The sequence below is a fragment of the Georgenia sp. Z2081 genome, assembly GCF_055326445.1.
The window spans coordinates 69,833-125,484 of sequence record NZ_JBUZNK010000002.1 but is presented as its reverse complement, the minus strand read 5'-3'; the positions used below and the strand labels follow the sequence as shown (position 1 = coordinate 125,484).

Here is a 55,652-nt window from a genome sequence, read left to right as displayed (position 1 = left end):
GACCGACGAGCCCGACTACGCCGACCCGGTCGGCCCCTCGGCGTCGAGCACTCCTGACGGGGATCGCGGGTCGACCACCCCGAACGGGGAGCAGGTCCCACCGTCGGACGGCGCGGCCCCCGACGCGCCCACGGACGGCCCGGGGCCTGCTCCCTCCCCCGGTGACGGGTCCAGTTCTCCGACCGACGCGCCCGCTCCGCAGGAGGACGGCGCGCAGGAGGCGGAGGAGGTACCCGTCGCCGATGCCATGCCCGCCTCGGAGCCGGCCCGGATCGAGATCCCGAGCCTCGGCGTCTCCTCGGAGGTCATGGACCTCGGTCGCCAGGAGAACGGGGTCATCGAGGTTCCGCCGTACAACCTCGGGTCGCCGGCCGGCTGGTACGTCCACTCGCCGACCCCCGGGGAGGCCGGTCCGTCCGTCGTCCTCGGGCACCGCAACGGCAGCGAGGGCGGGCCCGGGATCTTCGCCGACCTGCCCCGGACCGAGGTCGGAGACACCGTGGAGGTCACGCGGGAGGACGGCTCGGTGGCGACCTTCACCATCTACCGGACCGAGCAGTTCTACCAGCAGGAGTTCCCCACGCTGGACGTCTACGGGAACACGGCGGGGCCCGAGATCCGCCTCATCACGTGCGACGGGCTCAACCCGGAGACCGGGCAGCTGGAGGACAACTTCATCGTCTACGCCGCCCTGGACGCCTGACGGGACCGGCCCCGCACCGGGGACCGGCCCCGCACCGGGGGCCGGCCCCTTCCCGGAGGCCGGTCCGCGGGTCAGCCCTTGGCGTCGGCGATCACGCGCACGACCGCGGCCACGGCCTCGGCGGCGTCGGCGCCGGTAGCCGCCACGGTGAGCTCGGTGCCCGGCTTGACGTTCTTCGCCATGAGGGCGAGCACGCTGCGGGCGTCGGCACCGTCGATCGTCACTGCCGCCTCGTACTTGGCCGCCGTCGTGGCGACGGCCGCGGCCGGCCGGGCGTGCAGGCCCATCGGGTCCTCGATGACGACGGTCTCCCGGACAGCGTCGGCGGCCGCGGCGTCGCCTGCTCCGGGGGAGGTACCGCCCTCCGCCGCGGTCGCGTCCGGCTCGCCCTCCGCCGCCGCACCCTCGGCGCCGTCGACGAGGCTGCGCCCGGCCGCCGCGACCGCGCCGGCGACCGCCGTCAGGTCCCCGCCACCCTGCGCCTCGACCGCCGCGGCGACGACCCCCTCCACGAGCGGACCGGTCGCGTGGCGTGCCGGCTCGTCGTCGTGCAGCTCGAGGACCGAGTCGATCGTCATCGCCGCCGACCCGAGGTCCGCGACGAGCACCACGCCGGACACCTCGTCCTCGGCGAGCAGGTCGGTCAGGGCCGTCTCCAGGGCGTCGAAGCTCGTCCCGATCCGGCCGTCGTCGGTGCCGCCGACGCCGACGATCCGCACGTCGGGCGCCATCTGCGCCGCGAGCTCGACCAGCCCGTCCGCGAGCGCCCGCGAGTGGGACACCGCGACGAGCCCGACCCTGGACATCAGTTCCCCTGGGCCGCGGCGGCGTCGGCGGCCGCGCGCAGGAGGAGCGCGGTCGAGCGGGCGCCCGGGTCCATGTGGCCGGCGGAGCGCTCACCGAGGTAGGAGGCGCGCCCCTTGGTGGCCACGAGCGGGACGGTGGCCTCGGCGCCCTCCTGGGCGGCGGTGGCGGCGGCCTCGAGCGCGGCGGTGGCGTCCCCGCCGTCGGACTGCACCCTCTTCGCCGCCTCGAGGGCGGGGGCGAGGGCGTCGACCATCGTCTTCTCCCCCGGCGTCGCGCGGCCGCGGGCCTTGACACCCTCGAGGGCGGCCTCGAGGAACGCGGCCACGCCGGCGGCGTCGACCTCCTCGCCGATCTGCTTGGCGCCCCGCAGAAACGCGGTGCCGTAGAGCGGGCCCGCCGCTCCCCCGACGACGGACATCAGCGTGCTGGCCACGCCCTTGAGGACGTCCGGGACCGTCGCGGGTGCGGAGGTCTCGAAGCGCGGCGCGATCGCGGAGAAGCCCCGGTCGAGGTTCTCGCCGTGGTCGGCGTCGCCGATCGCTCGGTCGAGGTCGATGAGCTCGATGCGGTGCTCGGCGACGGTCGCCGTCATCCTGCTCACCCAGTCCAGCGCCCAGTCCCTGCCCAGCGTGCTCATGTCTCTCCTCAGGTCGTTCTCGGTGTGCGTGCGTCGGTCGGTGGGCGTCCGTCAGCCCTGGGTCCAGGCGACGGTCCGGGCGGGGGCGTCGTACAGGGCGAGCAGCTCGTCGTCGACCTTGAGCACGGTGACCGAGGCACCCGCCATGTCGAGGCTGGTCACATAGCTGCCGACCTTCGAACGGACGACCTCGACGCCCTTCTCCTCCAGCCGTGCGCGGGCCCGACCGTAGATGAGGTACAGCTCGGAGTCCGGCGTCGCGCCCATGCCGTTGACGAGGAGGACGACCTTCTCGCCGCCGGCGAGCCCCAGGTCCTCGATCACCGGGTCGGTGAGCTGGTCGGTGAGCTCGTCGGAGGTCGTCATCGGGATGCGGCGGCGGCCGGGCTCGCCGTGGATGCCGATGCCGATCTCGACCTCGTCGTCGCCCAGGTCGAACGAGTGCTCGCCCGTGCTCGGCGAGACGGGCGAGTCGAGCGCGAGGCCCATCGACCGCACGTTGTCGGCGGCGCGCTGCGCGAGTGCGGTGACGCCCGCGAGGTCGTCCCCGCGCGCGGCGGCGGCCCCGGCGATCTTCTCCACGAGGATCGTGCCGGCCACGCCGCGCCGGCCTGCGGTGAAGGTGGAGTCCTCCACCGCGACATCGTCGTTGACCAGGACGGTCGTGATCTCGACGTCGTCCGCGAGCTCGGCGGCGGTCTCGAAGTTGAGCACGTCGCCCGTGTAGTTCTTGACGATGTGCAGGACGCCGGCGCCGGAGTCGACCGCACGGCTCGCCGCCTCGATCGGGTCCGGCGAGGGCGAGGTGAAGACGGGACCGGGGACGGCGGCGTCGAGCATGCCCTCCCCCACGAACCCGGCATGCATCGGCTCGTGGCCGGAGCCGCCGCCGGAGATCACGCCGACGCGCCCGGCCACCGGGGCGTCGTTGCGCACGACGTACAGGGGGTCGGCGTTGACCCCGAGGATGTCGGAGTGGGCGAGGCCGAACGCGCGGACGGACTCGTCGACGAAGCGGGCCGGGTCGTTGAGGAACTTCTTCATGACATCTCCCTCGATGGCTGGTGGGCACCATCCTGCCGCCTCGCGCGGGCGGCGTCACTCCCTCCCGCCGGCGGTGGACGGATTCTCAGCCTCGGGTGTGCCCGGTGACCTCGCGGGCGCGGCCGGCGAGCACGACGGACCCGACGACGAGGACCGCGGTCCGCGTGACGAGCTCCGTCTGGTCGGCCTCGGCGAGGGTGGCGGCGCGGTCGATGGCCTCGTCGAGGCGGGGCACGAGGTGGACGCGCTCCTCGCCGAACACCTCGCGGGCGACCTCGGCGAGCTCCTCGGCGGGCATCGCGCGGTCGGTGCCCGCGTCGGTGATGACGACCTCCTCCAGGAGGGGCTCGAGCTCGCCGAGCATCGCCTCGGCCTCCTTGTCGTACATCACGCCCACGACGCCGACGACGTGCTCGAGGTCGAACGCCTCGGCCAGGCCCTCGCGCAGGGCCTCGATGCCGGCGGGGTTGTGCGCGGCGTCGACGATGACCAGCGGCGAGGCGCGGACCACCTCGAGGCGGCCCGGCGAGGTGACGCCCGCGAAGGCCTGCTCGACGACGTCGCCGGCGAGCGCCGCCCCGCCGAAGAACTGCTCGACGGCGGCCAGCGCCAGGAGCGCGTTGCGGGCCTGGTGGGCGCCGTGCAGCGGGAGGTGGATCCCCTCGTAGACGCCGGCGGGAGTGCGCAGGGTGAGGACCTGGCCGCCGACGGCGGTCTCCCGGTCGACGACCTCGAGCTCGACGTCCTCGCGGACGAGCCGGGCGCCGGCGGTGGCCGCGGCGGACAGGACGATGCCCTCGACCTCCTCGTGCTGGCGGGCGACGACGACGGTCGCACCCTCCTCGATGATGCCGACCTTCTCGTTGGCGATGTCGGTGAGGGTGGAGCCGAGCCAGCGCATGTGGTCGCGCTCGATGGTGGTGAGGACGGCGACCTGGCCGCGCGCGACGTTGGTGGCGTCCCAGGTACCGCCCAGGCCGACCTCGACGACCGCCACGTCGACGGGGGTGTCCGCGAAGGCCGCGTAGCCCAGGACGGTGAGGAGCTCGAAGAAGCTGAGGCGGGCGCCGCCGTCGGCGACGTTCCGCTCGTCGATGAGATCGAGGTACGGGGCGACGTCGTGGTACGCGGTGAGGAAGTCCGGCGTCGAGATGGGGGCGCCGTCCAGCGCGATGCGCTCGCGCACCGAGTGCAGGTGGGGGGACGTGAACCGGCCGGTGCGCAGGCCTCGCTCGCGAAGCAGCGCCTCGATCATGCGAGCGGTCGAGGACTTGCCGTTGGTGCCGGTGATGTGGATGACCGGGTAGGAGTCCTGCGGGTTCCCGAGGAGGTCGAGAGCCTCACGGACACGATCCAGGCTCGGCTGCGGGGCGTGCTCGGGGGCGCGGGCGACGATCTGCGCGGCGAGCTCGGCGAGCGCCGCCTCCTCCTCGGGGGTGCCCTCGCCGGTGGGGTTCTCCGACGACGCCGGGCCGCCGGTCGGGTCGTCGGCGCCCGCGTCGTCGGTGCCCGCGTAGGGGGCGTGCGGGTCGTCGTCGGGGCGATGGGCGTCGTCGGGGTCGATGCGCTCGTCGTCGCTGACGAACAGCTCGTCGTAGTCGTCGTCGAAGTCGGCGTCCCGACCGGCCTCGCCGGCGACCTCCCGGACGACGTCGTCGTCGGGTCCGCCGAACAGGCCGGAGCGCAGGACGACCTGGAGGTCGGCCTCGCGCTCGTCGTCCTCCGCCCGGGCCTCGGCCAGGCGTTCGGCCAGCTCGGGGTCGGCCTCGTCCTCCGCCGCGGCGACGGCCTCGTCGATCGTCGGGAAGGACTCGCTGATCGCGGGCTCGTCGTCGCGCATGTCGTCGCGCGCGTCGTCGTCAGGCCGCTCGTTACCGCCGGGAGTCGTCACCGTCCGATCCTCCCACGCGCCGGGGGCTCGACACCCGGCGGGCGGGCGCGGGCGGTCGGGTCCGGGCGGTCGCTGTCAGTCCAGCGGCAGCTTGTAGCCCTCGTGGGTGGCCCGGTAGCCGAGCCGCTCGTAGAACCGGTGCGCATCCGCGCGCGACCTGTCGCTCGTCAGCTGGACGAAGCGGGCGCCCCGGCTGCGGCCGTAGGCGTGGGCCCAGTCGAACATCGCCCCGCCGAGGCCGGAGCCGCGGGTCGTGGCCGCCACCCGCACGGCCTCGATCTGGAGGCGGAGCGCGCCGCCGCGCGAGAGGCTCGGCAGGAGCGTGAGCTGCATGACGCCGACGACCCGCCCCTGAGAGTCACGCGCGCACGCGAGGTAGTGGCTCGGGTCGCGATCAATCGCCTCGAACGCGCGCTCGTAGGCGGCGAGGTCGTGGTCCTCGCGCTGGGCGCCGAGCACGTCGTCCCGGAGCAGGTCGACGATCGCCGGGACGTCCTCCGCCCTCGCCCGGTCGACCCGGTAGGTCACCCCGCCGGCCTCGAGCACGCCGTCGGGCGTCACCGCTGCTGGGCTCTGGGGTCCTCCGGAGGTGCACACGCACCGATGCTGCCACGCGCGCCCCACCCCTTGTCCGGATTCCCGTCGCGTGCTGCAGGAGTTCTTCCGCGGCGCGATGAGCTCGCTCCGGCCCCGACTGACCCTGCATCGGGTGATCGACGGTGGGCGGGCGATCGCCATGGAGATGACCGAGCGGTGGACGCATGACGACCAGGAAAGGACGGCCGCGCTCGTGGCCGTCCTCGACATTGCCGACGGTCGCATCTCGGGGGCGAAGATCTACCGCGAGGGGTCGGCCGAGCCCTGATCGCCCCCGCCGCCGTTCGTGTCACATCTGGATGGACCCGCGACGACGTCCGCGCTCTCGTTGTCGAGGACTCGTGCGTACTCAGACCCTGACGGGGTCCTCTCCATCACCTCGTGGTCGATCATCTCGCGTCGCAGTCGCGCCGTATCGTCTGCGAACGCTGTCAGACGCTCGCTCAGCTCCCGCTCCGGGAGCACCTCGCCCTCGCCGATCGTCCTTCTCGCGAGGAGGTGGAGCAGTGCGCGACGCTCGTCGAGATCGGTGGGGTAGCGATCGATGCGACCTTCGCCGTCGAGGAATCTCTCGGGGCCTTGCGGTCGGTCGGGAGCACCGGCTGCTAGCGCATCGGCGAACACGTCACCGCAGGCCACGAGAGTGCCGGCCTCCTCACGAACGAGACCGGATCGCAGGAGGGCATCGATCGTGCGCCGCCGCCGTGTCGGACCGAGGTCGGAACCGATCACCTCCGCCGACTCGCCGACCACGATCTGTGAGAACACGAGTCGGCAGTGCGGATTCGCAAGTGCCGCGATGAGTGGCCGCCAGTCCGCGTGCTGAGGCGATGCGCGCATGCCACCAGGCTAGGTGGACCTTTCACGGCGAGCCCGCACATTCCGCTCGGGCCTTCGCGGTCCGCGGGCGGGCTCAGCGACCGATGACGAGCAGCGCCTGGTCGCCGTCGCGGATCTCCGCCCACGGCACGTCCTCGATGTCGAGCGTGACGCGCAGCCGCTCGTCGTCGGCCCCGACGGCGTCGTAGGCGTACCGGGTGTTGGTGAGCTCGACGGTCTCGGTGCGGGCGGTGGTCAGCCACGGGTGACGCCGGCGCAGCGCGATGAGGTCCTGGTGGACGCGGAGCATCGTCTGCTGCTGCGGGTCGAGCCCGTCCGGCTCCGGCGGGTCCGGCGGGAAGATCGGGCGGACCGCGTCGTCGCCACCGAGCCGCTCCTCCTTGACGCCCTCCCAGCCGTACTCGTCGCCGCCGTAGACCGACGGGATGCCGCCGACCGTCAGCAGGACGACCGCGGCGAGCGCCGCCTTGTCGGCCCCGACCTGGCTGGCGATGCGCGTGGTGTCGTGGTTACCGACGAACGTCTGGGGCACGAAGGCCTCGAGGAACTCGTCGTGCCGCTGCAGCGTCCAGTCGAGCTCGAAGAAGTTGCCCTCCTTCAGCGAGCTCCAGGTCGCCTTCCACAGCTCGTACTGGGTGACGGAGTCGATCGTGCCGTCGACGACGAAGCCCGCGTAGTCGCCGTGGATGACCTCCCCGAGGAACCAGGTGTCCGGGAACTCCTCGCGCACGCGCGGCAGCACGCGTGCCCACAGCTCCGTGGGCACCGAGTAGGCGGCGTCGAGTCGCCAGCCGTCGACCCCGCGGGCGAGCCAGTGGGTCATCACCTCGACGAGCAGGTCCTCCACCGCCGAGCTGCCGTGGTTGAGCGCGACGAGCGAGCCGTGCCCCTCGAAGTTCTCGGCCACCGGCTCGTCCCCGGAGAAGTCGATGCGGAACATCTCCGCCTCGGCCGAGCCCTCGTCCGCCTCGAGCGCCGTCGTGTACAGCGGGTGGGTAGCGCCGACGTGGTTGAAGACGCCGTCGAGGAGGACCCGGATCCCGCGCGAGCGGCACTCGGCCACCAGGTGGTCGAGGTCGTCGTCGTCGCCGAGGCGGGGGTCGATGCGGAAGAAGTCGGTCGTGTCGTAGCCGTGCGTCTCGGACTCGAAGATCGGGCCGAGCAGCAGGCCGTTGGCCCCGAGCTCGACGACGTGGTCGAGCCACTCGGTGAGGTGCCGCAGGCGGTGGACCGGCTCGGCCTCGACGGCGGCGCGCTCCTCCTCGGTCGGCCGCACCGGGGCGCCGGTGAACCCGAGCGGGTAGACGTGCCACCAGATCGCTTGCTCGCTCCAGTCGCTCATGGGGCCACTCTTCCGTCAATCCGGCGAACATGCGACCAGGTAGCACAGTTGCGCGGTCGGTCGGCCCGACGACGGCGCACCAGGCGGCATGATGGTTCCGGTGCGACGACAGGAGGGTCCATGGCCGACGTGGCCGAGCAGGTCGAGGCCGAGCTGGTCGCCGTCATCACGGCGGTGCACGACGGCGAACCCCTGGCCCTGACCACCGAGGACGGGCGGCGTCTGCCGTCGGGACCGCTGCAGACCGAGCACCGGTCGATGCAGGCCGGGATGCGCTCATGGGTGACCCGGCAGACCGGTCACGACCTCGGGTACGTCGAGCAGCTCTACACGTTCGCCGACCGGCGGCGCGCGCCCCACCCGGCTCTGGAGATCTCCTACCTCGGGCTCACCACCGTCGGCTCGCCCACGGACTCGTGGGTGAGCTGGCTGGAGTACTTCCCCTGGGAGGACCGCCGCTCGGGCGCCGACCTGGTCGAGGCCCGACTCGCGCCGGACCTGAGCCGGTGGGCGGACGAGCCGCCGGACCGGGACCTGACCGAGCGACGGCGCCTGCGGTGCGCCGTCACCTTCGGCCTGGAGGGCCAGCCGTGGCTGCCGGGCATGGCGCTGCAGCGCTACGAGCTGCTCTACGAGGCGGGGCTCGTCCCCGAGGCCGGTGCGAGCGCCGATCCCGCGGTCACCGGGCGGCCGATGGACCGCGACCACCGGCGCATCCTCGCCACCGGGATCGGGCGGCTGCGCGCCAAGATCCAGTACCGGCCGGTGATCTTCGAGCTCGTCCCGGAGTCGTTCACGCTCGGCCGCCTCCAGGCCACCGTCGAGGCCGTGGCCGGGCACCACCTGCACAAGCAGAACTTCCGTCGCCTGGTCGAGCACCAGGAGCTGGTCGAGGAGACCGGGAAGGTGGACCAGTCGACCGGCGGCCGGCCGGCCAAGCTGTTCCGGTTCCGCCGCGAGGTCCTCGACGAGCGCGAGGCCGCGGGGACGAAGCTGCCGATCGTCCGCTCGCGCTGACGGCTGCGACCGGCACGGTCCGGCCTCGTGCCGGCCTGCCGCGGACCCCGGCGCTTCGTCTCCCCAGGAGGTTCGCGCCTACGCGTCGGGCCGACGAACGGTGCTCTCCGCATTGAGAGTGTCGCCGTCCCAGGTGAGGTCCGAGTCCTCGTCCACCTCGTACGCCTCGAACCGCGAGTCGGCGAGGACCGCCTCGACGAGTGTGCGGGAGCCGGCGACGATCGTCGAGTCCCAGTCGATCTCGCTCGCCACCACCCACGACCGGTCCGCAGGCCACAGCAGCTGGGGCAGCACTCCTCCGATCCCCCAGCCCGGATCACGCTCGCCGGCACTCACCCGCCTCAGGTCGGCGAGCTCGGTCAGACTCGTGCTGAACAGCAGGAAGTCCCGGCCCGGCCATTCGAGGAACGGCCCCGACACCGCCGCGCGACGGACGTCAGCGCAGACGGAATCCCTCCGCTCCGCCTCAGCTCGAGCACGCTCGGTCGCCCTCTCGACCGGGTCGGCGTCGGCCTCGACGAACACGTCGACGGCGCCGGTGCCGCGGAGCTGGCCCCACCCGTTCCAGACGCCGGCGGTCACGTCGTCGGCAGCGGCGGTGGAGAGCCGGAGATGCTCCGTCAGGGCGGCGAGCAGGTCGGGCTCGAGCATCCCCTCGACACTCGGCGAGACCTGCCAGCCGTCGGCGAAGGACAGCGCCGTCTCGTCGTCCGTGATGCGGCACCACTGCACGAGCGGGTGCATCACCCGGCCGTTGCGGGCGGCGACCTCCGCCCACGTCCACCGGGCAGCGTCGATCGCCGCGCGCTCGCCCCGCTCGTCGGCGTCCGGCGGAACCACACGGTGCGCGTCGACGGGGTGCAGGATCCGCGCGTACGTCTCGAAGCCCGTTCCCGCGGAGCCCCCGAGGCTGCCCCAGGCGCCGACGCGCTCGAGCAGCCACGCCCCACGCCCGACATCGCCCGTCAGTTCCACGCCGCGAGCGTAGCCATCTGCCGAGCCGCCCCGGCTGGTGGCCGGCCGCGCGGCGGTCGGCCCGTCCGACCCCGCCGAGCCACAGAGAACACCGCGGCACGACACGACGCCGACGCCCTTGCACCGCCCCACCTCCCTGGTTATGCTCACCGCGAGCATCATTAATGCTCACTCTGAGCATCACGAGCGGTCGCCGGCGACCAGGCAGGGAAGGCACTATGACGACGGTCAGCATCAGCACCGACGCCCTCTACGAGCGGGTCCGCGGGTCCGTGCCGCGCGTGGAGTGGGCGACGATGGAGGACGACGTCGCGGCGATCTGGCGGCTCAAGGCCGAGCGCAACGCGGTGATCCTCGCGCACAACTACCAGACCCCGGAGATCTTCCACGGGGTGTCCGACATCGTCGGGGACTCCCTCGCCCTGGCGCGCGAGGCCCAGGACGTCGACGCCGACGTGATCGTCCTGGCAGGCGTCCATTTCATGGCCGAGACGGCGAAGCTGCTCAACCCGTCCCGGACCGTGCTCGTGCCCGACCTGCGCGCCGGCTGCTCGCTGGCCGAGTCCATCACCGCCGCCGACGTGCGCGGCCTGCGCGCCCAGCACCCGGGCGTCCCGGTCGTCACCTACGTCAACACCTCGGCCGCCGTGAAGGCCGAGTCCGACATCTGCTGCACGTCCGGCAACGCAGTGAAGGTCATCGAGTCCCTCGGCGTGGACCGGGTGATCATGATCCCCGACGAGTACCTCGCCCAGAACATCGGCCGGCAGACCGGCGTCGAGGTCATCACGTGGGCCGGCCGCTGCGAGGTGCACGAGCGGTTCACGCCCGGCGACATCGCCCAGGTCCGCCGCGACCACCCCGGCGTCGTCGTGGTCAGCCACCCGGAGTGCCCGCCCGGCGTCGTCGACGTCTCCGACATGTCCGGCTCCACCGCCCAGATGATCGGCTACGTCCAGGACCGCCGGCCCCGCCAGGTCGCGCTCATCACCGAGTGCTCGATGAGCGACAACATCGCCGCCGCCTCCCCCGGCGTGGAGTTCGTCCGCCCGTGCAACCTGTGCCCGCACATGAAGCGCAACAACCTCGGCAACATCCGGGTCGCGCTGGAGGAGATGCGACACGAGGTGACGATCGACCCCGACGTCGCAGAGCGCGCCCGCGCCGCGGTCGAGCGCATGCTCGCGGTCCGGTGAACGGGCACTCCGCGATGGACCGGCCCGGCGGGATCGACCTCCCCGGTCCGCGGGACCGGCCCGCCACGACCTGCCCGACGACGAGCACCTCCCCCGTGATCGTCGGCGCGGGGCTCGCCGGCCTGCTCACGGCGCTCCGACTGGCCCCCGCCCCGTGCCTCGTCCTCAGCGCCGGACCGCTCGGCGCGGGCAGCTCGACCGGTCTCGCCCAGGGCGGGATCGCCGCGGCCGTGGCACCCGGTGACTCGGCGGCACTGCACGCCCTCGACACGCTGGCCGCCGGCGCGGGCCTCGGCGAGCGGAAGGCGATCGAGCGAGTGACGGGCGGGGCCGCCGAGGCCCTCGCCTACCTCGTGGACCTCGGCGCCGAGCTCGACCAGGACGACGACGGCGCATTGCTCCTCGGCCTGGAGGGCGCGCACAGCCGGCATCGCATCGCGCACGCGGGCGGCGACGCCACCGGGCGCGAGCTGCTGCGGGCCGCGACGGCCGCCGTGCGGCGCACGCCGTCGGTCATGGTGCTCGAGCACGCGCGGGCGGTCCGGGTCGTCGTCGACGACGGGGCGGTCCGCGGCGTCGAGGTCGCCCTGCAGGGCGAGCAGCCGGCGGTCCTGCCGACCGACCGGGTCGTGCTGGCCACCGGCGGGATCGGCGGCCTGTTCGTGCACTCGACCAACCCCTCGTCCTCGCGCGGCCAGGGCCTCGCACTCGCGGCGCGTGCCGGTGCGGTGCTGCGAGACCTGGAGATGGTGCAGTTCCACCCCACCGCCCTCGACGTCGGCCTGCGGCCCATGCCGCTGGTCAGCGAGGCGCTCCGTGGCGCCGGCGCGCGCCTGGTGGACGCCTCCGGCCGCGACCTGCCGGGTGACCCGCTCGCGTCGCGCGACGTCGTCGCCAGTCGGGTGTGGACGCACCTCGCCGACGGCGGACGCACCTTCCTCGACGCCCGCGACCTCCAGGACGTCGCCGACCACTTCCCCACCGTCACCGCCGCGTGCCGGGCGGCGGGGATCGACCCCGCCCGCGATCTGCTCCCCGTACGGCCGGCCGCGCACTACCAGATGGGCGGCGTCGCGGTCGACGGCCACGGCCGCAGCACGGTGCCGGGTCTGTGGGCCGTCGGGGAGGTCGCGAGCACCGGTCTGCACGGCGCCAACCGGCTCGCGTCGAACTCGCTCCTCGAGGCGGCGGTGTGCTCCCGCTGGGTGGCCGAGGACGTCGCGGGGGGCGCCCCTCCCACGCTCGCCCACACCACGCCCCACCTCGGGCATCGCGGGCCGGCGCAGCAACATCCCGAGGCGCTCGATCTCGCCAGGGTGCGCGACCTCGTGTCGTCCGCCGTCGGCGTCGTGCGCTATGGCCCCACCCTGACTGCCGCCCAGGACCGGCTCCGCGCGGCCCATCTCACCGATCCCGATGACGACGACACGCTCGTCGCCCTCCTGCTCGTCACCGGTGCGCTTCGGCGCGAGGAGAGCCGCGGCGCGCACCACCGCACCGACCACCCCTCCCCCGCACCGGCGGCCCACCAGGACCTCACCCTGGCCGACGCCTACCACCACGCCCTGGAACGGAGCTCCGCATGAGGCACCTGCCGACCGTCCTGATCGAACCGCTCGTCCGCGACGCCCTGCGCGAGGACCTCGGCCGCGCCGGCGACGTCACCACCGACTGGGTCGTCCCCGCCGACCGGGTCGCCACCGCGGAGCTCGTCGCGCGGGACCCGGGCGTCGTCGCAGGCACGGACCTCGTCGTCCTCGCCTTCGGCCTGCTCGACGCGCGGGTGACGGTCGACGTCGAGAGGCCCGACGGGACCGCCGTCGCTCCCGGCGACCGCGTCGCCACGGTCAGCGGTCCCGCCCGCGCGCTACTGACGGCGGAACGGGTGGCACTGAACTTCCTGGGTCACCTGTCCGGGGTGGCCACCGCGACCGCCCAGATCGCACGAGCGATCGACGGGACCGGCACGCGGGTGTGCTGTACCCGCAAGACCACGCCGGGTCTGCGGACGGTGGAGAAGCACGCCGTGGTCGCGGGCGGGGGCGTCAACCACCGCTTCGGCCTGGACGACGCGGTACTCATCAAGGACAACCACGTCGCGCTGGCCGGCGGCGTCGGCGCAGCCGTGGCCCGGGTGCGCGAGGCGGCCGGCCACCTCGTGCCGATCGAGGTGGAGGTCGACACGCTCGATCAGCTGCGCGAGCTGCTGACCACCCCGGTCGACGCCGTCCTGCTGGACAACATGACGCCCGCCCAGCTGGCGGAGGCGGTCGCGCTGGTCGACGGCCGAATGGTCACTGAGGCGTCGGGGCGGTTGACCGCCGAGACAGCGCCCGCCGTGGCCGCCAGCGGCGTGGACCTGGTGTCGGCCGGTTGGCTGACGCACTCCGCGCCGGTCCTCGACATCGGCCTGGACCTCAAGGTGTGACCCGCGCCGGGAGGCGGCGGAACCGTGAGCCCCCGCAGCTCAGCCAGCCTCCGGCGCCCGCACCACCCCCCGGCGCCGACTGCCGGCGTCACCCGACCTTGCGCACCTGCGGCACGATCGCGTCGCCCTCCCCGGCGGACACCGTCAGCCCGATGGACAGCGTCTCGTCCATGACGAGCTGCCGATGCGCTTCGACCACCGCGACCCGCCCCGCAGGCACGGCGAGCTCCAGCGCGATCCGGTCGGACACATGCAGGCCGGCGTTCTTGCGCTCGTCCTGCACGGCGCGCACGACGTCGCGGGCGTACCCCTCGGCCTCGAGCTCGTCGTCGATGGAGGTGTCCAGCGCGACGAAGCCGCCGGCCGGGAGCACGCCCGCCGTCACGTCCTCGGAGGCCCCCTCGGCCCGGTCGACGGTCGTGGTGCGCTCGACCTGCTCGGCGCCCAGCGTCACCGGTGCGCCGGCTCCCTCGAGGCCCTCGGGGACGAGGACGCCCGGGAACGTCGCTCCGCCGTCGTCGATCTCCTGCCACTCCCCTGCCTTCGCGGCGGCGAACAGCTGGGACGTCAGCCGGCGCAGCTCCTTCGGCAGCTCGCGCGGCAGCACGGCGAGGTCGGTGCGGACCTCGAGGGCGGCGTCCTCGGGGCGGACGAGCTCGACTGCCCGCACATTGACCTCGCGGGCGATCAGCGACGCGTACGGCTCGAGGGCCGCCGGGTCGTCGACGGCCACGGTGAGGGTGCGCAGCGGCTGGCGCACCCGCAGGGACGCCGCCTTGCGCAGCGCGTGCGCGGCGGAGACGGCCTCGCGGACCTGGTCCATCGCCGCGACGATCTCAGGCGCCACGACCGACTCACCCAGGGAGGGCCAGTCCGTGAGGTGCACGGAGCGCCCGCCGGTGAGCCCCCGCCAGACCTCCTCGGTGACCATCGGCGCGAGCGGAGCCATCACGCGGGTGAGCACCTCCAGGGCCGTACGCAGCGTGTCGAACGCCCCGCGCTCCTCGGCCCAGAACCGGTCGCGTGAGGTCCGCACGTACCAGTTGGTCAGCAGGTCGAGGTGCTCACGGACGAGCTGGGTCGCCCGCGGCACGTCGTAGGCCTCGAGCGCGGCGCCCACCTCGTCGGCGAGCGTCCCCGTGCGGGCCAGCAGGTAGCGGTCCATGACGTCGAGCGCCTCGAACGCCTCCCGGTCGCCCAGGTCCACGCCGTCCGACACGTAGCCCGCCCCGCCGTCGAGCGTCCCGGCATAGAGCGCGTAGAAGTACCAGGCGTTCCACAGCGGGAGGTGCACCTGCCGGACGACCTCGCGGATGCCCTCCTCGGTCACCACGAGGTTGCCGCCGCGCAGGATCGGGGAGGCCATGAGGAACCAGCGCATCGCGTCGGCGCCGTCGCGGTCGAGGACCTCGGAGACGTCGGGGTAGTTGCGCAGGGACTTGCTCATCTTGCGGCCGTCGGAGCCGAGCACGATGCCGTGGCTCACCGAGGTGCGGAACGACGGCCGGTCGAAGATCGCGGTCGCGAGGACGTGCAGCGTGTAGAACCAGCCGCGCGTCTGCCCGATGTACTCCACGATGAAGTCGCCCGGGTAGTGGTGCTCGAACCAGTCGGCATTCTCGAACGGGTAGTGCACCTGCGCGAACGGCATCGACCCGGAGTCGAACCAGACGTCGAGGATGTCGGGGATGCGGCGCATCGTCGCCCTGCCCGACGGGTCGTCCGGGTTGGGGCGGGTGAGCTCGTCGATGAACGGGCGGTGCAGGTCGGGGTTCCCGTCCCGGTCCGTCGGCAGGCGGCCGAAGTCGGCCTCGAGCTCGGCGAGGGACCCGTAGACATCCGTGCGCGGGTACGCGGGGTCGTCGCTCACCCACACGGGGATGGGGGTGCCCCAGTAGCGGTTGCGGGAGATCGACCAGTCGCGGGCACCGGCGAGCCAGTTGCCGAAGATGCCGTCCTTGATGTGCTCCGGCACCCAGGTGATGTCCTGGTTGAGCTCGACCATGCGGTCCCGGAACTGGGTGACGCGGACGAACCAGCTGGTCACGGCCTTGTAGATGAGCGGGGTGCGGCACCGCCAGCAGTGCGGGTAGGAGTGCACGTAGGACGCGCGGCGCACGAGCAGCGCGCGCTCGGCCTCGGGCCGGCGGGCGAGCGGTCCGCTGCCGTCGCGCAGGTCGGTGAGGATCGACTTGTTGGCGTCGAAGACCTGCTGCCCCGCGTAGTCGCTCACCTCGGCGGTGAAGCGGCCACCGGCGTCGACGGGCACCACGGGTCGGATCCCGACGGCGTCGCACACCGCCATGTCGTCCTCACCGAAGGCGGGGGCGAGGTGGACGAGGCCGGTGCCGTCCTCGGTGGTGACGAAGTCGCCGAGGATGATCTGCCACGCGTGCGGACCGGGGGCGGCGTCGTCGTCGCGGCCGGTGAAGTAGTCGAAGATCGGGGCGTAGCTGCGCCCGGCGAGGTCGCGTCCCGTGAGCCGCTCGACGATCTCGGGCTCCTCGCCGAGCTCCTTGGCGTAGGCGCCGAGGAGGGCCTCGGCGAGGATGACGCGCTCGCCGGCGGCGGGGCCGTCGGCCGAGCGCACCACCACGTAGTCGATGTCCGGCCCGACGGCGATGGCCAGGTTCGAGGGCAGCGTCCACGGGGTGGTGGTCCAGATCAGGGCGAGCTCGCCGGTCTCGAGCCGCACGCCGACGGTGGCGGTCTCGTCCTGGCGGTCGGAGTAGACGTCGTCGTCCATGCGGAGCTCGTGGTTGGACAGCGGCGTCTGGTCGTTCCAGCAGTACGGCAGGACGCGGTAGCCCTCGTAGGCCAGGCCCTTGTCGTAGAGCTGCTTGAACGCCCAGATCACCGACTCCATGTAGGTGACGTCGAGGGTCTTGTAGTCGTGCTCGAAGTCGACCCAGCGGGCCATGCGGGTGACGTAGTCCTGCCACTCGCCGGTGTAGCGCAGCACGGAGTCATGGCAGGCCTTGTTGAAGGCCTCGATGCCCATCTCGTCGATCTGGGACTTGTCGGTGATGCCGAGGATCCGCTCGGCCTCGAGCTCGGCGGGCAGGCCGTGCGTGTCCCAGCCGAAGCGGCGCTCGACGCGGCGGCCGCGCTGGGTCTGGAAGCGGGCCACGAGATCCTTGACGTAGCTCGTCAGCAGGTGCCCGTAGTGGGGCAGTCCGTTGGCGAACGGCGGGCCGTCGTAGAAGACGAACTCGTTGTCCCCGTTCTCGCCCGGCTCGCGGTTGTCGATCGAGGCCTGGAACGTGTCGTCGGCACGCCAGTGCGCGAGGACGTCCTCCTCGATGCGGGGCAGGCGCGGCGAGGGGTCGACGTCGCCGTCGCGGTGGAGGGGGTAGTGGCCCTGGGTGCTCATCGCGGTCCTTCTCGTCACGGGTTGCCTGCCGTGCGAGGACGACGCTCCTTCCGCGCGTCTCCGCGCGGCCGGTGCCGCGGTACCACCCCGCTTGCCGCTCCCCCGCTCTTGCGCGGGTGCGGCCGCTCTGCTCCGGCTGTCACGGGCCTGCCCCGTCCGGGTCTACTGGGGCCCCCGCTGACGGGGAACGCCTGTTCTTCCGGAGGCTCGCCGGTGATGCCCCCACGGACGGGGCCGGGTCGATGCCTGTGCGACGAGTGTAGCGGCCCCGCAGATTCATCGAGCGTGCGGTTTCCAGGTGTCGAGTGTGCGGCTCCCGAGGTGCGATCGGGCAGCTCCCGACCTGCACGTATCTCCGCCGAGGATCGACCTACCCATGCGCGTGCGGTGCAGACCGGCCACACGAGGGCCACGGTGGTGGTATGAGTCACTCACTGAGCAGACAGGTCGTACCCGTATCGGCCGTGGCTCTCGCGCTGAGCCTCGCCGCGTGCTCGTCCGACGACGACACCGATGCCACCGAGCCCGAACCGCCGGCCACGTCGGAACCGGCGCCCGAGCCGACCGAAGAGCCGTCCGAGGAGGCCCCGACGGAGGAGGCGCCGTCAGAGGATCCGACCACCGAGGAACCGCCCGCGGAGGAGACCCCGTCCGACGAGCCGCCCGCCGAGGAGGCCCCATCCGACGACGAGGAGGACGACGGCGAGGACGCCGGGAGCGCGCACCCGACCGACGTCCCCGGCTCGGCTGAGCTGTTCGGGGCGATCGCGACCGTCCAGGCCACATACCCGGATGCCGAGGTCGTCGCCGTCTCCCACAACGACACCACCGAGTTCCCCGAGGAGCCGGAGGGCAACGGCACCGTGGTCGAGGCCGTCAGCGGTGACCAGCTGCTGACGATCACGCTCGACCCGTCGGGTGCAGTCGTCGACGAGACCTCGGCGCCGGCCGACGCGGAGATCCTCGGTCACCTCGACGTCGCGACGCTGACCATCGACGACGCCATCGACCTCGCGATCGAGGAGACCAGCCTCGGTGGCGGCGAGTTCATCCTGCACAGCCTGTCCCTGACGGAGGTGTGGGAGGGCGACGCGGCGTGGAACTTCCTGTTCTACGGCGCCCACGACTTCTCAGTCGTCTACGACGCCGTCACCGGGGAGAACGTCAGCCCGGTGGGATGACAGGCACCGACGTCGGCCGGCCGCCCGCATTCGTTCGAGTCCGACAAGGGGAGGGCTTCCCGGGGCAGTGCTCCCCTCGTCCGCCCCGGCAGATCGCACTGCGGCACGGCTACGGTCGCGACATGTCCCCCCACCGCACCACCTGGTCCCTCGCCGCCGTGGCCGGCATCGCACTGACGCTGGGCGCCTGCGCCGGCGACCCGATCCCGCCCTCCGGCACCCCCACCGGACCGGCCGGACCCACCGAGGTGCCGTCGGACCCCTGCCCGGCCTGGCCGGAGTGCGACACCATGCCCGCACCGCCGGTCGACCTCCCGACGACCGACGACGGGCTCGGGCTGCCCGACCGTGCGTTCGACACCGTCGATCGTGCGCTGCGCGACGCAGACGACCAGAGCCCGACGCTGAGCATCGCCGACATCGCAACTCTCGAGGAGCTCTCCCTCGGCGAGACCGGGCAACGGATCGCCTGGGTGGTCGAGCACTCGACGATCGCGGGTACGGAGGACCACGGCACGACCGACGGTACCGAGGGCCGGTTCGATCAGGACGTGTGGCAGGTCTACACGGCCGATGCCGACGAGGTGAGCATCGTCAGCTGGCCGGCCCCGCTCGACCCTGACCCGCACGCCTGGGAGCCGCTCGAGGTCGAGACATTCGGCAACGAGGAGCTGGATACCGGCGCCGAGGACCAGCTGGCCGCCCACGAGGTAGGACTGACGGATACAGCGGCGGCAGCGGTGACCGCACGCCCGGGCAGCGTCCTCATCGTCGCCACGACGGACGACGTGTCGGCCCGCTCGCTCCTCGCGGTAGGGATCCTCCAGGACGACGGGACCGCGTTGCGGGTGACCGTCGACGCCGCCACCGGTGAGGTGCTCAACGCGGTGCCGGTCGGCAACGGTGCCTCGGACGGCGGGTCCCGGGGCGACCGCGGCGAGACCGAGGAGCCCGACGAGGGCGGCACCACCACCTGACGGGTGGTTCCGGCTCAGGAACCGACCGCGGTGAGGTAGGCGAGCACCGCGCGCACACGGCGGTTCTCCTCGTTCGCCGCCAGCCCCAGCCCGCTGAACACGTTGGCCACGTGCTTGGCCACCGCCCCGTTCGACAGCACCAGCCGCTCGGCGATCTGGGAGTTGCTCAGCCCCGAGGCCATGAGCTCGAGCACCTCCCGCTCTCGGACGGTCAGCGCGTCGACGGCGGTGCGACGGCCTGCCACGAGACGCGAGACGACGTCGGGGTCCGCCACCACTCCCCCGGCCGCCACGATGCCGAGCGAACGCATGAAGTCCGCCACCCGCGCCACCCGCTCCTTGAGCAGATAGCCCAACCCGCCGACGTCGGGCCGGGACGAGGCCGCGGCCGCCGGGTCCGACAGCGGCGCGAACAGCTCTGCCGCGTACGCCGGGGCCGCGTACTGGGACAGCACGAGGATCCCGATCTCCGGGTGCGCGGCGCGGATCCGGGCTGCGGCGCGCAGGCCGTCCTCGCCGTCGCCGGGCGGCATCCGCACGTCGGTGACGACGACGTCGATCGCCTCCCCGCCGCCCGCCACCTTCTCGACGACGGCCTCGAGCTCGGGCGCCGACGCCGCCTGCGCCACCACCTCGTGCCCCTGCCGCTCGAGCAGCCCGACCAGGCCCTCCCGCAGCAGCGCCGCGTCGTCCGCCACCACCAGTCTCACGGCCGACCTCCCAGCTCGACGACGACGGCGGCGTCCCCCTGGTCGAGCAGCAGGGGGACGTGGGCGGCGACGATCGTCGGCCCGCCGGAGGGGCTGGAGACCTCGAGCCCGCTCCCGACGGCGGCGAGCCGCTCGGCCATCCCGGCCAGCCCGCGACCGGGCACGATCTCGGCCCCGCCGGGACCGTCGTCGACGATCGAGACGTGCAGGGCGTCGTCGACGACGAGCAGCACCGTCACCGACGCCTCCGGCGCGTACTTCGCCACGTTGGTCAGCGCCTCGCTGATGACGAAGTAGGCCACCGCCGCCACGCCCTCCGGGAGCGCGGGCAGTGCGTGCGGGACCTGGACGGTCACGGGCACGACGGCGCGCTCGCCGAGCTCGCGGACGGCTGCCTCGAGACCACGGTCGGACAGCACGGTGGGGTGGATGCCGGAGACGGTCTCGCGCAGGGCGGCGAGCGCCCGGTCGGCGTCGTCCTGCGCGGCAGCCAGCAGCTGGGACACGTTCGCGAGGCGGTCAGGGCCGGGCGGGACGGCGTCGTCGTCGGGGGCGTGGACGGGATCCGAGGTGGCGCCGGTGTGCTGCTCGACGAGCATCGCGGCCTCCCCCAGCTTCATGCCGGCGGTGACGAGGTGCTGCTGGGCGCCGTCGTGCAGGTCACGTTCGATGCGGCGGCGCTCGAGCTCGAAGGCGGCGACGATCTCCCGGCGCGAGGTGCGCAGGTCGGCGACGCGCTGCGCCCACTCCGGCACGTCCGCGACGTCCTCGGCGAACGGCTTGCGCCGCTCGAGGGCGAGCAGCGCACCGACCAGCACACCGAGGCAGGCCAACCCGAGCACGGCCCCGTAGGCCCACCACGAACCGGCGCTCAAGCTGGCGAGGACGGCACCGAGCAGGACGACCCCGCCGACCAGCCCGACGGCCACCTGGAGCCAGAACAGGCGGCGCGCACCGCGCTCGGGCCTGCTCAGGGACGACATCCCGCTACCGTACCGAGGCACGGCCGATCCGCCCCGAGTGCCGCCGCCCGCTCGGCGGTGGTGCCAGCACCACCCCAGGTCGGCACCGGGCACCATGGGAAAGCGACCCGGCACGCAGTGAGGTGGAGGCATGACACAGAACAACGGCCCAGCGTCCCTGCTCGCCACCGACCTCACCACCACGTACGGGCAGGTCCGCGCCCTGGCCGGCGTCAGCCTCGCCGTCCCGGCCGGCCAGACCCTCGCCGTCATGGGCCCCTCCGGCTCCGGCAAGACCACCCTCCTGCACTGCCTCGCCGGCATCCGCGTGCCGGACTCCGGCGAGGTGCGCCTCGGCGACGTGCCGGTATCCGCGCTGGGCGACACCGCCCGGTCCCGGCTGCGGCGCGAACGGCTCGGCTTCGTCTTCCAGGACGGACAGCTCGTCCCCGAGCTCTCCGCCCGCGAGAACGTCGCGCTCCCCCTCCTCCTGGGCGGCACGCGCAGGGGCGAGGCGCTCAGGACGGCCGACGGCTGGCTCGAGCGGCTCGGCGTCGGGCAGGCGGCAGGGCGGCGTCCCGGCGAGATGTCCGGCGGGCAGGCGCAGCGGGTGGCCGTGGCGCGAGCGATGGTCCACGGCCCGTCGGTCGTGTTCGCCGACGAGCCCACCGGTGCGCTGGACCAGGCCACCGGCCACGAGGTCATGCAGGTGCTCACCACCACGACCCGGATGTCCGGCGCCACGCTCGTGGTCGTCACGCACGACACCCAGGTCGCGTCCTGGTGCGAGCGGCTCGTCGAGCTGCGCGACGCCATGATCCACGCCGACCGGAAGCTGGAGGCCGCGCGATGAACCAGGTCCTCTCCCTCGCTCCCCGGCTGGCCGTGGCACGCATGCGCGGCGCGCGGGCCGGCGCCACGCTCGACGTGCTCGCCGTCGTCACGTTCGCGGTCAGCTCGTTCCTCGCGCTCACCGTGGTGGGCGGCACGTGGATGTTCATCACCCGCTTCCAGGAGGCGCCGCAGTCCGTCCTCACCGCCATGGCGCTCGATCCCGAGTGGGCCGACAACCAGCTGCAGGTGTACGTGGTGCTCGCCGCGATCGCCTGCGCGCTGCTGGTGCTGCCGGTCCTCGGCCTCGGCGCCGCCGCCGCCCGGCTCGGCGCGCGCGGCCGCTCCCGCCGGCTGGCCTCGATGCGGCTCGTCGGCATGACCGGGGGCGAGGTCGTGTCCCTGTCCGTGCTCGAGACCCTCGTCCAGGCCGCGGCCGGCACGATCGTCGGTGGCGCGCTGTGGCTGCTGTCCCTTCCCCTGTGGCAGGCCGTGTCCTTCCAGGGCGTTCCTATCGGCGCCACGGAGATGCTCGTGCCGCTCTGGCTCGGCCTCGCCACGGTCGCCGGTCTGCTCGCTCTCGCCGCGCTGTCCACGGTGGTCGGACTGCAGCGCGTGCGGATCAGCCCCCTCGGCGTGGCCGCCCAGCAGGTGCCCCCGCGGCTCAAGGCCTGGCGGCTCGTCATCATGGTCGCGGCCGTGCTCGCGTTCGCGCTGGTGTCCCAGTCGTTCGGGGACGCCGTCGCGGCCTCGGAGCTGTTCGGCTACGCGTTCCTCGTCGGGATGATGCTCGTGGTCATCGGCGCCCTCAACCTCGTGGGCCCGTGGGTGCTCCAGCTCGTGGCCCGGCCGCTCGCCCGCACCTCCTCGGTGCCGCGGCTGCTCGCCGCGCGCCGCATCGTCGACGACCCGCGGGCCGCGTGGCGCAACGTCTCGAGCGTGGCGCTGCTCGGCATGATCGCCGCGTTCGCGGCACTGCTGCCCTCGGACGCCGACTCCCTCGGCGCGGACCGCGCGAGCCTCATCATGGCCACCGACATGCGCACGGGCGTGGTCATCACGCTCGCCGTGGGGCTCGTCGTCGCCGCGACGTCGACGCTCGTCAACCAGGCGTCCACCGTGGTCGACCGGGCCGAGGAGTCGGTCGCCATGGACCGCGCGGGGACGCCCCGGCCGGTGTTCGCGGCGCTGCGCCGGCACCAGGTCCTCGTGCCGCTCGTGGTCACGCTCGCGATCTCGATCGGCGTGGGCGTGCTGCTGTCGGTGCCGTTCCTCGCCTTCTCGAGGCCGAGCGCCACCGGGATCCTCGTCGTGCTCGCCACCGTGGTGCTCGGCGTGCTGCTCACCCTGCTGTCCGCGGAGGCCTGCCGGCCGCTGCAGTCCACGGTGCTCGGGGATCAGCGCCGCCGCAACGACTGATCGCTCCCGCACCTGCCCGGTTCGCCGAGTGTGCGGTTCTTTATCGCCGAGTGTGCGGTTCGGGATCGCCGAGAGTGCGGTCGGGGCCCTCCCCGACCGCACTCTCGGCGTGGGGTCTGCTGAACAGATGAGCGACACCTGATCTGCGCACCAGCACCCTCAGTCTCGGGGTTCGGCCGACTTCCGTTCTGGGGCCGGGGGCGGGGCCGGACGGGACCGGTCGGCGATCCGCTCGGCCTCGTCGGCCACGTGAGGATGCAGCTCGCGCAGCACCGAGAGGACCTCGACGGGCAGCGGCTCCCTGGCCAGCACTGCGGACGCGACGTACATCGAGTCGTCCCGAGCGATCTCGACGAGACGGGCAAGGGACGTGGCCGGGTCCACCACTTCCTTGTGCAGACGATTCATGTGCCAGGTCTCGTCCTGCATGGCGCGATGCCTCGCGGTGGCCGCGCGGTGCGCGACGTCGTCGTGCTCGTGTCGGATCCGGTACTCGCGAGTGATCTCACCGAGCGGGGGGCCACCGGTCGGCGGGTACGCGCGCTGGGCGGAAACGAATCGACGCCACAGGTCGTCGTCGGCCCCGATCCGCCACATGTAGTTGAGGATCGCCCCACCGACGCGATTCACCGGCTGCGCCTCGATAACCTCCAGCGGCGCGTTCTTCTCGCTCGCGATCGACTCGGCCATGTCGGGGCGCGCCTCAACGAGACTGCGGAGCACGGCTTCGCTGAGACTCGGGTTCATCAGGACGGAGACGACGACGTTCATCGAGTCGGACCGGGTGAGCTCCAGGAGACGCCACTCGGGCGTCTCCCCGCTGCTCGCCTCCAGGGCATCGCGGTCACTATCGGAAATCTTCATCATCTCACCGACAGGAGTGTCGTTGCCGACGCGTAGTCATGAGTTCTCGAGGCTACCTCTCGCGGTCGCGCAGCGTGGCCGTGAGGCCGACCAGGTAGGTGGACAGCGCGGGCGGCAGCCCTGCCTCGGCGGCCTCCAGGGCCTGCCCGAGCAGGGCGTCGACCTGCTCGAGGACGGCGGCCCGCGCGCCGGTGGAGACGATGATCGTGCGCAGGACCTCTGCCCCGTCGTCATCGAGGTCGGGATCGCCCAGCAGCCGGTCGAGGTCCCTGCGCTGGTCCGGGTCCGCCCGCTGAGCCGCCAGCCGGACGTGCTCGGTGCGCTTGCCGTCGCGCAGGTCGGAGACGACGGACTTGCCCGTCGTCGCCGGCTCGCCGAACAGCCCGAGATCGTCGTCCCTCAGCTGGTAGGCCACACCGAGCGGCTCGCCCACCTCGGCGAGGACCGCTCGGACGGGCTGGTCGTCCATGCCGGCGGCCACCGCACCCAGCACGAGCGGCAGCGTGATGCTGTACGACGCCGTCTTCAGCGCCGCCACCACGAGCGGCCGGGACGTCGCGGGCTCCGCGGTCTCGGACCAGACGTCGAGCGTCTCGCCGGCGATCGCCTGCTCGAGCGCCGCCAGCGCGGCCTCCGCGAGCCGCAGCCGGACGGCCGTCGACGCAGGGGCCGAGACGAGCGCCGCGACGGCGGTGCTCATCGCGAGGTCCCCGGACAGCACGCCGGCCGCCATGCCCCGCCGCCCCGCGTCGCCCGCATCCTCGCCCGCCTCGCGGGCCGCGTCCTCCACCCGGGCGACGACACCGACGCGGCCATGGCGCACGCGGTCACCGTCGATGAGGTCGTCGTGGACGCAGAGCCCGACGTGCAGGAGCTGCTGGGCGGCCGCGACCCGGCGCAGCAGCTCCGGGTCCGTCCCGCCGAACGCGTAGTAGGCCGCGGCAACGAGCCGAGGCCGGAGGTACTTGCCGCCGTCGGCGGCGCGTGCGGCCTCGACCAGCTCGGTGAGGGCGTCCGACGCCGAGGGGCCGCCCGCCACGCCGGCCCACAGCTCGTCGGTCAGGGTGTGCGCGCCGGCCATGAACTCCTCGACGCGCGCCATCACCTCCTCGAGGCCGATGACAGTCACCGGCGAGGCCGGCGCCGTCGCGGGCGAGGCGGCGCTACCCATGGGCGGGCCGCACGCCTCGGGCACGCATCTGCTCGACCTGCAGCACCGACCACGGGCTGAAGACCATCGGCGCGGCCGCGATCGCGGTCAACATGTCGTCGATCTCGATCCACGCCCACTCCTCGACCTCGTCGGGGGCCGGCACCGGGTCGCCGACGACCTCCCCGACGAACACCGGGCAGATCTCGTTCTCGACGATCCCGTCGCTCGCGACCGCCCGGTAGCGGAAGTCCGGCAGCAGTGGCCGGACCCGCGCGACCTCGAGGCCGAGCTCGTCGCGCATCCGGCGCACAACAGCGTCCTCCGACGTCTCCCCCGGTCCGGGATGCCCGCAGCACGCGTTGGTCCACACGCCCGGCCAGGTCGTCTTGCTCAGCGCGCGGCGAGTGAGGAGCGTCCGGCCGCGCGCGTCGAGCACGTAGCAGGAGAAGGCGAGGTGCAGCGGCGTGGCGTCGGTGTGGATCTCGGCCTTCGGGGCGGTGCCGACGGGGGTCCCGTCCTCGTCGACGAGGACGACGAGCTCCTCCCCGGTCGCGCCGGCCTCCCCCGCGGTCACCCCGTTCCTCCCGCTCCCGCGCCGCCCAGGCCCTGCGCGGCGAGGACGAGGTCGCGCACGGCGGTCGCGCGGACCGACTCCACGTCGTCCGCCAGCAACGACGGGTCGGAGGTGAGCAGCATCGGGCCGTCGGCGGCACTGTCCGGCAGCCGGCCGTGCGTCCCGCGCACGAGTCGCGGGTCCAGGGGAACGGTGCTCATCGCGTACCTGAGGCCCACCTTCTTCTTCACGAGGTTGAGCCCGGCCTTGGCCTTGGCGAGCCGGTCCTCGGGGTCGAAGAACAGCTCGGCGGGGTCGTACCCGGGCTTGCGGTGGATGTCGACGCCGCGGGCGTACTCGGGCGCGCGGTCGTCGTCGAGCCAGAAGTAGTAGGTGAACCAGGCGCCGGGCTCGGCGACGGCGACGAGGTCGCCCGCGCGCTCGTGGTCGAGCCCGTAGCGGGCCTGCTCGCTTCGGTCGAGCACCTCGTCGACCCCGGCCAGCCCGCCGACGATCGCCCGCACCCGTGGGAGGTCGGCCGGGTCGGGGACGTAGACGTGGGCGACCTGATGGTCGGCGACGGCGAACGCCCGCGACGTCCACGGGTCGAGCTGCTCGCGCCGCTGTTGGACGTACACCTCGAGGAGGCCCTCGCGGCGCAGCGCCCGGTTGATGTCGACCGGCCGGTCGGCGTCCGCGATCCCGTACTCGCTCAGCGCGATGACGGAGTAGCCGAGCTCGAGCGCGTCGTCGAGCAGCGGGGCGAGCGCGGCGTCGAGGTCGGCGGCGGCCCGGTCGGCCTCGGGCGAGTCCGGGCCGAAGCGCTGCAGGTCGTAGTCCAGGTGCGGCAGGTAGGTCATCACCAGGTCCGACTCCGGCTGGCCGAACCGGCCCCGGAGCTGGCCGCGAGTGGCCTCGATGAGCCAGCGCGAGGAGACGATCGACGCGGTGGGCCCCCAGTACTGGAACAGCGGGAACTCCCCCAGCTCGCCGACGAGCTGATCGTGCAGGGCGGGCGGGCGCACGTAGGCGTCGGGGCTCTTGCGGCCGTCGGCGTGATAGATGGGCCGGGGGGTGACGGTGATGTCCGTCGTCGCGCCCATGGCGTACCACCAGCCCATGTTCGCCACCCGGAAGGCAGGTTCGGCCCGGCGGGCGGTCTCCCAGACCTTCTCGGCCTCGACGAGGCGGTTGTGCTGGCGCCACAGGAGCGGGTCGCCGAGGCCGCGGAAGTACCAGCCGTTGCCGACGATCCCGTGGTCGCGCGGCATGCGGCCGGTGAGGATCGTCGACTGCACGCTGCACGTGACGGCGGGCAGGATCGTGTCGTGCCGGACGGCCCGCCCCTGCTCGCCGAGGGCGCGCAGCCGGGGCATGTGGGCCAGGGTCTTCGGGGTGAGGCCGACGACGTCGAGAAGCAGGACGCGGTTCATCGGGCCACCTCCTTCCTCGTGCGGGGGTCGCCGGCGGGGATCATCTCCGGCGGGAGGGCGTCGGCGAGGTGCTCGGTCGCCCAGCGGAGCTCGGCGGCGATCCCACCGACGAGGCTGTCCGGCCGCAGCGCGTCCGGGAGCACGTGCCAGGTGTAGGTCTCGACGTCGAGGTGTGCCTCGTCCCCGTGCGGGGCGTCGAGCACGGCGTCGACGGCGGACGCGAGCACCTCGGTCGTGGCCCGCAGCGGCTCCGCGGGTCGTGCGTGCAGCGGGATGTGGACGTGCACGCGCCACGGGCGGTCGACCGGCCAGGCGGGGTCGGCGCGCAGGACGTCGATGAGGTCGTCGGCCGCGAGCGCCTCCCACTCGTCGGCGGGCGGACCGTCGCCGGGGCCACGCGCCTGGTCGGCGCCGCCCGGCCGCGCCCGGACCTGGTGGACGTAGCGGGCCTCGGCGAACGGCTCGAGCGCCGCCATGACGCCCGGCGCGGACGGGTCGGGCACCTCGAGCGCGACGGAGGCCTGGACCTTGACGACCCGCACCCCGGCCGCGCTCGCGGCGGCGACCGCGCCGGCGGGGTCGGCGAACGAGACCGCGAGGTGGCAGGTGTCCAGGCACAGCCCCACGTAGCCGTCCTCGATCAGCGCCGGGCGGGCGCCGAGCCAGGCGACGACGTCGGCAACGTCGTCGAGGATGCAGCCCGGTTCCGGCTCGACGGCGAGGCGGACAGTGCGTCCGGTGCTCGCCTCGAGCTCGCGCAGGTGGGCGACGAGCGCGGTGAGGTTGTCCTCGGCCTCGGCGTCGGCGGCCGCGTCCCAGCCGGTGCGCCAGCCCAGCGGCAGGGTGGAGATGCTGCCCGAGCCGCCCGCGGGCAGGAGGTCGGCGAGCGCCGTCGCGCAGTCCTTCGTGTAGGCCAGCCGCTCGGGGGTGGTCCAGTCCGGGCGGTAGACGGCGAGCTTGACGACGTCGTCGTGGAAGCCCGCGAAAGGGAACGCGTTGACGGTGCGCAGCTCGAGTCCCTCGGCCGCCAGCACATCGCGGAGCCGGTCGCGCGCCGCGGGGTCGCCGGCGAGCTCGGCGGCGGCGCCGACCGGGAGCCAGAGGCCCACGCCGAGCGTGTCGAGCCCGGCCTGGCGGCGGACCGGTCCCGCGTGGCGGCGGAGCTGGTCGATGATGCCGTCGAGGTCCTCGGCAGGGTGGACGTTGGTGCAGTAGGACAGGTCCATCAGGCCTCCCGGCGCGACTTCATGCCGCGCAGGACCGAGTTGCCCTCGAACAGGTCGGGGCCCTGCCGCTCGGGCTCGAAGCCGGGGATCGGTTCGAGCTCGAGGCGGCCGGACTGGCCGTAGAACTTGACGGGGTTGCGCCACAGGACCTTGTCGACGTCGTCCTCGCTGAAGCCGGCCTCGAGCATCGCGTGTCCGGTCTTCAGGGTCTTCAGCGGGTCGGAGCGGCCCCAGTCGGCGGCGGAGTTGACGATGATCCGGTCCAGGCCCAGGCGCTGCATGATCGCGACGACGCGGGTCTCGTCCATCTTCGTGTCGGGGTAGATGGAGAAGCCCATCCAGGCGCCAGTGTCGGCGACCATGTCGACGCACGTCTCGTTGAGGTGGTCGACGAGCACCCGCTCGACGCTCAGGCCCGACTCGGCGACGACGTCGAGGGTGCGCTGCGTGCCCGGCGCCTTGTCGCGGTGCGGGGTGTGCACGAGGGCCGGCAGCTCGAACTCGATCGCGAGCGCCAGGTGGCGGGCGAGGATGTCGTCCTCCTCCGGCGTCATCGAGTCGTATCCCGTCTCCCCGACGGCGACGACCCCGTCCTTGCCCAGGTAGCGGGGCAGGATGTCCATCACCTCGGTCAGGCGGGGGTCGCCGGCCTCCTTGGGGTTGAGCGCGATCGTGCAGTGATGCCGGATGCCGAACTGCGCGGAGCGGAAGCGCTCCCAGCCGATGAGGGAGTCGAAGTAGTCGACGAAGGACCCGACGTTGGTGCGCGGCTGGCCGAGCCAGAACGCCGGCTCGACGAGGGCCCGCACGCCCGCGGCATACATGGCCTCGTAGTCGTCGGTGGTGCGGGAGGTCATGTGGATGTGGGGGTCGAAGATGCGCATGTCACGCCTCCTGGGGGCGGTCGTCGATATGGGGCTGCTCGTGCGTCTGGGGCTGCTCGTCGATGAGGTGCAGGTCGTCGGGGACGGTGCGGCCGGCCGCGCGGCGCTCCTCGGCGAACCGGGCGGCCATCGCGGCGAGCTCGGCGTCGCGCCGGTCGTCGAGGCCGGCGACGACGCTCAGGGGGACGCCCATGAACACGAGCTTGAGGACGCCGTGGCGCCACGCGTGGGCGTCGAGGTGGGCCGCGGCCAGCGGGCCCATGGCGGCGGCGACGAGGCGGGGGTCGTTGGTGCGCAGGGCGTCGGCTGTGAGGTCGAGGCCGGTGGCGCGCCAGTCGTCGTCGAGCTCTCCGGACGCGGTCAGGGTGCCGAGACCGCGCAGGACGCCGCGGCGCTCGGAGTCGTCGCCGTGCTCGTAGAGGGCGCGGACGGTGTCCGGTCCCGCGCCGGCGTCCTTCAGCGCGCGGACGATCGTGGCGCGGGCCTCGTCGTCGGCCGTGCCGCCGAACCCGGCGGTGTCGGTGGGGTCGAGGGGCGCACGGCCGACCTTGCGGCCGGCCTCGGCGAACAGCCGGGTCGCCCGGGCGGGCTCCTCGGTGACCGCGGCGACGGCGGTGGCGGTCCACGGGTCACGGGCGGAGGCGTCTCGCGCGGCGGCCGCCCCGGTCGTGGCACCGGCCTCGACGGCGGGCGCTCCGGCCGTGCCGTCGGCTGTCGCTGCCGCCCCCGGGGCTTCGGCGGCGGCCTCCCATGCCACGAGGGACGTGCGGGCGAGCCGCGGGGCGTCGTGGGAGTGCCGGGGCAGCTCCACGGCGGCAACCCCCGCGTACCCGATCTCGCGCAGCGTCGCGATCGCGGCGATCAGGTCCAGCTCGCCGGCGCCGAGCTCGAGGTGCTCGTGGACGCCAGGGAGCATGTCGTCGACCTGCACGTTGCGCAGGAGCGTGCCGGCCGCCCGCAGCGCGCCGACCACGCCGTCCGGCTCCACCGCCACGCAGTGGCCGAGGTCGACGGTGATGCCCACGCCCTCCGGCTCACCGAGTGCGGTGCGCAGCCGGAGCGCGTCGGCGACGGTCTCCACCAGCATCCCCGGCTCGGGCTCGATCGACAGGACCACGCCGCGCTCGGCGGCGAACGGCACGAGCTCGGCAAGGCGCCCGACCATCAGGTCCCAGCCCTCGTCGGCGGTGACGTCCTCCGGCAGCACCCCGCTCCACAACGAGACGCAGTCGGCCCGCAGGACCTGTGCGATCTCCACCGCGCGCCGTAGGAAGGCCGTTCGGGCGTCGGCGTCCCGGTCGACGAGGGTGGGGCGGTGCTTGCGCCGCGGGTCGAGGAGGTAGCGGGTGCCGGTCTCGACCACCGAGCGGAAGCCGCGCCGGTCCAGGTCCGCGGCGAGCGCCTCGGCGGACTCCCGCCACCCGTCCGCGAACGGGTCGAGGTGGGGGTGGCCGATCGTCAGGGCGACGGCCTGGTAGCCGGTCTCTGCCATGACGTCGAGCGCGTCGGCCAGTCGGTGGTCGGCGAACCCGTTGGTGCCGTAGCCGAGGGCCCAGGCGTCGCTGGTCGTGTGGCGCGTGGTCATGTGACGTCTCCCTTCGTGCGTGCGCGCGCGACCAGGCGGCTCGCGCCCTGGACGGCGAGGAGAGCGGCCGTACCGATCGCGTGCCCGGTGCGGGCGACGAGCGCCGTCTGCAGCGGGACCATCCCGCGTATGCCCTGCCTCGTAGCGGTACGGGCGTGGTCCGCGGTGGGCTCGCGCGCCGCGTCGACCTGCGGGGGCAGGACGGCGCCGGCGTAGGTGGCGGCGCCCAGGACCGCCCCGGCGGCGGCTCCCCGGCGGGCGCCGACGGGGACGAGCGCGGCGGTGCCGGTGGTGACGGCGACGGCGGCCGAGGCGGCGGCGCGGCTCGTGCCGTGCACCTCACCCATGGACACGGTGGTGACTGCGGCGGTGTGCGCGGCCATGAGCGCGGCCGGCAGCGCGGCCCGGCGCCAGCCCGGGCCGGCGGCGCCCATGAGGACGTCCAGCCCGCGGCACACGGCCATGACCGGCGGTCCCGCCGGCGTCGACTTGGCCAGCAGGTCGTAGATCCACACCGAGGCGGCCAGCGCGAGCGCGACACGGCCGTGCGGGCGGCCCGCGCCGAACGCCAGGCCGACGCCCGTGGCCGTCAGGCCGGCGCCCACGACCAGGGCCGTCTCGCGCGGCACGCGCCCGGAGGGGATGGGCCGCTCGGGCCGCTCGACGGCGTCGAGGTCGGCGTCGGCGTAGTCGTTGAGGGCCATGCCGGCCGCGTAGATGCACGCGGAGGACAGGGCGAGCGGCACGGCGCGGCCGCCCACCCGCCCGCGCGCGGCCGTGGCACCGACGAGCGTGTCGCCGACGACCGTCAGCGCAGCGGGCGCCCGGACCAGCTCGAGGACATCGGCCGGCGCCGTCATCGTCCGGCGGAGACGCGCGTGTCGGCCGCGGGCGTGCCGGCGTCGTCGTGCGTGCCCTCGTGTCCCGGCGCGGCGCCACGAGCTCCCGTCGCCGCGAACAGCGAGGTCTGCTCGACCCACGCGGCGAACCGCCTGGTCTGCTCGGCGAACGCGTGCACGTCGCTGCCCCACGGATCCTTGAAGAAGCAGCCGAGCTCGGTGACCGCGCCGGCCACACCGGCGTCGGAGGCGAGGGCGAGCGAGCGGACGAGGTCGATGACGAGCGGCGCCGCGAGTGCGGAGTCGTGGGCGCTCCACGTGGTCTGCAACGTGATGCGGCTGCCGAGGAAGCCCACGGCGTGGACGTGGTCCCAGGCGGTCTTGACGTTGCCCATGTCCGGCACGTTGTCGATGTGCAGGGGCGTGTGCACGTCGTCCCCGACGAGCGCGTGCAGCCCACGGTTCTTGGAGGCGAGCTTGGAGCTCACGGCGCGCGGGTCCGCGAGCGTCGCGCCGTCGCCGCCCCCGAGGATGTTCGTGCCGGCCCAGGACAGGACCTTGAGGTTGCGCGCGGCGAACATCGGGGCGATGACCGTGCGGAGCAGCGTCTCGCCGGTCTTGCCGTCCTGCCCGGCGTACGGGACGCCGGCCAGCTCGGCGCGGGCGCGCAGCACGGGCAGGCTCAGGGCGGCGGACGGGGTGAATCCGGCGTAGGGCGAGCCGGCCTGGACGGCCGCGGCGGCGGCGACCGCGCTCGCCGGCAGCACGTCGCCGTCCGGCGACTTCAGCGCCTCGAGCAGGTCGTCCTCCGAGTGGAAGGCCGGGTGGTCGTCCGGCAGGGCCTCGGTCGAGGAGATGTCGACGACGACCACGGTGCGCAGGCCGTGGCGGTCCTTGAAGGAGGTGATGTCGGCGGCCATCGCGTCGATCGCCTCCTGCTGCGTGGCGGCGGCCAGTGGGACAGGACACAGCTCGTCGTCGATCTCCGCAAGGTCCTCGGCGACCTGGTCGACCAGCTCGCGCGGGAACAGCCCGCCGGCGGCGAGTGCGGCGGCCTTCGTCGCCAGCGGGGTCGTCTCGACGTCGTGCCCACCGACGACGATGTCGCCGAACCCGACGAAGGGGGCGTCGGCGAGGTCGCCGGCCGCGGTGGTGACGCCGTGCGGCTCGACCAGCTCGTGGGCCAGCGCCCGCAGACCGACCGTCGCGGTGGTCGCGAGCGAGCCGCGCGCTCCGATGAACCACGCGCCGACGGCGCCCTGGTGGTTCGTGGAACGGGTCCTGTCATTCATTGAAGATCCTTCTCGATTCGCCTGCCCGAGCGACATCACCGGGGGGACGGTGCGGAAGCGCTCGTTGATCCCGCGTCTTGCACTCTATGTCACCTGTTGGCCCATGCAACTCGCCACGGCTGCACTTATGTTCATTGCGATAAGAAGGCGCTCACCTGCGCGTTCTCCATCGGGGGACCACCCCGGCGCCGCGGCCGCCACCGGCGCCGCTGAGAACGCTCTCACCGGCACCTTGACCACTGCCTCATGCCGGCGCGCGATCATGGAGACATGCGAACGAACCGACTCACCGCCACCCTGTCCGCCTCGACGCTCGCCCTCGCGCTCGTCCTCGCCGGGTGCTCCTCCTCGACCGACGACGGGTCGGGCGCCGAGGACCAGACGGGGTCGGCCGACACCGGCACCGGCGATGACGCCGGCACCGACGACTCCGGCGAGGCGGGCGGCCAGGACGACTCCGGCGAGACCGGGTCCGAGGGCGCGGATGGCCAGGACGACTCCGGCGAGTCGGGCTCCGCCAGCTCTGGCGAGGCCGGGTCCGACGGCGCCGAGCTGCCCGGCGTGGCCGAGCTCGCCGCCGCCGTCAACGCGGCCCTCGAGGTCGCCCCGGAGGGCGACGTCGTGATGGTCGAGCGGGACGACACCGGGTACGAGGTCGACGTCGTCGACGGCTCGACGCTCATCGACGTCACGCTGCGCGCCGACCACTCGATCGTCGAGCAGGAGTCCGACGACGTGGACGACGACACGGTCGCCGAGCTCGAGACCGCCGAGCTGACGATCATCGACGCGATCACGGCCGCCGCCGAGGAGGGCGCGATCAGCGACGACCCGATGGTCGAGGAGATCGAGCTCGACACCGAGGACGGCACGGTCTACTGGGAGTTCGACCACGACGAGGACGACGAGGTCGACGTCTACGTCGACGCCGTCACCGGTGAGGTCCGCGTCGGCTGACGCCCCACGGGCCGGCCGGCCTCACGGGGTGCGCCTCACGGGTGCGCGCCGGCCGACCCCACCACTGCGGGGAGCGCTGCCCCAGGTAGCGCTCCCCGCCGTCGGCCATGGCCGTGCGGCGCCCGGCTCCCTAGCCTCCGACCATGACCACGACCCGCCCCCGGCGCTCCCCCCTCGCCGCCGCCGCAGCCGCCCTGCTCCTCGCGCTCGTCGGCGGGTGCGCCGGCGGTGAGGTCGTCGGCACCGCACCGCCGACCGACGGCACGGACAGTCCCGAGCCGCCTATTCCCACGACCGACGACGTCCTCGACGTCGACCCGATCTCGCTGGTCACGGTCGACACCCTCCTCCTCGAGTCCACGGCGACGTCACCCGCCCTCACGCTCGACGAGGTCCGGTCCCTTGAGGACGCGACCCTGGACCACACGGGGCACGACGTCGCCCTCGGCCTCCACCCCGAGGACACCAGCGGGGGCGAGGCATGGCAGGTCTGGTCGGTCGGCGACGACGAGATGGCGCTGACCGAGCTCCTGAACGGCCGGGTCGACACCGGGCGGTCCGAGTCCTTCCCGTTGACGGAGGACGAGGCCGGCGGCACAGAGGCCCTGGAGATCGTCCTGGGCTGGCAGGTCCGGGTGTCCGACGCCGTCGAGAACGCGCTGCAGGTCCTGCCCGGCGAGGTCCTCGTCGCGATGCCGCCCGACGAGCCGGCGTCGATCCTGCTCGTCGGCATCCGCACCGACGACGGCGACTTCGCACGCGTCGGCATCGAGGCGGTGACCGGCGATGTTCTCAACGTCGTCACCCCCGATCCGACCACGGGCGACCACGACGACCAGCTGTGCGAGCAGGACGGGACCGGATGTGACGGCGACACGGAGACCCCGACCCCGCACGCGCCCGACGCAGCCCCGGACCACGCACCGGGCACCACTCGCGACACGGCACCCGGCGAGCCGCGCGGGCCGGTCGCGTGACCGAGACGTCCCGGGCCGGTGACCCGGCCCCTGAGACTCAGGGCTCCCGGTGCAGGAGGGTGTGGGTGGCCTGCGCGCGCGGTCGGATGACGATCGAGTCGAGGTTGACGTGATGCGGACGGGTGAGGGCGAACGTGATGACGTCGGCCACGTCGTCGGCGGTGAGCGGCTCGGCCACGCCCTCGTAGACCTTCGCGGCCGCCTCGACGTCGCCCCGGTAGCGGTTGACCGAGAACTCGGGCGTGGCGACCAGGCCCGGCTGGATGTCGAGCACGCGGATCGGCTCGCCCATGAGCTCGAGCCGGAGCGTGTCGACGATCATCCGGGCCGCGTGCTTCGCCCCCGTGTACCCGGCGCCGCCGGGGTAGGTCCCGGTCGCGGCGGTCGAGGTGACCACGAGGACGTCCCCGCCTCCGTCGGCGCGCAGGTGCGGGAGGAGGGCCCGGGTGACCCGCAGCGTGGTGAGCACGTTGAGGTCGTACATCCGCGCCCAGTCCGCCGGGTCGCCGTCCTCGACCCTGTCGGCCCCGACGGCTCCGCCGGCGTTGTTGACGAGCGAGGTCAGCGGCCCGCCGGCGATCACGTGGTCGGCGAGCGCGTCGACGTCGGCCTGCACGGTGAGGTCGGCGACGAACGTGTCGCAGCTGATCTCGTCGGCGAGGGTGGCGAGCCGGTCGGCCCGGCGGGCGGTGGCGACGACGCGGTACCCGGCCCGCGCGAGGTGCTGGGCGGTCGCGCGGCCGATGCCGGACGATGCTCCGGTGACGAGGGCGCGCGGGGCGCCCGGGGCGGACGGCGCTGGGTGGTCGGTACTCATGGGTCCATCATGTAGTCACTGACCACGCAGGACCGGCGGGAGGACACACACGTGCGCATCGGATTCATCGGGGCCGGGGCGATGGCCTCGGCCATCGCCCACGGGGTGGCCGCCTCGGCAGGCGGGCACGAGATCGTCGTCACCGACGTCGTCGCGGCCTCGGCGGAGCGGGTCGCCGCCGCGGTGGGCGGCACGGCGGTGCCCGACGCCGACGCCCTGGTCCGCGAGGTCGGTCCGGACGGGCTCGTGGTCGTCGCGGTCAAGCCGCACGTCGTGCTGGGCGTGCTCGAGGGGGTCCGCGAGTCGCTGGCCGAGACCGGCGCACCCGTGGTGTCGATCGCCGCCGGGCTGCAGCTGGCCACGCTGACGTCCGCGGTGCCGGACGGTCACCCGGTGGTACGTGCGATGCCGAACGTGGCCGCCCAGGTCGGCGTCGGCGCCGCGGCCGTGTGCGGGAACGACGCGGCGACCGAGCAGCAGGTCTCCGCCGTCGTCGAGGTCTTCGAGGCCGTCGGCACCGCGGAGGTGCTCGAGGAGCGGCACTTCAGCGCGTTCACCGCCATCGCGGGCTCCTCACCCGCATTCGTGTTCCAGCTCGTCGACTCCCTGGCGCGCGCCGCCGTGGCGGCAGGGCTCCCGAAGGCGCAGGCCGTGCGGATCGCCGCGCAGGCCGCCGCGGGTGCGGGCACGCTCGCGCGCGAGCTCGCCGCCGAGGGCACGAGCCCCCAGGACCTCGTCGACCGGGTGTGCTCGCCTGGTGGCACGACGGTCGCCGGCATGGTCGCGCTCGACGCCGCGGGCTTCCCCGCCGCCGTCGTGGCCGGGGCGAACGCGGTGATGGCGCGCGACGCCGAGCTGGCCGGGGACTGACCCGGCCAGCTCGCCGGCCCACCACGCCGAACTGGACCATGCCCGGTCGAGACTGACCACGCAGAGGTCCAGCTCGACCGCTACCGGTCCAGCTCGCCGGCGGTCGGTCCGACGAGCACCCGGACTCAGGCGTCGACCAGCTCCTGCGAGCCGGCGAGCCCGGCGAAGACTCCCCCGCGGGAGACGAGCTCGGCGTAGGTCCCCCGCTCGACGACCCGGCCGTGGTCGAGGACCGCGATCTGGTCCGCTCCTGCGATGGTCGACAGGCGGTGGGCGATGGTGATCGTGGTGCGCCCCTCGGCGAGCGCGTCGAGCGCCTCCTGGACGGCCCGTTCCGTGCTCGTGTCGAGCGCGGAGGTCGCCTCGTCGAGGACGAGGACGCGGGGGTCCCGCAGGATGGTGCGGGCGATGGCGATGCGCTGCTTCTCACCGCCGGAGAACCGGTGGCCGCGGGCGCCGACCACAGTGTCGTAGCCGTCGGGGAGGTCCTCGATGAGCTCGTGGACCTGGGCGGCGCGGGCCGCGGCGACGATCTCCTCGTCGGTCGCGTCGGGCCGGGCGTAGCGCAGGTTCTCGCGGATCGTCGTGTGCAGCAGGTAGGTCTCCTGGGAGACGACGCCGACCACCGAGGCGAGGTCGGCGAGCGCCATGTCGCGCAGGTCGACGCCGTCGATCGTCACCCGGCCGGCGGACGGGTCCGCGAGGCGGGCGACGAGCGAGCCGAGCGTGGACTTCCCCGAGCCGGTGTGCCCGACCAGGGCGAGCGACCGCCCCGCCGGCACGTCGAGGTCGATGCCGTCCAGCGCGGGCACGGAGGAGCCCGGGTAGCTGTAGCCCACGCCCTCGAGCCGCACATGGCCGCTGACGGCCCCGGGGTCGATCTCGGCCGGGTCGGCCGGGTCGTCGATCTCGACCACGAGGTCCAGGTACTCGAAGACGCGGCTGAACAGGGCCATGGAGGTGACGACCTGCACGCCCACGTTGAGCACGCCCATGAGCGGGCGGAACAACTGGGACTGCAACGCGGTGAACGCCACGAGCGTCCCGATCGTCATGCCGCCGGACGTAGCCGGGAGGCCCGCGACCAGGTAGATGAGCGCCGGGATCGCGGCGAACACGATGCTCAGGCTGGCCATCCGCCAACGTCCGGCGAGCTGGGAGCGCACCTCGAGGTCCGCGAGGTCGCGGGAGGTGCCCGCGAAGGCCGCCGACGCGGTCGGTCCGGTGCCGAGGATCTTGCCCAGGGTGACGCCGCTGACGGACAGCGACTCCTCGACCTGGCTCTGCAGGTCGGCCATCGCGCGCTGGCGCCGCGTGGTGATCTCCCGGCGCAGGAGCGCGACACGTCGGGTCAACCAGATCGCGGGCGGCAGCACGGCGAGCGAGAGCAGCGACAGCTGCCAGGACAGGGCGACCATCGCCACCGCGGTGCCGACCGCCGTCGTCACGTTGGTGGCCATCGAGGTGGCGGTCGTGGTGACGACGGACTGCATGCCCTGGATGTCCTGCGTGAGGCGGGCCTGGACCTCGCCGCCTCGGGTGCGGGTGAAGAAGTCGACGGACTGACGCTGGAGGTGGGTGAAGACGTCGGTGCGCAGCCCGTGCATGACGCGCTGGCCGACGGTCGTGGACATCCAGGTCTGCACCACCCCGAGAACGGCGGTGACGATGGTGACGGCGAGGAGCCCGCCCACGAGCCACAGCAGGAGCGGGACGTCCTGGTGCGGGATCGCGTCGTCGATGAGGTGCTTGGTGATGAACGGGGTCGCGAGGCCGACGAGCGAGGTCGCGACGATGAGGATCATGACCACGGCGATCGTGCCGCGGTGGGGAGCGAAGAGCGCGCCGATGCGGCGCAGGCTGACAGGGTGCTCGGCGAGCTGGGCCCTGTCGGCAGGGTCGACGGTGGCGACCCTGCCGCCCGGGCCGCCAGGTCCACCGGGTCCGCCAGGTCCACCCAGGCCACCGGGGCCGCCAGGTCCGCCCGGGCCACCGGGCACGCCGGTTCCGTCGGACGCGCCGCCGCCCTGATGCGTGTGGCGCGAGGGGCCACCACCTCGGCGGCCGGAGGAGAAGTTGTGGGGTGCTGCCATGGCGCACCACCTCCTGTTCGTCGGAGTCGTCGGGCTCGACGGCGCGACCGGGCGACCGGCCGGAGCCATATAGTGAGGTTACCTCACGATGAGGGTAACCGCGACGGGCAGTACGCTATTCCGGTGAGCCGCCAGTCCGCCTCCCCCGCGCACCCGCACGACGAACGGGCGCGGGCCGACGTGGCAGGCGACGGCCGGGCGAAGGCCGAGCACCGGCACCGTCCGGACCACGCACACGGCACGGACCGGCCGCACGGTCCCGACCACGCGCACGAGCCCGACACGTACGAGCTCATCGTCCGGGCGGCCCGCCAGGTCAGGCGCCGGTGGATGGAGGCGCTCGAGTCGGACGGCCCCTCGCCGCACGAGTTCCGCGCGCTACGCGCCGCCGTCGCGGCCGACGGCGGCGCCCGACTGGCCGACATCGCCGAACGGCTGCGCATCGCCCCCCGCTCGGCGACCGAGGTCGTCGACTCCCTCGAGGCCAAGGGCCTCGTCCGCCGGACGCCGAGCCCCACCGACCGGCGCGCGATCCTCGTCGAACCCACCGGTTCCGGGCGCGCGCTCGCCGAGGAGGTCGCCGCGGCCCGGGCGGCTCACGGGGCCGCCCTGCTCGCCCCGCTCGACGAGGACGAGGCCGCCCAGCTGCACGCGCTCCTCGCCCGGGTCGTCGACGCCGCCGGCTGCTGACCCGGGTCGTCCATGACCGACGTCGTCCTCGGCGCAGCCGTCCTCTCCCTCACCGTGGTCCTCCTGGTGGCGGGCGCCGGGAAGCTCGCGCGGCCGCCGGACCCGGTCCACATGGACGTCCTCGGGCTGCCCCGCGGCCTGCAGCGGTACGGGTTCGTGCGCACCCACGCCGTCGCGGAGATCGTCCTCGCCCTCGCGCTGCTCGGCGCGCCGGGCCCGTGGCTCGCCGGCGTCGGCACGGTCGTCCTCCTGCTCACCGTCGCCTACCTCGTCGTCGCCCTGCGGGCGTGGCGGTCGCCCGAGCCCCTCGCCTGCCACTGCTTCGGGCAGGACGACGACCGACCCGTCGGCCCGCTGCACGTCGCCCTCAACGCCCTGCTCGTCCTCGCCGCGGGGGGCGCCGTCGCGGCCGGGGCGACCGGTTGGTGGGCCGTCGACGACCTGCACCCGGCGATCCTCGGCGCGGCCGGGGCGATCGCGCTCGTCGTCCATCTCTGGGGCAGCGGCGAGGAGGGCTCCGGCCGGGTGCAGCCCTACCTGCGCCGGCCGATCCCGGCGGGACAGGTCGTCGTCGACGGGGTGCGACGCGACCTCACCGAGCTGGCCGCGCAGCGCGCCCAGCTGCTCGTGCGGATCCCCCGCCTCGGGAAGGACGCCGAGCACCTGCGCACGGCGCTGCCCGACTGGCGGCGCCGGCTGCCGCACGTCGACGTCCGGGTCACCCAGGGCGACGCCGGTGGCGCCTACCGGCGCCTCGGGCTGACCGGCGCGCCCTCGGCGGTCGTGCTCGGGTCGGACGGGCTGCTGGCCGGCGGGCCCGTCGTCGGCGCCGACCTCGTCCGCGATCTCGTCGACGAGCTCGCCCGCACCGCCCCGGCGAGGGGCCACACGGGCCCGGCGGAGCGGCCACGGACCTGACCCGCGCCTCCCGCCACCGACAGTCGAGCGGGAATCGACGCGAGGTCACGCGGGTGAGCCGCAGGCCGACGCCGCAGACCTCCTCCACGGGCCCGCGAGAGTCGCGCCCGCCACCGTTCGGCCCACCCGGGCAGCGCCCTCACCGTGGAACAATCGGACACCATGAGCACCCCGTCCTCCACCTCGCGACCCACCCGTCTTCCCGCCCCCACGGCGCCGGACAAGGTAGGGACCGACGGGCTGGAGGATCGGCACGACGCCCGCTGGAGCGAGCTCGGCACGTACGCGTTCGACCGCACGGCCGACCGGGCCGACGTCTTCTCGATCGACACCCCGCCGCCCACGGCGTCGGGCTCCCTGCACGTGGGCCACGTCTTCAGCTACACCCAGACCGACGTGCTCGCCCGCTTCCAGCGGATGCGTGGTCGCTCGGTGTTCTACCCGATGGGGTGGGACGACAACGGGCTGCCCACCGAGCGTCGCGTGCAGAACTACTACGGCGTGCGCTGCGACCCCTCCCTGCCCTACGAGCCCGGCTTCACTCCGCCCCAGGAGGGCGGGGACGGGAAGTCGGTCCGGGCCGCCGACCAGGTGCCGGTGAGCCGGAAGAACTTCGTCGAGCTGTGCCTGCGCCTGGCCGCCTCGGACGAGGAGGCCTTCGAGCAGGTGTTCCGCCGCCTCGGCCTGTCCGTCGACTGGCGGCAGACCTACCAGACCATCGGGGCCGACGCCCAGCGCGCCTCGCAGACCGCGTTCCTGCGCAACCTCGCGCGCGGCGAGGCCTACCAGTCCGAGGCGCCGGGGCTGTGGGACGTCACCTTCCAGACCGCCGTCGCCCAGGCCGAGCTCGAGGCCCGCGACTACCCCGGGCACTACCACCGGCTCGCGTTCCACACCGACGAGGCGTCCGACGTCGTCATCGAGACCACCCGCCCCGAGCTGCTGCCCGCGTGCGTGGCCCTCGTCGCCCACCCCGACGACGAGCGGTACCGCTTCCTGTTCGGCCGCACCGTGCGCACGCCGCTGTTCGACGTCGAGGTCCCCGTGCTCGCCCACCCCGCCGCCGAGGCGGACAAGGGCACCGGCATCGCGATGGTCTGCACGTTCGGCGACCTCACCGACGTCATCTGGTGGCGCGAGCTCGACCTGGCCACCCGCGCCGTGGTCGGCCGCGACGGGCGCCTGCTGCGCGCCACGCCCGAGTGGCTCACCGGCTCCGGCGCCGAGCTCTACGCCGAGCAGCTCGCCGGGAAGACCGCGTTCTCCGCCCGCGAGGCGGTGGCCGCGGCCGCGCGGGAGTCCGGCGAGATGCTCGACGACCCCACGCCCACGCAGCGCAAGGCGAACTTCTACGAGCGGGGCGACAAGCCGCTGGAGATCGTCACCTCGCGCCAGTGGTACATCCGCAACGGCGGGCGCGCGCACGAGGACACCAACGGCGTCGACCTGCGCACGAACCTCCTTCAGCGCGGCCGCGACCTGCGCTTCCACCCGGGCTTCATGCAGTCGCGCTACGAGAACTGGGTCGACGGCCTCAACTCGGACTGGCTGGTCAGCCGCCAGCGCTTCTTCGGCGTGCCGATCCCGCTGTGGTACCCGCTCGACGAGCACGGCGAGGTCCGGCACGAGTCCCCCATCGTCCCGGACGAGTCCGCGCTGCCGGTCGACCCCACCTCCGACCCGGCGCCGGGCTACGAGGAGTCCCAGCGGGGGCAGGCCGGCGGGTTCGTCGGGGAGGCCGACATCCTCGACACGTGGGCCACGTCCTCGCTCACCCCGCAGATCGCGGCCGGCTGGCTGCGCGACGAGGACCTGTTCGACCGCGTGTACCCGATGGATCTGCGCCCGCAGGGGCACGACATCATCCGCACGTGGCTGTTCTCCTCGGTGGTGCGCGCGCACCTGGAGTTCGGCGCGCTGCCGTGGAGCGACGCCGCGATCTCGGGGTGGATCCTCGACCCGGACCGCAAGAAGATGAGCAAGTCCAAGGGCAACGTCGTCACGCCGATGGCGCTGCTCGAGGAGCACGGCTCCGACGCGGTCAGGTACTGGGCGACGTCCGCGAAGCTCGGCGTCGACACCGCCTTCGAGGTCTCACAGATGAAGATCGGCCGGCGCCTGGCGATCAAGATCCTCAACGCCTCGAAGTTCGCCCTGACGATGGGCGGCGACGCCGACCTCGAGCTCGACCCGGCCCTGGTGACGCACGAGATCGACCGGGCGATGCTCGCCGGGCTGACCGACGTCGTCGCCCAGGCCACCCGCGCGCTCGACGCCTTCGAGCACGCCAAGGCGCTGGAGGTCACGGAGTCCTCGTTCTGGACGTTCTGCGACGACTACCTCGAGCTCGTCAAGGAGCGGGCCTACGACCGGGACGGCACCGCCGAGCCCGGTGCCAAGGAGTCCGCCCGCGCGGCGCTCGCGCTCGCCGTCGACACCTACGTCCGGCTGCTCGCGCCGTTCCTCCCCTTCGCCACGGACGAGGTGTGGACCTGGTACCGCGAGGGTTCGGTCCACTCCGCCGACTGGCCGACCGGCGAACAGCTGCGCGCCGCGGCCGGGGACGCGGACGCCGGGCTCGTCGGCGCGGCCGGGCGCGCCCTGGCGGCGCTGCGCAAGGTGAAGTCGGAGGCCAAGGTCTCCCAGAAGGTCCCGTTCGCCTCGGTCACGCTCGCGGTCCCGACGGCGGACGCCGCCTTCGTCCGGTCGGTCGCCGGCGACCTGCGCGACGCGGCCAAGATCCGCGGCGAGCTGACCATCACCGACGGCGTGGAGACCACCGCGGTCACCGACCACCTGCTCGAGCCGGCCGCCTGAGCACGTACCCTCGTTCCGGGTGCCCAGGACCCCACGGGCGGGGTGCCGGCCTCTCCTGACCCCCCACGCGCGACCACGGAGGATGCGATGACCCAGCCCACGTCCAGCACCGAGGCGCGCGGCGAGATCGACGGCTCGACGACGATCCCGCACCTGCTGCGGGCCCGCCTGGAGAATGGCGGCACGGCCCCGATGTTCGAGGTGGCCACGCCGTCCGGCGGCTGGGACACCGTGTCGGTCGCCCAGTTCCACACGCAGGTCGTGGAGGTCGCCAAGGGCCTGATCGCGTCGGGCGTCGAGGTGGGCGACCGGGTCGCCATCATGTCCGCGACCCGCTACGAGTGGACGCTGCTCGACCTCGCGGCCTGGAGCGCGGGCGCCGTGCCGGTGCCGATCTACGAGACCTCCTCGGCCGAGCAGTGCGAGTGGATCCTCACCAACGCGGGCGTGGTGCTGGCGTTCGTCGACGACGCCGACCGCGCCGCGGTCCTTTCGGAGGCCGCCCCGAACGCGCCCGCCCTGCGCGAGACCCTGACGATCGACGACGGGGCGATCGACGAGCTCGTCCGCCGGGGCGCGGGCGTCGAGGACGGCGAGGTGGAGGCCCGCATCTCCGCGCGCACCGGGTCGGACGTCGCCACCATCATCTACACCTCCGGCACCACCGGCCGGCCCAAGGGGGTCGAGCTCACGCACGGCAACTTCGTGGCGCTCGTGGTCAACGGCGTCGCGGACCCCAACCTGCGCGACGTGGTGGCGAGCGACGGCGCCCGCACCCTGCTGTTCATCCCCCTCGCCCACGTGTTCGGCCGGTTCGTCTCCGTGCTGTGCGTGCACTCGGGTGCGGTCCTCGCCCACAGCCCCGACCTCAAGCAGCTCGTCCCGAACCTGCAGAGCTTCCGGCCCTCCTTCCTTCTCGCCGTCCCGCGCGTGTTCGAGAAGGTCTACAACTCCGCGGACGCCAAGGCCTCCGCCTCGACGGTCCGGCGCCGGATCTTCCGCTGGGCCGCGAAGGTCGCCGAGCGCACCTCGCGCGCCGAGGAGTCCGGCCACGGCGTGGGCCGGGTGCTCGCCGCCCAGCGCAAGGTCGCCGACCGCCTCGTGTTCTCCACGCTCCGCGAGGTCATGGGCGGGAACCTGCGCTACGCCGTGTCCGGCGGCGGCCCGCTCGGCACGCGGCTCGGGCACTTCTACCGCGGCATGGGGCTCGTCATCCTCGAGGGCTACGGCCTGACCGAGACCGGCGCGCCCACGTCCGTCAACCTGCCCGGCCGCATCAAGATCGGCACCGTCGGCCCCGCCTACCCCGGCACCTCGGTGCGGATCTCGGAGACGAACGAGATCGAGATCAAGGGCCCGCACGTGTTCCGCGGGTACCACGACGACGAGGCGGCCACCCGCGAGTCGTTCACCGACGACGGCTGGTTCCGCACCGGCGATCTCGGGACGCTCGACGACGACGGCTACCTCTCGATCACCGGCCGCGCGAAGGAGATCATCGTGACGGCCGGCGGGAAGAACGTGGCGCCCGCCGTGCTCGAGGACCGGCTGCGCGGCCACCCGATCGTCTCCCAGGTGGTCGTCGTCGGCGAGGGTCGGCCGTTCATCGGCGCCCTGGTCACCCTCGACGCCGAGATGCTGCCGCAGTGGCTGACCAACCACGACCTGCCCGAGATGAGCGTGGCCGAGGCCGCCCGGAACGAGAAGGTGCGCGAGGCGTTGGACCGCGCCGTCGAACGGGCCAACCGGGCGGTCAGCCGCGCCGAGTCGATCCGCAAGTTCACGATCCTCGACACCGACTTCACGCTGGAGAACGACCTGCTCACGCCGTCGTCGAAGGTCAAGCGCGCCCCCGTGCACGAGCGGTTCGCCGACGTCATCGACGAGCTCTACGCCGGGCCGAAGCCGGAGCGGTCGACCAAGGGCTAATCGGGAGGTAGCCGGGGCGGACGCCGCCGGTGGGCGGTCCGGTGCCCGACGTCGCCGGGTCTGGTCGTCCGTCCCGCAGGAGGGCAGGGGTACCCCGCCCTCCTCCGCCCGCGGGGCGCGGGTCCTAGCGTCCTGCCATGCGTACCGCCGACCGTCCCCCCGCCCCGATGACGCTCCGCCCGCTGGCTGCAGCCGCGCTGGTGGTGCTCGGGCTATCGCTGGCCGCCTGCGCCGGCGGGCCCGGCGGGCCGGCCGGCGGATCGGCGGGGGCCGGAGGTGCGGGCGGAGCGGCAGGCACCCTGCCGACGTCGGACGACGACCTCGGCCTCCCGGACGACGCGTTCGACCGGCTGGAGCGACACGCGGTCGAGGCGATCAGCGAGCTCGGGAGGCTCACACCGGCGGACGTCGCCCGACTGGCCGAGGACGCGGCCGGCGACGGAGAGCTCACACTGGCGGTGCAGCCCGAGTTCATCCGGGTCCACTACAGCGACGACACCACGGCGCCGGACGAGTTCCACGAGGCCGAGGCGACCGAGTGGGCCGTGCACACGACCGACGGCTCTACCGTCTCGACGGTCGCGTTCCCCGCCGTGGGCGAGCCGGAACGTCATCCGCTGACCCACCCGCACGTCCCGGAGGTCCCGACCGCGGTCCTGGCCGAGTGGGTCGTCACGGCCGAGGACGCCGCACGCACGGCGAGCGAGGTGCAGGACGGCGAGATCGAACGGATCGGGGTGCCGGACGGTATCGACCGACCGCTGACGACCGTGGTCCTGCGGGACGGCCACGATCGCGTGCGCGTGACCGTCGATGGGGTCACCGGCGAGGCGCTCAACGCCGTCACGATCGGCTGACCGCAGCCGGCCGCCGCGGCCTACTGCGGGGGCTGCTGGCCGGGCTGCGCCTGGCCGTAGCCCTGCGGGGGCTGCTGGCCGGGCTGCGCCTGGCCGTAGCCCTGCGGCGGCTGTCCGTAGCCCTGCGGGGCCGGCTGGCCGTGCGGGGCACCAGCACCCTGAGGCGGCATTCCCTGCTGCGGGTAGCCCTGCGAGGACTGGCCGTACGGCGCGCCCTGGTGCGCGGGCATGACCTGCTGCGGGGGCCCCTGGTGCGGCTGACCCTGTTGGGGCTGGCCTCCGAACTGCGCTCGGATCGCTGCGGCGTCGGCCTTGTCGACGCCGAACCCGAGCGTGGTGACCTTCTTGCCGGTCGGCACGTGCCAGAGAGCCTTCTCGTCCGCTCGCAGGTCGGACTGCGCCCGGATGGGGAAGCGCTTGAGGGTCATCCCGAAGAGGTTCTTGCGCTGCGCCTCCCCCTGCTCGACGCGCGCCATCGGGTTGACGAGTGCGAGGAGGCCGAAGAGCAGGAGAAGGAAGCCCGGCAACGAGATCGCCCAACTCCGGCTGAGGAACGTGGTGCCGAGCAGGAGCACCCCGACCACGATCATGGCGATGATGAAGGGCTTGCTGAAGCGGATATCGAGAGCACCCATGGCTGCCAATGTATCTGGGACGAGCTGCACCTGGCGCCGAAGCCGCGCCCGTGCCGAGGCCAGACCGTCAGGACCGGCCGTGCTCCTCGGCGATCGTCTCGTGGTGCTGGATGACCTCGGCGACGATGAAGTCGAGGAACTTCTCCGCGAACACGGGGTCGAGCCCGGCCTCCTCCGCCTTCTCACGCAGCCGCGCCACCTGCCGCTCCTCGCGCCCTGGGTCGGACGGCGGCAGCCCCTGCTCGGCCTTGAGCCGCCCCACGGCCTGGGTGCAGCGGAACCGCTCGGCGAGGAGATGGATGAGGGCGGCGTCGATGTTGTCGATCGTCCCGCGGGCGGACCGCAGCCCCTCGGGCAGATCGTCCGGCTCGGTGCGCGCGGCGTCGGTCATGCGCACCACCGTAGACCGACCGCCCTGGGGATCGGGTGCAACGACCGGGAAGCGGATGCCCCGCAGGCCGTCCGGACCGTCAGGCGACCCGCGAGCCGGCCTCGAGCGCCCGGCGCACGGACGGCCGGTCGGTCGCCTGCGCGAGCGTCTCGGCGACCGGGCCGCCGGACCTGAGCACCGCCAGGAGGATGTGCCGCTCGTCGATGGCCTTGTCCCCCAGGCGTACCGCCTCGCGCAGCGCGAGCTGGAGGACCTTCCGCGCGGCGGCGGTGAACGGCAGATGATTCCCACGGCGCCCGCGGTTGCGGGCGATGAGGTCGGCGCGCGCGAACGCGCCCTCGCCGAACGTCGCGTCGGTGGCACTCCGGACGGCGTCGACGTCGATCCCGAGCCCGGCAAGCGCCTCGCCGTCCAGGCCCGGACCGCTCAGCCGGGCCGCGAGGCCGGCCCTGGCCCCGTCGACGTCCACGCCCCCGGCACCCAGGGCACGGGCCGCCTCCCCGTCCGTGGTGAGGGCGGCGCGTGCGACGTGCACGACCTCGATCTGCGGAGCCCCGGCCCGGCGGGCCAGCTCCTGCGCGTGCACGACGGCAGCCCGTGCCTCGCTCGTGAACCGGTTGACCTTCATGCGGAGCTCCTCCTCAGCGTCCCCGGCCGTGCTTCTTGTGCGCCGCCTGCCTGCTCACGCCCAGCTGGTCGGCGATCTCCTGCCACGACCAGCCCTCGTCCCGGGCGCGCTCGACCTGGAGGATCTCCAGCCGGTCGGCGAGCTCTCTGAGCGCGCGCACGCCCCGGAGCCCGCGCCGGGGGTCCGGGTCCTGCGCGGCGACTGCGGTGTCCTTGACGGCCATGCGTCAACTTTGGTTGACAGCGGACAGTCTGTCAACCCAGATTGACACGTGGGGTGTGGCGGGACGGCCAGTGTGAGGTGCGGGCAGCCCCGCGGCGCCGGTCGGGCGGACAAGCAACGTTCGGGACGGTGCGTAGCGGGGAGGTCAGGGCATCCCCGGGGAGTCGCGGAGCGCCGCGGAGCGTCAGGCGGAGCGCTGCTGGCGACGCCGGGTCTTGCTGCGCAGCGCCAGGGTCGGCGCCTGGCCGCTGCGCACCGACTCGGCGGTGACGACGACCTTCTCGACGTCGTCGCGCGAGGGCACGTCGAACATGGTCTCGCGCAGGGTGTTCTCCATGATGGCGCGCAGCCCGCGCGCCCCCGTCCCGCGCTCGAGCGCGAGCTCGGCAATGGCCTCCACGGCCTCGTCCGTGAGCTCGAGCTGCACGCCGTCGAGGTCGAAGATCTTCTGGTACTGCTTGACGAGCGCGTTCTTCGGCTCCGTCAGGATCGTCACCAGGTCGGACTGGGTGAGCGCATTGACCGTCGCCGTGACGGGCAGGCGCCCGACGAGCTCGGGGATGAGCCCGAACTTGTGCAGGTCCTCGGGCGAGACCTTGGTCAGCAGGTCGGCCTCGCTCTCGGTGCCCTTGAGGGCGGCGCCGAAGCCGATGCCGTGCCGCCCCACACGGCTGCTCACGATGTCCTCGAGGCCGGCGAACGCACCGGCCACGATGAACAGCACGTTCGTCGTGTCGATCTGCAGGAACTCCTGGTGGGGGTGCTTGCGCCCGCCCTGCGGCGGCACCGCCGCGGAGGTGCCCTCGATGATCTTCAGCAGCGCCTGCTGGACGCCCTCGCCGGAGACGTCGCGGGTGATCGACGGGTTCTCGGCCTTGCGGGCCACCTTGTCGATCTCGTCGATGTAGATGATGCCGGTCTCGGCCTTCTTCACGTCGAAGTCGGCGGACTGGATGAGCTTGAGGAGGATGTTCTCCACGTCCTCGCCGACGTAGCCGGCCTCCGTCAGCGCCGTGGCGTCCGCGATGGCGAACGGGACGTCGAGCATCTTCGCGAGCGACTGTGCGAGGTAGGTCTTGCCCGTACCCGTCGGGCCGATCATGAGGATGTTGGACTTCTGGATCTCCACGGCGTCCGGCGCCGGCTTCTCCTCGGCCGACCGCACCCGCTTGTAGTGGTTGTAGACCGCGACGGCGAGGCCACGCTTCGCCTCGTCCTGCCCGACCACGTACTCGCCCAGGAAGTCGAAGATCTCGCGGGGCTTGGGCAGGTCCTCCAGGGAGGACTCGCCGAGCTCGGCCAGCTCCTCGTCGATGATCTCGTTGCACAGCTCGACGCACTCGTCGCAGATGTAGACGCCCGGGCCGCCGATCAGCTTCTTGACCTGCTTCTGGCTCTTCCCGCAGAACGAGCACGTGAGGAGGTCCGCCGTGGCGGGTCCAGTGCGCACCATCGGGTCCTCCTTGTCTCGTCGCGGTCCGGGGCCGCTCGCCGCTGGGTACGGCTCTCGGCTCAACCTTCGCACACGCGCGACCCGGTAGGCATCTGCGTTTGCCCGGCGCGCCTCGTCGTCCGCGCCACGGTGCACGGTCCGTACGGCAGGTGCGCGACGCCGTCGGGCCGCGCCCATGCGCCACGGCGCACCGTCCGTACGGCAGGTGCGAGACGCCGTCGGGCCGCGCCCACGCGCGACGGCGCCCCCGGACCGTTGGTCCGGGGGCGCTGTGCGCGAGGCTACTTCTGGATGGTTACCGGCTCGGTGTTCTTCCGGGACTCCAGGACCTGGTCGACGATCCCGTACTCCAGCGCCTGCTGGGCGGTGAGGATCTTGTCGCGCTCGATGTCCCGCGAGATCGTCTCCGAGTCCTGGGACGTGTGGTGCGCGAGCGTCTGCTCGAGCCACTGGCGCATCCGCTGGACCTCGTTGGCGTGGATCTCGATGTCCGAGGCCTGCGCGTAGCCGCCGCCCTCGAGGGCGGGCTGGTGGATCATCACGCGCGCGTTGGGCAGCGCGAGGCGGCGCCCCGGGGAGCCGGCCGCGAGGAGCACGGCAGCGGCCGAGGCGGCCTGCCCGAGGCAGACCGTCTGGATCTCCGGCTTGATGTACTGCATCGTGTCGTAGATCGCGGTCAGCGCCGTGAACGAGCCGCCGGGGCTGTTGATGTACATGGTGATGACGCCGTCCGGGTCCTGCGACTCCAGGACGAGCAGCTGGGCCATGACGTCGTCGGCCGAGGCGTCGTCCACCTGCACGCCGAGGAAGATGATGCGGTCCTCGAAGAGCTTGGCGTACGGGTCCTGGCGCTTGTAGCCGTAGGCGGTGCGCTCCTCGAAGGACGGGAGGATGTAGCGCGAGGTCGGGCTCTGCGGGGCGGTCCCGCCGGGCATCGGGGCGGTGGCGCCGTTCGGTGCGAAGCCGGCGCGGCCCATCATGGGGAGGTTCATTCGGACTCCTTCGGTGGTCGCGGGGCTCAGGACGTGGAGGACGGGTCGGACTCGTCGTCGGACGCGGTGCCACCCGAACCGGTGACGGCGGCGGCGCTGGCGACCACGTGGTCGATGAAGCCGTACTCGAGCGCCTCGGCGGCCGTGAACCACCGGTCGCGGTCGGCGTCGGAGTTGATCCGGTCCAGCGGCTGGCCGGTCTGCTCCGCCGTGAGCTCGGCGAGGACCTTCTTCATGTGAAGGATGAGCTCGGCGTTGATCTTGATCTCGGTGGCCGTGCCGCCGATGCCGCCCGAGGGCTGGTGCATCATCACGCGGGCGTGCGGCGTGGCGTAGCGCTTGCCCTTGGTGCCCGAGGTGAGCAGGAACTGCCCCATCGAGGCGGCCAGGCCCATGCCGACCGTGGCGACGTCGGGCTTGACGTACTGCATCGTGTCGTAGATGGCCATGCCCGCGGTGATCGAGCCGCCGGGGCTGTTGATGTAGAGGAAGATGTCCTCGTCCGGGTCCTCGGCGGCGAGGAGGAGCATCTGCGCGCAGATGGCGTTCGCGTTCTCGTCGCGCACCTCCGAGCCGAGCCAGATGATGCGCTCCTTGAGCAGCCGGTTGTAGATGCTGTCGTTCAGACCGAGGTTGCTCGCCTCGGCGCGCGCGATCGGTTCGCTCACGTGCAGCTCCTAGATCGAAGGTGGGGGCGGCGGTGCGGAGTGCCTCCGCCGCGGGTAGTCACTGGACCCTAACCGCGCGCGGCCGAGGTTCCTGCCCCTGTCCGGGGCCTTTTCGCTGTCGGCGCACGGGCAGCCGCGCCGGGGCCGCCGGGGCAGCCACGCCGGGCGTACACACGCCTCTGGGCGTACACGCGCCGAGGGGCGTACACGGGCCAAGGGGCGTACACGGGCCGAGGGGCGGCCGACCGGTGGTCGGCCGCCCCTCGTGGCGGATGGTGCCCGGGTCAGGCGTCCGAGTCGGTCGTCGCCTCGTCGGACTCCTCAGCGGCCGCCTTCTTGGCAGCAGGCTTCTTCGCGGCCGGCTTCTTGGCGGCAGCCTTCTTCTCAGCGGGCTTCTTGGCGGCAGGCTTCTCGGTCTCGGCCTCTGCTGCCTCGTCCGCGCTGTCGGCGGACTCGGGGCTGTCCGGGGAGTCCGCCGAGTCGGCGCTGTCGGCCGAGTCGCCGGAGTCCGCGCTGTCGGCCGACTCCTCGCTCTCCTCGGCGTCGATCTCGTCGAGCTCCGCCTCGGCCTGGTCGGTCTCCTCGGAGCCGAGGTACTCGGAGAGGTCGAGCTCGGTGCCGGAGCCGTCGACGACCTTGACGTCGCGGAGCACCACGGCGAGGGCCTTGTTGCGGGCGACCTCACCCATGAAGGCGGGCAGCTGCCCGGTCTGGCCGGCGGCCTGGATGAAGTTGTTCGGGTCCATGCCGTACTGCTGGGCCTGCTCGACGAGGAACTCGAGCAGCTCGTTCTGCGAGACCTGAACCGAGACCTGGTCGGAGATCGTGTCGAGGATGATCTGGTCGCGCAGGAGCTCCTCGGTCTCGCCGCGGATCTCCTCGCCGTGCGGGTCGCCCTCGGGCTTGCCCTCCGCCTCGAGGTGACGGGCGATCTCGGCGTCGACGACGCCCGAGGGGATCGGGACCTCGAGGTTGTCGCGCAGGTGCGCCAGGAGCAGGTCACGGGCCTCGACGGCCTGGTTGCCGGCGCGGTCGGAGGCCACCTGGGTACGCAGGTCGGCGCGCAGCTCCTCGAGCGTGTCGAACTCGGAGGCGAGCTGGGCGAAGTCGTCGTCGGCGTCAGGGAGCTCGCGGACCTTGACGGCGGTCGGCGTCACGGAGACGTCGGCCTCCTTGCCGGCGTGGTCGCCGCCGGCGAGCGTCGTGGTGAAGGTGCCCTCCTTGCCCGCGGTGAGGCCGACGAGGGCCTCGTCCTGGCCGGGGAGCATCGAGCCGGAGCCGACCTCGTAGGAGATGCCCGACGCGGTGTCGACCTCCTCGCCGTCGACCATGGCGGACAGGTCGAGCGTGACGAAGTCGCCGGTCTCGACGGCGCGGTCCACGCCCGTCAGCGTGCCGAAGCGCTCGCGCAGGGCGGTCAGACGCTCCTCGACGTCCTCGTCCGAGACCTCGGAGTCGGCCACCGTCAGGGTGATCGTGGAGAAGTCGGGGAGCTCGATCTCGGGGCGCACGTCCATGGTGGCCGTGAAGACGAGCTGACCGCCGAGGGGGCCGGTGACGGCAGGGAGCTCGGTGACCTCGATCTCCGGCCGGCCGAGCGGGTTGACGCCCGACTCGCCGACGGCCTCGCGGTAGAGGGAGTCCATCTGGCTGTTGATCGCCTGGTCGAGGACCGCGGCACGGCCCACGCGCTGGTCGATGATCCGGGCCGGGACCTTGCCCTTGCGGAAGCCGGGGATGCTCACCTGCTGGGAGACCGTGGCGTAGGCGGAGTCGATCGCCGAGCTGAGGTCCTCGTACGGGACCGTCACGGTCAGCCGGGCCCTGGTGGCCTCGAGGTTCTCCACGTCCGTCTTCACTGCGGGGTACTCCAACTCGTCGGTAGCTGACTTGAGCACGGGGCAGCGCGCACGGCGGCGCGGTGGGACCCGTGGGGTGGCGCCGCACGCCTCGTCGAGCAGGCGTGGGCACGCACGATCCTCACGATCCTACGGCACACCGCGGCTCGCGTAGAGGGTGAACGACCCAGGGACAGCGTCATCCGGGCCACACCACACCCGGAGCGCGACCCGGCTCCTGGGCCGGCGCCTACGCTCGGCTGCGACACACACGCCCCGACGACGGAGCCGCCATGACCACCGATCCGAGCGCCACCGACCTCCGCCGCGAGGTACGCAGCCTCGAGGGGCGGGTGCTCGAGCTCGAGACCGCCCTCGTCCGGTTCGTCATGGCCACGGCGAGCGCCCTGCTCGTCGCGGGGCTCGTCCTGCCGTTCATCCACTACACGCACGACGGCGAGGAACGATCCTTCGCCCTCGCGTGGGCGGCGCTCCAGGCGACCGCCGAGGGGGCACTGGCGACGGACGGCATCGTCGTGGTGATCGTGCTCTGCCTGCCCGCGCTCGTCTCGTTCCTCGCGCTCGCCTCCCTCGCGAGCCACGGTGTGCACCGGGACGCCGGTCGGCGGAAGGCGTTCGACACTGCGGTCGGCGCTCTTCTCTTCCTGTCCACGCTCGGTGTCGGGGCCCTGGTGCTGCTCGCGCGGAGCACGGCCGAGGTGGACGACCCCGTCGGCCCGGCGCTCTGGCTCTACGTGCCGGGCGCGATCGCGGTGGCCTGGGTGCTGTCCGAGCGGTCCGCCCGCCGGTGGTGGGACGCGGGGAGGTGATCCGGCGCGCCGGCGGGCGAGCGGGCGGACCCTGTCTTGCAGTTCGCCCGCACGTGTCTTGCAGTTCGTCCGCCATGTTGTGCAGTTCTGCAGTTGCGTCGCTCTGCAAGACACAGCGGCCACCACTGCTCGAGGACGTCCTCACCGACGTCAACCCGTTCGACGGCTTGCCTGCCTCGAGCTCCCGGACGTACCTCTGGGTGGTGCCGGGCTGGTCGGCCGGCTCGCTCTGCGTGAACCCCTCGAGCAGGCGCGACTGCCGGATGATCCGTCCGAGCGACTCGGGCCGGCAATCCTGCCGATGTACGCCATTCGATCCTCCGACGACGATATTGACGTCAAGGTGTCCGACTACGTTTTCGACGTCAACGGCTGCGACGTCGATACGCGGCTCATCCGCAGGCGGCGCCATAGAGCGCCGACCGACCGTGGCGCGCCTCGTGCCGGGGGCGACAGAGGCGGCCACGCCGCCGCGCGGTCGATGCGCGCGCCTGGACGCCGGGTTCCAGAAATAAGTGACACGGACGAATAAGAAAACATTAGCCACGCACAAATCAATGATTGCTCGAAACAAGCGGTAAGGCGTGCCATACCTTTCTAGACGCGCATTCGATGTCGTTCTACATTCTTCATAAGCGGCGCGATCAACGTGCCTCGGTCGAAGGAGATGGTCATGAGTGTCATGGAGATGCCCCACGTCACCGAGTGCTCGGTCGGCGCCTGCTCGTACAACCACGACGGCTGCACCGCGTTTGCCGTCACCGTCGGGCAGGACGCGCAGTGTGCGACGTTCCTGCCCCTCAACATCAAGGGTGGGCTCGACAAGATCGTCGCCCAGGTCGGTGCCTGCCAGCGCACGTCCTGCGTGCACAACAAGGACCTCGAGTGCGCGGCCGACTTCATCAGGGTCGGCGGCGCCGAGGCCGACTGCCTCTCCTACGAGGCGCGCTGACCCGCCTCCGAAGAGCGCTGACCCGACCGACGACCGACGCCTCCCGCCCGCAAGGGCCGGGAGGCGTCGTCGTGCCTGTGGCCGGCGTCGTCGCGCTCGGGACATGGGGCGTCGTCGTACCCGGGGAGCGAGCGTCGTCGTCCCCGCGGGGCGAGACCCAACCCTGGCTGTCCACAGTCACGACGTGCAGATCTGGCGACGATGCGTACGGTGGGAGTGAGCCACCCGCCCACGTCGGCCGGGGTGGCGGACAAGAGCACAGCGTGCAACCGCTGGTGACCGAGCAGAGCGGACGACCGGGCCGAGCCCGGCGCCGCCGCGCGCGGGACCCGTCCACGGACGGTCTCGTCGCCCGAGGAAAGGGAGACTCATGACCACAGCCCTCGATCCGACCACCGACCACTACCGCACCCGCCTCGCGACGCCGGGCAGCTCCGCCGACCGTGCGCACCCCACGGTGTGGGGCACGGAGGCGGACGGGCCGTTCGATGCGGCCGCGCTCGAGGCGCACGAGTCCCGCGGCTTCACGATCCTCGAGGACTTCGTCACGCCGCAGGAGGTCCGGGCCTTCAGCGCCGAGCTCGACCGGCTCGCTACGGACCCGCGCCTGACCGACGACGCACGGCTCGTCACCGAGAAGGCCACCGGCGAGGTCCGGTCCGTGTTCGAGGTGCAGGCCCTGAGCGAGGTGCTGGACGCGCTCAGCCGCGACCCCCGCCTGCTCGACCGGGCGCGGCAGCTCCTCGGCTCGGAGGTCTACCTCCACCAGACCCGGGTGAACTACATGCCCGGCTTCAAGGGGACGGGCTTCTACTGGCACTCGGACTTCGAGACCTGGCACGCGGAGGACGGCATGCCCGCGCCGCGCGCCGTGAGCTGCTCCATCGCCCTCACGCCGAACTACCCCTACAACGGCGGTCTCATGGTCATGCCCGGCTCGCACCGCACCTACGTCCCGTGCGTGGGCGAGACGCCCGACAACAACCACGCCTCCTCGCTCAAGGAGCAGCGGATCGGCGTGCCGTCGGAGGACGACATCACCGCGATGGCCGAGAAGCACGGGATCGACCAGTTCACCGGCCCCGCCGGGTCGGCCCTCTGGTTCGACGCCAACATCATGCACGGGTCGGGCAACAACATCACGCCGTACCCGCGCTCCAACGTGTTCCTCGTGTTCAACAGCGTGGACAACGCGCTGACCGAGCCGTACGCCGCCTCCGCGCCGCGACCGGAGCACATCGCGAGCCGCGACACCACGCCGCTGCGGTAGGACGCGCCGGGGCCGTCGACGTCGCGGGGCGGTCCGCCCGGGTGGGCCGCCCCCTGGCGGGGCGGACCGCGTTACCCCAGGAGCAACTC

The 55,652-nt window shown here is 73.1% G+C and carries 51 protein-coding genes (1 of these 51 cut by a window edge); 21 read left to right on the top strand and 30 right to left on the bottom strand.

What is annotated here, in order from left to right; translation table 11 throughout:
* Nucleotides 1–703: the 3' portion of a sortase domain-containing protein gene (locus tag ACZLKG_RS04990; RefSeq protein WP_463648138.1), read on the top strand. 80 nt of this gene lie to the left of the window's left edge; the window shows 703 of its 783 coding nt (coding positions 81–783); its start codon lies beyond the left edge, outside the window; it ends in the stop codon at nucleotides 701–703.
* A 71-nt stretch (nucleotides 704–774) separates the two neighbouring features.
* Here the strand turns inward: ACZLKG_RS04990 and dhaM are convergent, their stop codons facing one another.
* The 5 genes from dhaM to ACZLKG_RS04965 all read right to left on the bottom strand — a co-directional run bounded on the left by dhaM (nucleotide 775) and on the right by ACZLKG_RS04965 (nucleotide 5,679).
* On the bottom strand, nucleotides 775–1,509 hold the full coding sequence (gene dhaM, locus ACZLKG_RS04985; RefSeq protein ID WP_463648137.1) for a dihydroxyacetone kinase phosphoryl donor subunit DhaM: 735 nt from the start codon (nucleotides 1,507–1,509) through the stop codon (nucleotides 775–777).
* Complete coding sequence (gene dhaL, locus ACZLKG_RS04980) at nucleotides 1,509–2,147, bottom strand: dihydroxyacetone kinase subunit DhaL (protein ID WP_463648136.1); 639 nt, start codon at nucleotides 2,145–2,147, stop codon at nucleotides 1,509–1,511. The genes dhaM and dhaL overlap by 1 nt, the downstream gene beginning before the upstream one ends.
* Nucleotides 2,148–2,198: 51 nt before the next feature.
* The gene (gene dhaK / locus ACZLKG_RS04975; protein WP_463648135.1) at nucleotides 2,199–3,191 is read right to left on the bottom strand and encodes a dihydroxyacetone kinase subunit DhaK; all 993 of its coding nucleotides are present in this window, start codon (nucleotides 3,189–3,191) and stop codon (nucleotides 2,199–2,201) included.
* An 85-nt stretch (nucleotides 3,192–3,276) separates the two neighbouring features.
* Nucleotides 3,277–5,082 (bottom strand): bifunctional folylpolyglutamate synthase/dihydrofolate synthase, encoded by a 1,806-nt coding sequence (locus ACZLKG_RS04970; RefSeq protein ID WP_463648134.1) that lies wholly within the window; start codon nucleotides 5,080–5,082, stop codon nucleotides 3,277–3,279.
* A 75-nt stretch (nucleotides 5,083–5,157) separates the two neighbouring features.
* Nucleotides 5,158–5,679 (bottom strand): GNAT family N-acetyltransferase, encoded by a 522-nt coding sequence (locus ACZLKG_RS04965; RefSeq protein WP_463648133.1) that lies wholly within the window; start codon nucleotides 5,677–5,679, stop codon nucleotides 5,158–5,160.
* A gap of 49 nt (nucleotides 5,680–5,728) precedes the next feature.
* Between ACZLKG_RS04965 and ACZLKG_RS04960 the strand changes: the two genes are divergently transcribed.
* A complete protein-coding gene (locus tag ACZLKG_RS04960) occupies nucleotides 5,729–5,947 on the top strand; it encodes a nuclear transport factor 2-like protein (protein ID WP_425708456.1) in 219 nt (72 codons plus the stop codon).
* Here ACZLKG_RS04960 and ACZLKG_RS04955 read toward each other — a convergent pair.
* Entirely contained in the window at nucleotides 5,920–6,447 is a 528-nt protein-coding gene (locus ACZLKG_RS04955; protein WP_463648132.1) for a DUF2087 domain-containing protein, read from the bottom strand. The two genes, ACZLKG_RS04960 and ACZLKG_RS04955, sit on opposite strands and share 28 nt — an antisense overlap.
* 145 nt (nucleotides 6,448–6,592) lie before the next feature.
* Complete coding sequence (locus tag ACZLKG_RS04950; RefSeq protein ID WP_463648131.1) at nucleotides 6,593–7,861, bottom strand: alpha-amylase family protein; 1,269 nt, start codon at nucleotides 7,859–7,861, stop codon at nucleotides 6,593–6,595.
* Nucleotides 7,862–7,981: 120 nt separating this feature from the next.
* Here ACZLKG_RS04950 and ACZLKG_RS04945 point away from each other — a divergent pair, with 120 nt between their 5' ends.
* Nucleotides 7,982–8,878, top strand: a complete 897-nt coding sequence (locus ACZLKG_RS04945) for an NUDIX hydrolase (protein WP_463648130.1) — start codon at nucleotides 7,982–7,984, stop codon at nucleotides 8,876–8,878.
* A gap of 78 nt (nucleotides 8,879–8,956) precedes the next feature.
* On the opposite strand, the gene ACZLKG_RS04940 is transcribed toward ACZLKG_RS04945, so the two are convergent.
* On the bottom strand, nucleotides 8,957–9,853 hold the full coding sequence (locus ACZLKG_RS04940) for a hypothetical protein (protein ID WP_463648129.1): 897 nt from the start codon (nucleotides 9,851–9,853) through the stop codon (nucleotides 8,957–8,959).
* A gap of 218 nt (nucleotides 9,854–10,071) precedes the next feature.
* Here ACZLKG_RS04940 and nadA point away from each other — a divergent pair, with 218 nt between their 5' ends.
* From nadA to nadC, 3 genes are read left to right on the top strand one after another with little or no spacing between them, the layout of a single operon-like run.
* The gene (nadA, locus tag ACZLKG_RS04935) at nucleotides 10,072–11,049 is read left to right on the top strand and encodes a quinolinate synthase NadA (RefSeq protein ID WP_463648128.1); all 978 of its coding nucleotides are present in this window, start codon (nucleotides 10,072–10,074) and stop codon (nucleotides 11,047–11,049) included.
* Nucleotides 11,046–12,635, top strand: coding sequence for an L-aspartate oxidase (locus ACZLKG_RS04930; RefSeq protein WP_463648127.1), 1,590 nt, complete (start codon nucleotides 11,046–11,048; stop codon nucleotides 12,633–12,635). The genes nadA and ACZLKG_RS04930 overlap by 4 nt, the downstream gene beginning before the upstream one ends.
* Nucleotides 12,632–13,477 (top strand): carboxylating nicotinate-nucleotide diphosphorylase, encoded by an 846-nt coding sequence (gene nadC / locus ACZLKG_RS04925; RefSeq protein ID WP_463648126.1) that lies wholly within the window; start codon nucleotides 12,632–12,634, stop codon nucleotides 13,475–13,477. Before ACZLKG_RS04930 ends, nadC begins: the two co-directional genes overlap by 4 nt.
* Nucleotides 13,478–13,565: 88 nt before the next feature.
* On the opposite strand, the gene ileS is transcribed toward nadC, so the two are convergent.
* Complete coding sequence (gene ileS / locus ACZLKG_RS04920; RefSeq protein ID WP_425708464.1) at nucleotides 13,566–16,850, bottom strand: isoleucine--tRNA ligase; 3,285 nt, start codon at nucleotides 16,848–16,850, stop codon at nucleotides 13,566–13,568.
* A 422-nt stretch (nucleotides 16,851–17,272) separates the two neighbouring features.
* Here ileS and ACZLKG_RS04915 point away from each other — a divergent pair, with 422 nt between their 5' ends.
* Both ACZLKG_RS04915 and ACZLKG_RS04910 read left to right on the top strand, forming a co-directional pair.
* Complete coding sequence (locus tag ACZLKG_RS04915) at nucleotides 17,273–18,031, top strand: hypothetical protein (protein WP_425708465.1); 759 nt, start codon at nucleotides 17,273–17,275, stop codon at nucleotides 18,029–18,031.
* Nucleotides 18,032–18,153: 122 nt separating this feature from the next.
* Complete coding sequence (locus tag ACZLKG_RS04910; RefSeq protein WP_425708466.1) at nucleotides 18,154–19,008, top strand: hypothetical protein; 855 nt, start codon at nucleotides 18,154–18,156, stop codon at nucleotides 19,006–19,008.
* A gap of 14 nt (nucleotides 19,009–19,022) precedes the next feature.
* On the opposite strand, the gene ACZLKG_RS04905 is transcribed toward ACZLKG_RS04910, so the two are convergent.
* Nucleotides 19,023–19,718 carry a response regulator transcription factor gene (locus ACZLKG_RS04905; protein WP_425708467.1) on the bottom strand — a complete coding sequence of 232 codons (696 nt, stop codon included), beginning with the start codon at nucleotides 19,716–19,718 and terminating at the stop codon, nucleotides 19,023–19,025.
* Nucleotides 19,715–20,701 carry a sensor histidine kinase gene (locus ACZLKG_RS04900; RefSeq protein ID WP_425708468.1) on the bottom strand — a complete coding sequence of 329 codons (987 nt, stop codon included), beginning with the start codon at nucleotides 20,699–20,701 and terminating at the stop codon, nucleotides 19,715–19,717. Before ACZLKG_RS04900 ends, ACZLKG_RS04905 begins: the two co-directional genes overlap by 4 nt.
* 130 nt (nucleotides 20,702–20,831) lie before the next feature.
* On the opposite strand from ACZLKG_RS04900, the gene ACZLKG_RS04895 reads away from it, so the two are divergent.
* On the top strand, nucleotides 20,832–21,533 hold the full coding sequence (locus tag ACZLKG_RS04895) for an ABC transporter ATP-binding protein (protein WP_463648125.1): 702 nt from the start codon (nucleotides 20,832–20,834) through the stop codon (nucleotides 21,531–21,533).
* Nucleotides 21,530–22,930, top strand: a complete 1,401-nt coding sequence (locus ACZLKG_RS04890) for an ABC transporter permease family protein (RefSeq protein ID WP_425708470.1) — start codon at nucleotides 21,530–21,532, stop codon at nucleotides 22,928–22,930. Before ACZLKG_RS04895 ends, ACZLKG_RS04890 begins: the two co-directional genes overlap by 4 nt.
* Before the next feature lie 159 nt (nucleotides 22,931–23,089).
* Here the strand turns inward: ACZLKG_RS04890 and ACZLKG_RS04885 are convergent, their stop codons facing one another.
* From ACZLKG_RS04885 to ACZLKG_RS04845, 9 genes are all read right to left on the bottom strand, one after another.
* Nucleotides 23,090–23,701, bottom strand: coding sequence for a hypothetical protein (locus ACZLKG_RS04885; RefSeq protein WP_463648124.1), 612 nt, complete (start codon nucleotides 23,699–23,701; stop codon nucleotides 23,090–23,092).
* 145 nt (nucleotides 23,702–23,846) lie between these two features.
* Complete coding sequence (locus ACZLKG_RS04880) at nucleotides 23,847–24,965, bottom strand: polyprenyl synthetase family protein (RefSeq protein WP_463648123.1); 1,119 nt, start codon at nucleotides 24,963–24,965, stop codon at nucleotides 23,847–23,849.
* Entirely contained in the window at nucleotides 24,958–25,521 is a 564-nt protein-coding gene (idi, locus tag ACZLKG_RS04875) for an isopentenyl-diphosphate Delta-isomerase (protein ID WP_425708473.1), read from the bottom strand. Before idi ends, ACZLKG_RS04880 begins: the two co-directional genes overlap by 8 nt.
* The gene (locus ACZLKG_RS04870; protein ID WP_425708474.1) at nucleotides 25,518–26,933 is read right to left on the bottom strand and encodes a nucleotide pyrophosphatase/phosphodiesterase family protein; all 1,416 of its coding nucleotides are present in this window, start codon (nucleotides 26,931–26,933) and stop codon (nucleotides 25,518–25,520) included. Before ACZLKG_RS04870 ends, idi begins: the two co-directional genes overlap by 4 nt.
* Nucleotides 26,930–28,159, bottom strand: coding sequence for a metabolite traffic protein EboE (gene eboE / locus ACZLKG_RS04865; RefSeq protein WP_463648122.1), 1,230 nt, complete (start codon nucleotides 28,157–28,159; stop codon nucleotides 26,930–26,932). The genes ACZLKG_RS04870 and eboE overlap by 4 nt, the downstream gene beginning before the upstream one ends.
* Complete coding sequence (locus ACZLKG_RS04860) at nucleotides 28,159–29,043, bottom strand: TatD family hydrolase (RefSeq protein ID WP_425708476.1); 885 nt, start codon at nucleotides 29,041–29,043, stop codon at nucleotides 28,159–28,161. Before ACZLKG_RS04860 ends, eboE begins: the two co-directional genes overlap by 1 nt.
* Before the next feature lies 1 nt (nucleotide 29,044).
* Nucleotides 29,045–30,628 (bottom strand): EboA domain-containing protein, encoded by a 1,584-nt coding sequence (locus ACZLKG_RS04855; RefSeq protein WP_425708477.1) that lies wholly within the window; start codon nucleotides 30,626–30,628, stop codon nucleotides 29,045–29,047.
* Nucleotides 30,625–31,488 carry an SCO3242 family prenyltransferase gene (locus tag ACZLKG_RS04850; RefSeq protein ID WP_425708478.1) on the bottom strand — a complete coding sequence of 288 codons (864 nt, stop codon included), beginning with the start codon at nucleotides 31,486–31,488 and terminating at the stop codon, nucleotides 30,625–30,627. Before ACZLKG_RS04850 ends, ACZLKG_RS04855 begins: the two co-directional genes overlap by 4 nt.
* Nucleotides 31,485–32,759: an inositol-3-phosphate synthase gene (locus tag ACZLKG_RS04845; protein WP_425708479.1), complete on the bottom strand. Its 1,275-nt coding sequence runs from the start codon at nucleotides 32,757–32,759 to the stop codon at nucleotides 31,485–31,487. Before ACZLKG_RS04845 ends, ACZLKG_RS04850 begins: the two co-directional genes overlap by 4 nt.
* Before the next feature lie 270 nt (nucleotides 32,760–33,029).
* Here ACZLKG_RS04845 and ACZLKG_RS04840 point away from each other — a divergent pair, with 270 nt between their 5' ends.
* Nucleotides 33,030–33,716 (top strand): hypothetical protein, encoded by a 687-nt coding sequence (locus ACZLKG_RS04840; RefSeq protein ID WP_425708480.1) that lies wholly within the window; start codon nucleotides 33,030–33,032, stop codon nucleotides 33,714–33,716.
* A 143-nt stretch (nucleotides 33,717–33,859) separates the two neighbouring features.
* Nucleotides 33,860–34,693: a hypothetical protein gene (locus ACZLKG_RS04835; protein WP_425708481.1), complete on the top strand. Its 834-nt coding sequence runs from the start codon at nucleotides 33,860–33,862 to the stop codon at nucleotides 34,691–34,693.
* A gap of 37 nt (nucleotides 34,694–34,730) precedes the next feature.
* On the opposite strand, the gene ACZLKG_RS04830 is transcribed toward ACZLKG_RS04835, so the two are convergent.
* Nucleotides 34,731–35,510 carry an SDR family NAD(P)-dependent oxidoreductase gene (locus ACZLKG_RS04830; RefSeq protein WP_425708482.1) on the bottom strand — a complete coding sequence of 260 codons (780 nt, stop codon included), beginning with the start codon at nucleotides 35,508–35,510 and terminating at the stop codon, nucleotides 34,731–34,733.
* Between the two features lie 51 nt (nucleotides 35,511–35,561).
* On the opposite strand from ACZLKG_RS04830, the gene proC reads away from it, so the two are divergent.
* Nucleotides 35,562–36,380, top strand: a complete 819-nt coding sequence (gene proC, locus ACZLKG_RS04825) for a pyrroline-5-carboxylate reductase (RefSeq protein ID WP_425708483.1) — start codon at nucleotides 35,562–35,564, stop codon at nucleotides 36,378–36,380.
* Between the two features lie 125 nt (nucleotides 36,381–36,505).
* On the opposite strand, the gene ACZLKG_RS04820 is transcribed toward proC, so the two are convergent.
* Nucleotides 36,506–38,473, bottom strand: coding sequence for an ABC transporter ATP-binding protein (locus ACZLKG_RS04820; RefSeq protein ID WP_463648121.1), 1,968 nt, complete (start codon nucleotides 38,471–38,473; stop codon nucleotides 36,506–36,508).
* A gap of 123 nt (nucleotides 38,474–38,596) precedes the next feature.
* Between ACZLKG_RS04820 and ACZLKG_RS04815 the strand changes: the two genes are divergently transcribed.
* From ACZLKG_RS04815 to ACZLKG_RS04795, 5 genes are all read left to right on the top strand, one after another.
* On the top strand, nucleotides 38,597–39,163 hold the full coding sequence (locus ACZLKG_RS04815; protein WP_425708485.1) for a MarR family winged helix-turn-helix transcriptional regulator: 567 nt from the start codon (nucleotides 38,597–38,599) through the stop codon (nucleotides 39,161–39,163).
* Between the two features lie 12 nt (nucleotides 39,164–39,175).
* Nucleotides 39,176–40,081 (top strand): MauE/DoxX family redox-associated membrane protein, encoded by a 906-nt coding sequence (locus tag ACZLKG_RS04810; protein WP_425708486.1) that lies wholly within the window; start codon nucleotides 39,176–39,178, stop codon nucleotides 40,079–40,081.
* Nucleotides 40,082–40,243: 162 nt separating this feature from the next.
* Complete coding sequence (gene valS, locus ACZLKG_RS04805) at nucleotides 40,244–42,898, top strand: valine--tRNA ligase (RefSeq protein ID WP_463648120.1); 2,655 nt, start codon at nucleotides 40,244–40,246, stop codon at nucleotides 42,896–42,898.
* A gap of 87 nt (nucleotides 42,899–42,985) precedes the next feature.
* Complete coding sequence (locus ACZLKG_RS04800; RefSeq protein ID WP_463648119.1) at nucleotides 42,986–44,827, top strand: AMP-dependent synthetase/ligase; 1,842 nt, start codon at nucleotides 42,986–42,988, stop codon at nucleotides 44,825–44,827.
* Nucleotides 44,828–44,964: 137 nt separating this feature from the next.
* Entirely contained in the window at nucleotides 44,965–45,684 is a 720-nt protein-coding gene (locus ACZLKG_RS04795) for a hypothetical protein (RefSeq protein ID WP_425708489.1), read from the top strand.
* Between the two features lie 20 nt (nucleotides 45,685–45,704).
* Here ACZLKG_RS04795 and ACZLKG_RS04790 read toward each other — a convergent pair whose 3' ends face one another.
* The 8 genes from ACZLKG_RS04790 to tig all read right to left on the bottom strand — a co-directional run bounded on the left by ACZLKG_RS04790 (nucleotide 45,705) and on the right by tig (nucleotide 52,571).
* On the bottom strand, nucleotides 45,705–46,319 hold the full coding sequence (locus tag ACZLKG_RS04790) for a hypothetical protein (protein ID WP_463648118.1): 615 nt from the start codon (nucleotides 46,317–46,319) through the stop codon (nucleotides 45,705–45,707).
* Nucleotides 46,320–46,386: 67 nt separating this feature from the next.
* Entirely contained in the window at nucleotides 46,387–46,710 is a 324-nt protein-coding gene (locus ACZLKG_RS04785) for a chorismate mutase (protein WP_425708491.1), read from the bottom strand.
* A 79-nt stretch (nucleotides 46,711–46,789) separates the two neighbouring features.
* The gene (locus tag ACZLKG_RS04780; RefSeq protein ID WP_425708492.1) at nucleotides 46,790–47,338 is read right to left on the bottom strand and encodes a Clp protease N-terminal domain-containing protein; all 549 of its coding nucleotides are present in this window, start codon (nucleotides 47,336–47,338) and stop codon (nucleotides 46,790–46,792) included.
* A gap of 13 nt (nucleotides 47,339–47,351) precedes the next feature.
* Complete coding sequence (locus ACZLKG_RS04775) at nucleotides 47,352–47,561, bottom strand: helix-turn-helix domain-containing protein (RefSeq protein WP_425708493.1); 210 nt, start codon at nucleotides 47,559–47,561, stop codon at nucleotides 47,352–47,354.
* Nucleotides 47,562–47,744: 183 nt separating this feature from the next.
* Entirely contained in the window at nucleotides 47,745–49,013 is a 1,269-nt protein-coding gene (gene clpX, locus ACZLKG_RS04770; RefSeq protein WP_425708494.1) for an ATP-dependent Clp protease ATP-binding subunit ClpX, read from the bottom strand.
* A 281-nt stretch (nucleotides 49,014–49,294) separates the two neighbouring features.
* Nucleotides 49,295–50,005, bottom strand: coding sequence for an ATP-dependent Clp protease proteolytic subunit (locus tag ACZLKG_RS04765; protein ID WP_425708495.1), 711 nt, complete (start codon nucleotides 50,003–50,005; stop codon nucleotides 49,295–49,297).
* A gap of 26 nt (nucleotides 50,006–50,031) precedes the next feature.
* Nucleotides 50,032–50,673 carry an ATP-dependent Clp protease proteolytic subunit gene (locus ACZLKG_RS04760; RefSeq protein ID WP_425708496.1) on the bottom strand — a complete coding sequence of 214 codons (642 nt, stop codon included), beginning with the start codon at nucleotides 50,671–50,673 and terminating at the stop codon, nucleotides 50,032–50,034.
* Between the two features lie 284 nt (nucleotides 50,674–50,957).
* Nucleotides 50,958–52,571 (bottom strand): trigger factor, encoded by a 1,614-nt coding sequence (gene tig / locus ACZLKG_RS04755; protein ID WP_425708497.1) that lies wholly within the window; start codon nucleotides 52,569–52,571, stop codon nucleotides 50,958–50,960.
* Between the two features lie 233 nt (nucleotides 52,572–52,804).
* Between tig and ACZLKG_RS04750 the strand changes: the two genes are divergently transcribed.
* The 3 genes from ACZLKG_RS04750 to thpD all read left to right on the top strand — a co-directional run bounded on the left by ACZLKG_RS04750 (nucleotide 52,805) and on the right by thpD (nucleotide 55,563).
* Nucleotides 52,805–53,341, top strand: a complete 537-nt coding sequence (locus ACZLKG_RS04750) for a hypothetical protein (protein WP_463648117.1) — start codon at nucleotides 52,805–52,807, stop codon at nucleotides 53,339–53,341.
* A 673-nt stretch (nucleotides 53,342–54,014) separates the two neighbouring features.
* Complete coding sequence (locus tag ACZLKG_RS04745) at nucleotides 54,015–54,293, top strand: DUF1540 domain-containing protein (RefSeq protein WP_463648116.1); 279 nt, start codon at nucleotides 54,015–54,017, stop codon at nucleotides 54,291–54,293.
* A 370-nt stretch (nucleotides 54,294–54,663) separates the two neighbouring features.
* Nucleotides 54,664–55,563: an ectoine hydroxylase gene (thpD, locus tag ACZLKG_RS04740; RefSeq protein WP_463648115.1), complete on the top strand. Its 900-nt coding sequence runs from the start codon at nucleotides 54,664–54,666 to the stop codon at nucleotides 55,561–55,563.
* Nucleotides 55,564–55,652 lie beyond the last annotated feature (89 nt).

What these genes read in the sequence shown, in the direction of transcription:
- ACZLKG_RS04820 (WP_463648121.1), bottom strand. Translation starts at nt 38,473, where the DNA reads ATGGCAGCACCCCACAACTTCTCCTCCGGCCGCCGAGGTGGTGGCCCC.
- ACZLKG_RS04885 (WP_463648124.1), bottom strand. Translation starts at nt 23,701, where the DNA reads ATGAACGTCGTCGTCTCCGTCCTGATGAACCCGAGTCTCAGCGAAGCC.
- ACZLKG_RS04775 (WP_425708493.1), bottom strand. Translation starts at nt 47,561, where the DNA reads ATGGCCGTCAAGGACACCGCAGTCGCCGCGCAGGACCCGGACCCCCGG.
- ACZLKG_RS04845 (WP_425708479.1), bottom strand. Translation starts at nt 32,759, where the DNA reads ATGAATGACAGGACCCGTTCCACGAACCACCAGGGCGCCGTCGGCGCG.
- ACZLKG_RS04810 (WP_425708486.1), top strand. Translation starts at nt 39,176, where the DNA reads ATGACCGACGTCGTCCTCGGCGCAGCCGTCCTCTCCCTCACCGTGGTC.
- ACZLKG_RS04855 (WP_425708477.1), bottom strand. Translation starts at nt 30,628, where the DNA reads ATGACCACGCGCCACACGACCAGCGACGCCTGGGCCCTCGGCTACGGC.
- ACZLKG_RS04765 (WP_425708495.1), bottom strand. Translation starts at nt 50,005, where the DNA reads ATGAACCTCCCCATGATGGGCCGCGCCGGCTTCGCACCGAACGGCGCC.
- nadA (WP_463648128.1), top strand. Translation starts at nt 10,072, where the DNA reads ATGACGACGGTCAGCATCAGCACCGACGCCCTCTACGAGCGGGTCCGC.
- dhaL (WP_463648136.1), bottom strand. Translation starts at nt 2,147, where the DNA reads ATGAGCACGCTGGGCAGGGACTGGGCGCTGGACTGGGTGAGCAGGATG.
- ACZLKG_RS04750 (WP_463648117.1), top strand. Translation starts at nt 52,805, where the DNA reads ATGACCACCGATCCGAGCGCCACCGACCTCCGCCGCGAGGTACGCAGC.
- ACZLKG_RS04900 (WP_425708468.1), bottom strand. Translation starts at nt 20,701, where the DNA reads ATGTCGTCCCTGAGCAGGCCCGAGCGCGGTGCGCGCCGCCTGTTCTGG.
- nadC (WP_463648126.1), top strand. Translation starts at nt 12,632, where the DNA reads ATGAGGCACCTGCCGACCGTCCTGATCGAACCGCTCGTCCGCGACGCC.
- ACZLKG_RS04915 (WP_425708465.1), top strand. Translation starts at nt 17,273, where the DNA reads ATGAGTCACTCACTGAGCAGACAGGTCGTACCCGTATCGGCCGTGGCT.
- valS (WP_463648120.1), top strand. Translation starts at nt 40,244, where the DNA reads ATGAGCACCCCGTCCTCCACCTCGCGACCCACCCGTCTTCCCGCCCCC.
- ACZLKG_RS04895 (WP_463648125.1), top strand. Translation starts at nt 20,832, where the DNA reads ATGACACAGAACAACGGCCCAGCGTCCCTGCTCGCCACCGACCTCACC.
- ACZLKG_RS04860 (WP_425708476.1), bottom strand. Translation starts at nt 29,043, where the DNA reads ATGCGCATCTTCGACCCCCACATCCACATGACCTCCCGCACCACCGAC.
- clpX (WP_425708494.1), bottom strand. Translation starts at nt 49,013, where the DNA reads ATGGTGCGCACTGGACCCGCCACGGCGGACCTCCTCACGTGCTCGTTC.
- eboE (WP_463648122.1), bottom strand. Translation starts at nt 28,159, where the DNA reads ATGGACCTGTCCTACTGCACCAACGTCCACCCTGCCGAGGACCTCGAC.
- dhaM (WP_463648137.1), bottom strand. Translation starts at nt 1,509, where the DNA reads ATGTCCAGGGTCGGGCTCGTCGCGGTGTCCCACTCGCGGGCGCTCGCG.
- ACZLKG_RS04780 (WP_425708492.1), bottom strand. Translation starts at nt 47,338, where the DNA reads ATGAAGGTCAACCGGTTCACGAGCGAGGCACGGGCTGCCGTCGTGCAC.
- ACZLKG_RS04890 (WP_425708470.1), top strand. Translation starts at nt 21,530, where the DNA reads ATGAACCAGGTCCTCTCCCTCGCTCCCCGGCTGGCCGTGGCACGCATG.
- ACZLKG_RS04850 (WP_425708478.1), bottom strand. Translation starts at nt 31,488, where the DNA reads ATGACGGCGCCGGCCGATGTCCTCGAGCTGGTCCGGGCGCCCGCTGCG.
- ACZLKG_RS04945 (WP_463648130.1), top strand. Translation starts at nt 7,982, where the DNA reads ATGGCCGACGTGGCCGAGCAGGTCGAGGCCGAGCTGGTCGCCGTCATC.
- ACZLKG_RS04910 (WP_425708466.1), top strand. Translation starts at nt 18,154, where the DNA reads ATGTCCCCCCACCGCACCACCTGGTCCCTCGCCGCCGTGGCCGGCATC.
- ACZLKG_RS04840 (WP_425708480.1), top strand. Translation starts at nt 33,030, where the DNA reads ATGCGAACGAACCGACTCACCGCCACCCTGTCCGCCTCGACGCTCGCC.
- ACZLKG_RS04880 (WP_463648123.1), bottom strand. Translation starts at nt 24,965, where the DNA reads ATGGGTAGCGCCGCCTCGCCCGCGACGGCGCCGGCCTCGCCGGTGACT.
- ACZLKG_RS04790 (WP_463648118.1), bottom strand. Translation starts at nt 46,319, where the DNA reads ATGGGTGCTCTCGATATCCGCTTCAGCAAGCCCTTCATCATCGCCATG.
- ileS (WP_425708464.1), bottom strand. Translation starts at nt 16,850, where the DNA reads ATGAGCACCCAGGGCCACTACCCCCTCCACCGCGACGGCGACGTCGAC.
- thpD (WP_463648115.1), top strand. Translation starts at nt 54,664, where the DNA reads ATGACCACAGCCCTCGATCCGACCACCGACCACTACCGCACCCGCCTC.
- ACZLKG_RS04870 (WP_425708474.1), bottom strand. Translation starts at nt 26,933, where the DNA reads ATGAACCGCGTCCTGCTTCTCGACGTCGTCGGCCTCACCCCGAAGACC.
- dhaK (WP_463648135.1), bottom strand. Translation starts at nt 3,191, where the DNA reads ATGAAGAAGTTCCTCAACGACCCGGCCCGCTTCGTCGACGAGTCCGTC.
- ACZLKG_RS04785 (WP_425708491.1), bottom strand. Translation starts at nt 46,710, where the DNA reads ATGACCGACGCCGCGCGCACCGAGCCGGACGATCTGCCCGAGGGGCTG.
- ACZLKG_RS04795 (WP_425708489.1), top strand. Translation starts at nt 44,965, where the DNA reads ATGCGTACCGCCGACCGTCCCCCCGCCCCGATGACGCTCCGCCCGCTG.
- ACZLKG_RS04745 (WP_463648116.1), top strand. Translation starts at nt 54,015, where the DNA reads ATGAGTGTCATGGAGATGCCCCACGTCACCGAGTGCTCGGTCGGCGCC.
- ACZLKG_RS04830 (WP_425708482.1), bottom strand. Translation starts at nt 35,510, where the DNA reads ATGAGTACCGACCACCCAGCGCCGTCCGCCCCGGGCGCCCCGCGCGCC.
- ACZLKG_RS04800 (WP_463648119.1), top strand. Translation starts at nt 42,986, where the DNA reads ATGACCCAGCCCACGTCCAGCACCGAGGCGCGCGGCGAGATCGACGGC.
- ACZLKG_RS04950 (WP_463648131.1), bottom strand. Translation starts at nt 7,861, where the DNA reads ATGAGCGACTGGAGCGAGCAAGCGATCTGGTGGCACGTCTACCCGCTC.
- ACZLKG_RS04835 (WP_425708481.1), top strand. Translation starts at nt 33,860, where the DNA reads ATGACCACGACCCGCCCCCGGCGCTCCCCCCTCGCCGCCGCCGCAGCC.